At 66.5% G+C, this 54871-nt stretch carries 61 protein-coding genes, 2 other RNA genes and 1 pseudogene (1 of these 64 cut by a window edge); 37 read left to right on the top strand and 27 right to left on the bottom strand.

Annotation, left to right across the window (positions count from 1 at the left end):
• Positions 1-173, top strand: the 3' portion of a protein-coding gene (locus RI03_RS11460; RefSeq protein WP_010217469.1) for a Leu/Phe/Val dehydrogenase. 880 nt of this gene lie to the left of the window's left edge; the window shows 173 of its 1053 coding nt (coding positions 881-1053); the start codon falls outside the window, past its left edge; its stop codon occupies positions 171-173.
• 141 nt (positions 174-314) lie between these two features.
• Here RI03_RS11460 and RI03_RS11455 read toward each other — a convergent pair whose 3' ends face one another.
• Positions 315-1061 (bottom strand): HAD-IIB family hydrolase, encoded by a 747-nt coding sequence (locus RI03_RS11455; protein ID WP_010217468.1) that lies wholly within the window; start codon positions 1059-1061, stop codon positions 315-317.
• A 114-nt stretch (positions 1062-1175) separates the two neighbouring features.
• Here RI03_RS11455 and RI03_RS11450 point away from each other — a divergent pair, with 114 nt between their 5' ends.
• On the top strand, positions 1176-1808 hold the full coding sequence (locus RI03_RS11450) for a tetratricopeptide repeat protein (RefSeq protein WP_010217467.1): 633 nt from the start codon (positions 1176-1178) through the stop codon (positions 1806-1808).
• A gap of 120 nt (positions 1809-1928) precedes the next feature.
• Here the strand turns inward: RI03_RS11450 and RI03_RS11445 are convergent, their stop codons facing one another.
• Together RI03_RS11445 and RI03_RS11440 are read right to left on the bottom strand one after the other, a co-directional pair.
• A complete protein-coding gene (locus RI03_RS11445) occupies positions 1929-2195 on the bottom strand; it encodes a hypothetical protein (protein ID WP_010164268.1) in 267 nt (88 codons plus the stop codon).
• A gap of 151 nt (positions 2196-2346) precedes the next feature.
• Entirely contained in the window at positions 2347-3753 is a 1407-nt protein-coding gene (locus RI03_RS11440; RefSeq protein ID WP_010217464.1) for a M20/M25/M40 family metallo-hydrolase, read from the bottom strand.
• Between the two features lie 220 nt (positions 3754-3973).
• Between RI03_RS11440 and ettA the strand changes: the two genes are divergently transcribed.
• A complete protein-coding gene (gene ettA / locus RI03_RS11435; protein ID WP_010164266.1) occupies positions 3974-5653 on the top strand; it encodes an energy-dependent translational throttle protein EttA in 1680 nt (559 codons plus the stop codon).
• A 145-nt stretch (positions 5654-5798) separates the two neighbouring features.
• Here the strand turns inward: ettA and RI03_RS22705 are convergent, their stop codons facing one another.
• The 5 genes from RI03_RS22705 to RI03_RS11415 form a co-directional block, all read right to left on the bottom strand.
• Positions 5799-6386 (bottom strand): Uma2 family endonuclease, encoded by a 588-nt coding sequence (locus RI03_RS22705; RefSeq protein WP_010217460.1) that lies wholly within the window; start codon positions 6384-6386, stop codon positions 5799-5801.
• Between the two features lie 34 nt (positions 6387-6420).
• Positions 6421-6696: an acylphosphatase gene (locus RI03_RS11430; protein ID WP_010217459.1), complete on the bottom strand. Its 276-nt coding sequence runs from the start codon at positions 6694-6696 to the stop codon at positions 6421-6423.
• 124 nt (positions 6697-6820) lie between these two features.
• Complete coding sequence (locus RI03_RS11425) at positions 6821-7198, bottom strand: DoxX family protein (RefSeq protein WP_010164260.1); 378 nt, start codon at positions 7196-7198, stop codon at positions 6821-6823.
• A 54-nt stretch (positions 7199-7252) separates the two neighbouring features.
• Entirely contained in the window at positions 7253-7756 is a 504-nt protein-coding gene (gene greB, locus RI03_RS11420) for a transcription elongation factor GreB (protein WP_010217457.1), read from the bottom strand.
• A 7-nt stretch (positions 7757-7763) separates the two neighbouring features.
• Positions 7764-9755: a lytic transglycosylase domain-containing protein gene (locus RI03_RS11415; protein ID WP_010217455.1), complete on the bottom strand. Its 1992-nt coding sequence runs from the start codon at positions 9753-9755 to the stop codon at positions 7764-7766.
• An 87-nt stretch (positions 9756-9842) separates the two neighbouring features.
• Here RI03_RS11415 and dapA point away from each other — a divergent pair, with 87 nt between their 5' ends.
• Entirely contained in the window at positions 9843-10724 is an 882-nt protein-coding gene (gene dapA, locus RI03_RS11410; RefSeq protein WP_010217454.1) for a 4-hydroxy-tetrahydrodipicolinate synthase, read from the top strand.
• Between the two features lie 165 nt (positions 10725-10889).
• Here the strand turns inward: dapA and RI03_RS11405 are convergent, their stop codons facing one another.
• Complete coding sequence (locus RI03_RS11405) at positions 10890-11291, bottom strand: acyl-CoA thioesterase (RefSeq protein WP_010217453.1); 402 nt, start codon at positions 11289-11291, stop codon at positions 10890-10892.
• A 167-nt stretch (positions 11292-11458) separates the two neighbouring features.
• On the opposite strand from RI03_RS11405, the gene smpB reads away from it, so the two are divergent.
• The 9 genes from smpB (at position 11459) to RI03_RS11360 (ending at position 22986) form a co-directional block, all read left to right on the top strand.
• Positions 11459-11941: an SsrA-binding protein SmpB gene (gene smpB / locus RI03_RS11400; protein WP_010164253.1), complete on the top strand. Its 483-nt coding sequence runs from the start codon at positions 11459-11461 to the stop codon at positions 11939-11941.
• Positions 11934-12521, top strand: a complete 588-nt coding sequence (locus RI03_RS11395; protein ID WP_026046665.1) for a DUF2062 domain-containing protein — start codon at positions 11934-11936, stop codon at positions 12519-12521. The genes smpB and RI03_RS11395 overlap by 8 nt, the downstream gene beginning before the upstream one ends.
• Before the next feature lie 55 nt (positions 12522-12576).
• Complete coding sequence (locus RI03_RS11390) at positions 12577-14634, top strand: M13 family metallopeptidase (RefSeq protein ID WP_026046664.1); 2058 nt, start codon at positions 12577-12579, stop codon at positions 14632-14634.
• Positions 14635-14662: 28 nt separating this feature from the next.
• Complete coding sequence (locus RI03_RS11385) at positions 14663-16708, top strand: M13 family metallopeptidase (protein WP_010217448.1); 2046 nt, start codon at positions 14663-14665, stop codon at positions 16706-16708.
• Between the two features lie 209 nt (positions 16709-16917).
• On the top strand, positions 16918-19341 hold the full coding sequence (locus RI03_RS11380; RefSeq protein ID WP_010217446.1) for a response regulator: 2424 nt from the start codon (positions 16918-16920) through the stop codon (positions 19339-19341).
• Between the two features lie 38 nt (positions 19342-19379).
• A complete protein-coding gene (locus RI03_RS11375; RefSeq protein ID WP_010164243.1) occupies positions 19380-19733 on the top strand; it encodes a response regulator in 354 nt (117 codons plus the stop codon).
• 115 nt (positions 19734-19848) lie between these two features.
• Positions 19849-20862 carry an SDR family oxidoreductase gene (locus RI03_RS11370; protein WP_010217443.1) on the top strand — a complete coding sequence of 338 codons (1014 nt, stop codon included), beginning with the start codon at positions 19849-19851 and terminating at the stop codon, positions 20860-20862.
• A gap of 153 nt (positions 20863-21015) precedes the next feature.
• A complete protein-coding gene (gene recA / locus RI03_RS11365) occupies positions 21016-22128 on the top strand; it encodes a recombinase RecA (RefSeq protein ID WP_026046663.1) in 1113 nt (370 codons plus the stop codon).
• Between the two features lie 225 nt (positions 22129-22353).
• Positions 22354-22986, top strand: a complete 633-nt coding sequence (locus tag RI03_RS11360; RefSeq protein ID WP_010217441.1) for a glutathione S-transferase family protein — start codon at positions 22354-22356, stop codon at positions 22984-22986.
• A gap of 261 nt (positions 22987-23247) precedes the next feature.
• Here the strand turns inward: RI03_RS11360 and RI03_RS11355 are convergent, their stop codons facing one another.
• Positions 23248-23904, bottom strand: coding sequence for an alpha/beta hydrolase (locus tag RI03_RS11355; protein ID WP_010164234.1), 657 nt, complete (start codon positions 23902-23904; stop codon positions 23248-23250).
• Between the two features lie 126 nt (positions 23905-24030).
• On the opposite strand from RI03_RS11355, the gene RI03_RS11350 reads away from it, so the two are divergent.
• The 8 genes and pseudogenes from RI03_RS11350 (at position 24031) to RI03_RS11320 (ending at position 29301) form a co-directional block, all read left to right on the top strand.
• Positions 24031-25116 (top strand): cysteine desulfurase family protein, encoded by a 1086-nt coding sequence (locus RI03_RS11350; protein WP_010217439.1) that lies wholly within the window; start codon positions 24031-24033, stop codon positions 25114-25116.
• Positions 25113-26195, top strand: coding sequence for a cysteine desulfurase family protein (locus RI03_RS11345; RefSeq protein ID WP_010217438.1), 1083 nt, complete (start codon positions 25113-25115; stop codon positions 26193-26195). The genes RI03_RS11350 and RI03_RS11345 overlap by 4 nt, the downstream gene beginning before the upstream one ends.
• Positions 26192-26524 (top strand): 2Fe-2S iron-sulfur cluster-binding protein, encoded by a 333-nt coding sequence (locus tag RI03_RS11340; RefSeq protein WP_010217437.1) that lies wholly within the window; start codon positions 26192-26194, stop codon positions 26522-26524. The genes RI03_RS11345 and RI03_RS11340 overlap by 4 nt, the downstream gene beginning before the upstream one ends.
• Positions 26525-26567: 43 nt before the next feature.
• On the top strand, positions 26568-26786 hold the full coding sequence (locus tag RI03_RS11335; RefSeq protein ID WP_026046662.1) for a hypothetical protein: 219 nt from the start codon (positions 26568-26570) through the stop codon (positions 26784-26786).
• A 38-nt stretch (positions 26787-26824) separates the two neighbouring features.
• Positions 26825-26922, top strand: an RNA gene (ffs, locus tag RI03_RS22700) — signal recognition particle sRNA small type.
• Positions 26923-26996: 74 nt separating this feature from the next.
• Positions 26997-28669: pseudogene (locus RI03_RS11330) on the top strand (DNA polymerase III subunit gamma/tau).
• A complete protein-coding gene (locus RI03_RS11325; protein WP_010164225.1) occupies positions 28666-28989 on the top strand; it encodes a YbaB/EbfC family nucleoid-associated protein in 324 nt (107 codons plus the stop codon). The pseudogene RI03_RS11330 and the gene RI03_RS11325 overlap by 4 nt, the downstream one beginning before the upstream one ends.
• Positions 28990-29061: 72 nt before the next feature.
• Positions 29062-29301 (top strand): hypothetical protein, encoded by a 240-nt coding sequence (locus RI03_RS11320; protein ID WP_010217436.1) that lies wholly within the window; start codon positions 29062-29064, stop codon positions 29299-29301.
• 251 nt (positions 29302-29552) lie between these two features.
• Here the strand turns inward: RI03_RS11320 and mtgA are convergent, their stop codons facing one another.
• From mtgA to RI03_RS11305, 3 genes are all read right to left on the bottom strand, one after another.
• Entirely contained in the window at positions 29553-30230 is a 678-nt protein-coding gene (mtgA, locus tag RI03_RS11315) for a monofunctional biosynthetic peptidoglycan transglycosylase (protein WP_010217435.1), read from the bottom strand.
• A 151-nt stretch (positions 30231-30381) separates the two neighbouring features.
• Complete coding sequence (gene rpoH / locus RI03_RS11310) at positions 30382-31287, bottom strand: RNA polymerase sigma factor RpoH (protein ID WP_010164221.1); 906 nt, start codon at positions 31285-31287, stop codon at positions 30382-30384.
• Positions 31288-31341: 54 nt separating this feature from the next.
• Positions 31342-32289, bottom strand: coding sequence for an RluA family pseudouridine synthase (locus RI03_RS11305; protein WP_010217434.1), 948 nt, complete (start codon positions 32287-32289; stop codon positions 31342-31344).
• Between the two features lie 52 nt (positions 32290-32341).
• Between RI03_RS11305 and RI03_RS11300 the strand changes: the two genes are divergently transcribed.
• From RI03_RS11300 to RI03_RS11255, 11 genes are all read left to right on the top strand, one after another.
• Positions 32342-32830: a M67 family metallopeptidase gene (locus RI03_RS11300; RefSeq protein ID WP_010217431.1), complete on the top strand. Its 489-nt coding sequence runs from the start codon at positions 32342-32344 to the stop codon at positions 32828-32830.
• Positions 32827-33471, top strand: coding sequence for a histidine phosphotransferase family protein (locus RI03_RS11295; RefSeq protein WP_010164218.1), 645 nt, complete (start codon positions 32827-32829; stop codon positions 33469-33471). Before RI03_RS11300 ends, RI03_RS11295 begins: the two co-directional genes overlap by 4 nt.
• A 55-nt stretch (positions 33472-33526) precedes the next feature.
• Complete coding sequence (locus RI03_RS11290; RefSeq protein ID WP_010217428.1) at positions 33527-35818, top strand: chemotaxis protein CheA; 2292 nt, start codon at positions 33527-33529, stop codon at positions 35816-35818.
• Entirely contained in the window at positions 35818-36246 is a 429-nt protein-coding gene (locus RI03_RS11285; RefSeq protein ID WP_010217424.1) for a chemotaxis protein CheW, read from the top strand. The genes RI03_RS11290 and RI03_RS11285 overlap by 1 nt, the downstream gene beginning before the upstream one ends.
• A gap of 85 nt (positions 36247-36331) precedes the next feature.
• The gene (locus tag RI03_RS11280; RefSeq protein WP_010164213.1) at positions 36332-36697 is read left to right on the top strand and encodes a response regulator; all 366 of its coding nucleotides are present in this window, start codon (positions 36332-36334) and stop codon (positions 36695-36697) included.
• Between the two features lie 118 nt (positions 36698-36815).
• Entirely contained in the window at positions 36816-37868 is a 1053-nt protein-coding gene (cheB, locus tag RI03_RS11275) for a chemotaxis-specific protein-glutamate methyltransferase CheB (protein ID WP_010217423.1), read from the top strand.
• Between the two features lie 65 nt (positions 37869-37933).
• Positions 37934-38728: a CheR family methyltransferase gene (locus tag RI03_RS11270; protein ID WP_010217421.1), complete on the top strand. Its 795-nt coding sequence runs from the start codon at positions 37934-37936 to the stop codon at positions 38726-38728.
• 64 nt (positions 38729-38792) lie between these two features.
• Entirely contained in the window at positions 38793-39482 is a 690-nt protein-coding gene (locus RI03_RS11265) for an N-acetylmuramoyl-L-alanine amidase (RefSeq protein ID WP_010217420.1), read from the top strand.
• A gap of 42 nt (positions 39483-39524) precedes the next feature.
• An RNA gene (gene rnpB, locus RI03_RS22270) (RNase P RNA component class A) lies at positions 39525-39919 on the top strand.
• Between the two features lie 84 nt (positions 39920-40003).
• Positions 40004-40549, top strand: coding sequence for a J domain-containing protein (locus RI03_RS11260; RefSeq protein WP_010217419.1), 546 nt, complete (start codon positions 40004-40006; stop codon positions 40547-40549).
• Entirely contained in the window at positions 40546-40872 is a 327-nt protein-coding gene (locus tag RI03_RS11255) for a hypothetical protein (RefSeq protein WP_010164205.1), read from the top strand. Before RI03_RS11260 ends, RI03_RS11255 begins: the two co-directional genes overlap by 4 nt.
• Before the next feature lie 56 nt (positions 40873-40928).
• On the opposite strand, the gene RI03_RS11250 is transcribed toward RI03_RS11255, so the two are convergent.
• Positions 40929-41249, bottom strand: coding sequence for a DMT family transporter (locus RI03_RS11250; protein WP_010164203.1), 321 nt, complete (start codon positions 41247-41249; stop codon positions 40929-40931).
• Between the two features lie 138 nt (positions 41250-41387).
• On the opposite strand from RI03_RS11250, the gene RI03_RS11245 reads away from it, so the two are divergent.
• Positions 41388-42239 carry a hypothetical protein gene (locus tag RI03_RS11245; protein WP_010217418.1) on the top strand — a complete coding sequence of 284 codons (852 nt, stop codon included), beginning with the start codon at positions 41388-41390 and terminating at the stop codon, positions 42237-42239.
• Between the two features lie 18 nt (positions 42240-42257).
• Here the strand turns inward: RI03_RS11245 and RI03_RS11240 are convergent, their stop codons facing one another.
• The 9 genes from RI03_RS11240 to RI03_RS24075 all read right to left on the bottom strand — a co-directional run bounded on the left by RI03_RS11240 (position 42258) and on the right by RI03_RS24075 (position 45628).
• Positions 42258-42668 (bottom strand): SufE family protein, encoded by a 411-nt coding sequence (locus tag RI03_RS11240; RefSeq protein WP_010164200.1) that lies wholly within the window; start codon positions 42666-42668, stop codon positions 42258-42260.
• A gap of 85 nt (positions 42669-42753) precedes the next feature.
• Complete coding sequence (locus tag RI03_RS11235) at positions 42754-42996, bottom strand: hypothetical protein (protein WP_026046661.1); 243 nt, start codon at positions 42994-42996, stop codon at positions 42754-42756.
• Between the two features lie 23 nt (positions 42997-43019).
• Entirely contained in the window at positions 43020-43274 is a 255-nt protein-coding gene (locus tag RI03_RS11230; protein ID WP_026046660.1) for a hypothetical protein, read from the bottom strand.
• A gap of 182 nt (positions 43275-43456) precedes the next feature.
• Positions 43457-43729, bottom strand: coding sequence for a hypothetical protein (locus RI03_RS11225; RefSeq protein WP_010164196.1), 273 nt, complete (start codon positions 43727-43729; stop codon positions 43457-43459).
• A gap of 19 nt (positions 43730-43748) precedes the next feature.
• Positions 43749-44045 carry a hypothetical protein gene (locus tag RI03_RS11220; RefSeq protein ID WP_010217412.1) on the bottom strand — a complete coding sequence of 99 codons (297 nt, stop codon included), beginning with the start codon at positions 44043-44045 and terminating at the stop codon, positions 43749-43751.
• A 59-nt stretch (positions 44046-44104) separates the two neighbouring features.
• Positions 44105-44482 carry an envelope stress response membrane protein PspC gene (gene pspC, locus RI03_RS11215; RefSeq protein WP_010217410.1) on the bottom strand — a complete coding sequence of 126 codons (378 nt, stop codon included), beginning with the start codon at positions 44480-44482 and terminating at the stop codon, positions 44105-44107.
• A gap of 1 nt (position 44483) precedes the next feature.
• Positions 44484-44774 (bottom strand): envelope stress response membrane protein PspB, encoded by a 291-nt coding sequence (gene pspB / locus RI03_RS11210; protein ID WP_010164191.1) that lies wholly within the window; start codon positions 44772-44774, stop codon positions 44484-44486.
• Positions 44774-45442, bottom strand: a complete 669-nt coding sequence (pspA, locus tag RI03_RS11205) for a phage shock protein PspA (protein WP_026046659.1) — start codon at positions 45440-45442, stop codon at positions 44774-44776. The genes pspB and pspA overlap by 1 nt, the downstream gene beginning before the upstream one ends.
• Positions 45443-45478: 36 nt before the next feature.
• Positions 45479-45628, bottom strand: a complete 150-nt coding sequence (locus tag RI03_RS24075) for a hypothetical protein (protein ID WP_010217407.1) — start codon at positions 45626-45628, stop codon at positions 45479-45481.
• Between the two features lie 157 nt (positions 45629-45785).
• On the opposite strand from RI03_RS24075, the gene pspF reads away from it, so the two are divergent.
• Positions 45786-46832, top strand: coding sequence for a phage shock protein operon transcriptional activator (gene pspF, locus RI03_RS11200; protein ID WP_010217405.1), 1047 nt, complete (start codon positions 45786-45788; stop codon positions 46830-46832).
• A gap of 73 nt (positions 46833-46905) precedes the next feature.
• A complete protein-coding gene (locus RI03_RS11195; protein ID WP_010217404.1) occupies positions 46906-47517 on the top strand; it encodes a superoxide dismutase in 612 nt (203 codons plus the stop codon).
• A gap of 437 nt (positions 47518-47954) precedes the next feature.
• On the opposite strand, the gene ispZ is transcribed toward RI03_RS11195, so the two are convergent.
• The 4 genes from ispZ to RI03_RS11175 all read right to left on the bottom strand — a co-directional run bounded on the left by ispZ (position 47955) and on the right by RI03_RS11175 (position 52648).
• On the bottom strand, positions 47955-48593 hold the full coding sequence (ispZ, locus tag RI03_RS11190; protein WP_010217403.1) for a septation protein IspZ: 639 nt from the start codon (positions 48591-48593) through the stop codon (positions 47955-47957).
• On the bottom strand, positions 48590-49519 hold the full coding sequence (gene ftsY, locus RI03_RS11185) for a signal recognition particle-docking protein FtsY (protein WP_010217402.1): 930 nt from the start codon (positions 49517-49519) through the stop codon (positions 48590-48592). Before ftsY ends, ispZ begins: the two co-directional genes overlap by 4 nt.
• Positions 49516-50940 carry a tRNA (N(6)-L-threonylcarbamoyladenosine(37)-C(2))-methylthiotransferase MtaB gene (gene mtaB, locus RI03_RS11180; RefSeq protein WP_010217401.1) on the bottom strand — a complete coding sequence of 475 codons (1425 nt, stop codon included), beginning with the start codon at positions 50938-50940 and terminating at the stop codon, positions 49516-49518. Before mtaB ends, ftsY begins: the two co-directional genes overlap by 4 nt.
• 64 nt (positions 50941-51004) lie before the next feature.
• On the bottom strand, positions 51005-52648 hold the full coding sequence (locus tag RI03_RS11175; RefSeq protein WP_010217400.1) for a putative bifunctional diguanylate cyclase/phosphodiesterase: 1644 nt from the start codon (positions 52646-52648) through the stop codon (positions 51005-51007).
• Between the two features lie 260 nt (positions 52649-52908).
• Here RI03_RS11175 and ffh point away from each other — a divergent pair, with 260 nt between their 5' ends.
• Together ffh and rpsP are read left to right on the top strand one after the other, a co-directional pair.
• Complete coding sequence (gene ffh / locus RI03_RS11170) at positions 52909-54426, top strand: signal recognition particle protein (protein ID WP_010217398.1); 1518 nt, start codon at positions 52909-52911, stop codon at positions 54424-54426.
• Positions 54427-54488: 62 nt separating this feature from the next.
• Positions 54489-54871: 30S ribosomal protein S16 (gene rpsP, locus RI03_RS11165; protein ID WP_010217397.1), on the top strand; the 383-nt coding region annotated here is incomplete at its 3' end.

The raw sequence follows: 54871 nt of genomic DNA, 5'->3' as shown, positions 1-54871 counted from the left end.
TCATCAACGTCGCGCTCGAATATCTCGGACGCGGCGACCAGGCCGAAGTCGAGACGCGGATTGCGCGGATCCCCGAGCGGCTCGTCGCGATCTGGGACGAGAGCGATCGTTCGGGGGCACCGGCGTCGGACGTTGCCGACGCGATGGCGCGCAGGCTGATCGGGCGCGGGTAAGCGTTTTCTTTTTTTATTGCGTCCCCGGCGAACGCCGGGGCCCAGTAGCGAAACGCTAGTTTTCCAAGCGTTGCGCCCAGTTGCGTCGACCTTCGCTACCGGGCCCCGGCCTTCGCCGGGGAAGAATCTGGCAGTAGGCAGCTACTTCAGACACGCGATCATCGCGCGTACCGCGGTCATCGTATCCTCGACGTCGCGCACCGCAACCGTGTCCATCCCCGCCGCGCGAACCGCATCGTCATTGCCGCCGGGATAGATCGCGTCGCCGAGGAACAGCATGTCCTCGGTCGCGATCCCGGACGCGTCGGCGAGCTTCCGCATTGCGTACGCCTTGTCGATGTCCTTGTGCGTGATGTCCAGCGAGGTCGACCCGCCGATGTTGACCGACAGATCGGGCAGCGCCTTGCGCAGGATCACCTGCATTGCCTTGCGCTTCGCGAAGTCGGGGTCCCACGCCTTCTTGGCGTCGAGCGGCGCTTCCTGCCCCAGCCCCGAGAAGGTGATCTGGCTCCCGCGATCCTCGACCCGCTCGCCCCAGATCTTCTCGTCCGCGAACCCGGCCTCCTTGGTCGCCGCGTCGAGCGCCTGCAGGATATGGTCACGCTCGTCCGGGGCGAAGACATCCGCATAGATCGGCTTCCACGCATCCTGCTCGAACCGGTACAGCTTGGTGCCCGTGGTCGGCATGATGAACAGCTTCTCGCGCTGCGTGCCTGCGGGCAGGGCTGCGACGACCTGTGTCTCGAACTGCGGCCAGTCGCCGCCCGAAATCACTGCGACGTGTGCGACCTCGAGCAACTGCGCCAAAAGCGCGGCCATCGGATCGCCGATCCGCTGCTTGCTCTCCGCCAACGTGCCATCGAGATCGAACGCAATGAGTTTCTTCATGGAAAAGTCCTGCGGGAGGGGTTTGTCGAGAAACGCGCGAGCCGTGCTTGCGGTTGCCCGGCTTCCGGTTCGCGCGCATGGTCGGGCGATGGATAGAGCCTCGGGTAGACGCGCGTGAGCGGCTGGATGATGATGGTGCTGCTCGGCGGGGTCGCGGCGGCGAGCCTGTGGCTCGGCGGGGTCGCGCGCTCGCTGTGGACGATGGTGGGGGCTGCGTTGATGCTCGGCGCGGCGGGCTATGCGGCGCAGGAGCATGCCGGGCTTGGTGGGCATCCGATGCGTCCGGATCGGAACCCGGTCGCGGTCTACCCGCAGGTTACCGAGTTGCGCGACCAGATGCTGGGGCGGTTCAGTGGCGACGGCGCGTATCTCATCGCGTCCGACGCGCTGATGCGTAGCGGCAGCCGCGACAGCGGGACCCGCATCGTGATGATGGGCGCGAACGCCTACCCGCGCAGCCTGACGCTGTGGACCGGACTCGGCACCGCGCTCGCGCAGCACGACGGGGGCGTGGTGTCGCCCGCTGCCAAGCTCGCATTCGCCCAGGCGACCCGGCTTGCGCCCGAACATCCCGCGCCGCCGTTCTTCGAGGGGCTGGCCTACGTACAGTCGGGAGACTTCCGCAACGGCCGGCGGTATTGGGCGCGGGCGTTGGCGCTGAGCCCGCCGAACGCACCCTATCGCGCGGGGATTGCGCTGCGGCTGGCGACGCTCGATGCGATGATGGCGCGGTTGCCGGCGGGGTAGGCGCCACCTTCCCGTCGTTCGCGACGGTTCTTCCTCACTGCGCCGCAATAAAAAAGGGCGCCACCGCGATGCGGTAGCGCCCTTCGTTCAGCGTCCGAGCGATGGCCCGGCGCAACGTCCTTACTGGACGTTGTCAGCCTTGGCGTCGCCATCGGCGCGGATGTTGTCGGCCTGGTCGTGGAGCTGGTCAGCCTTGTTGTCCAACACTGCCGAAGCCGTAGCGTTCGAGGTGTTCGACGCCATGTCGTCGATCATCGCTGCATTGTTGTCGACCGCGTCAGCGACCATGTCAGCATTGTTCTCGATCGCAGCAGCTTCTGGGTTCTTGTTGCACGCGGCGAGCGAAACCAGGCCGGCGGCGACGAGAACAAGGGCGGTCTTCTTCATGCAATTGCTCCCAAGCAAATAAGGCATTTCACGGTGACAGGTGCCGCCGCGAAGACCGGTGGCATAACGGCTCGCTGCGGTGCGTCAATCGACAATCACCGATTCGGTTACCATTTCGCCACGTTTCAGCCATATTTGCGACGAGCCGATGTCACTTTGTGGCACCAACCGGCCCGATCGTTTCGGGCGCATTGGCGACGACCGCAAGCATCGTCGCCCACGCCGCGACGTTCTGGCGAAGCTGCGCCGGGACGATCAGGTCGAGCGTATCCTCGGGCGTGTGGTGGTAATCGAAGTAGCGCAAGCCCGACTGGTTGAGGTCGATCCCGCCGCCGCCAAGCGCGAGCGTCGGCTCGACGTCGGTCCCGCCGTGCGCCTTGTCCGCACCGCGCACCACGCCGATCGGCGCGAGCGCGACGGCAAGGCGGTCGACCACCGGCTTGGCGGAATCGGGCAGATTGGTTTCGAAGCGCCACACCCGGTCCGCGCCGAAATCGGATTCGGACGCGATCGTGTGCTGCTCGGTCGCATGCGCCTTGGCATAGGCCTCGCCACCGAAACCGCCGGTCTCCTCGTCGCCGAACCACACCACGCGGATCGTGCGGCGCGGCGTGCCCGCCGCCATGATGTGCTTGGCCGCGGCGGCGGTGATCGCGACGCCCGCGCCATCGTCGATCGCGCCGGTGCCGAGATCCCAACTGTCGAGGTGCCCGCCGATAAGCACGATGCCCGCCGACGGATCCGAGCCGGGGACTTCGGCAACGACGTTGCCCGAGTTCCGGCTGGGGACGACGGTCGGCGTCAGCGTGAGGTGGAGCGAGACCGGCTTGCCGGTCTTGAACATGCGTTCGAGGTTCTCCGCATCCGCGACCGACAGCGCGGCGGCGGGGATCGGCGTGACGCCCGGCGCGAAGTTGGTCGTCCCCGCGTGCGGCCCGCGGCCGTGATCGGTGCCGATCGAGCGGATCACGATCGCCGCGGCGCCCTTCGTTGCGGCGACGTTCGGGCCGAGGAAGCGTGCGCCGCCCTGGCTGCCATAGCTGGAGCCATCCTGCGTCGGTTGCATGCTGTTCGACACGAACGCGATCTTGCCCTTCAGGCTACCCGCGGGGACAAGCAGCAGATCGTTGAAGCTCGGGAAATAGACGACCGGGAGCGTCAGCCCCTTGGCCGGGGTCGCGCCGGAATTGCCGAGCGCGGTCAGCCGCAGCGGCTGCGGGAAGGGGGCGATGACTTCGGCGGTCTCGGTGCCGCGAACCCAGACGTTCTTGAGCTCATAGCGTTCGATCCGCACGTTCTGGAAGCCCAGCCCCTTGAGCTTGATGACCGCCCACTGCCGCGCGCGTTCCTCGGCGGGCGAGCCATCGGGGCGCGGGCCGATCTCGGTCGTCAGGCCCGAGACGATGTCATAGGCGACGTCGTCCTGCAGCGCCTTGTCGCGGATCGAAGCGACGCCTGCGTCGGGCGCGACTGCCGTGGGCATCGCACGCTGCGCCATCGCGGGGACGGAAAGGGTGGCCAGCAACGTCGACGCGAGAAACAGCGAACGGATGGTCATGCAGGGACACTCCATAGAAGGCGGGCGTTTGCCGGGCCGACGGGGTCGGCGGCGAAGGTGCGTGCAGGGGACAGGACGCGCGCGGATCTCAGGTCCGGTTCGTGACGCCCCCCGCGTCGAGCCGTCACCGTATCCACCGGCGGCCACGTTGCCAATCCACCGCATGCTCGCTACATGAAGTCTATATTTCCAGCCTCATGTGAACGGAGCATCATCGGCTATGGCCGTGCAGTACAGCTATGTGATGAAGGGCCTGTCAAAGACCTTCCCCGGTGCGCCCAAGCCGGTGCTCAACAACATCCACCTGCAGTTCCTGCCCGACGCGAAGATCGCGATCATCGGACCGAACGGCTCGGGCAAGTCGACGCTGATGAAGATCATGGGCGGGATCGACCCGGACTTCACCGGGGAAGCGTGGGCCGCGGACGGAATCAAGGTCGGCTATCTGCCGCAGGAGCCGCAGCTCGACCCGACCAAGACCGTGATCGAGAACGTCAAGATGGGCGCCGGGCCCGTCGCTTTGATGGTCGAGCGGTTCAATGCGATCTCCGCCGAAATGGGCGATCCGCAGGACGACACCGATTTCGACGCGCTGATGGAGGAGATGGGCGATCTCCAGACCAAGATCGACGCCGCCGACGGCTGGGCGCTCGACAGCCAGCTCGAGCAGGCGATGGAAGCGCTGCGCTGCCCGCCGGGCGACAGCTCGGTCACCAACCTGTCGGGTGGCGAGAAGCGTCGCGTCGCGCTCTGCAAGCTGTTGCTCGAAAAGCCGGGTATCCTGCTGCTCGACGAGCCGACCAACCATCTCGATGCCGAAAGCGTCGCGTGGCTCGAAAACTACCTCAAGGAATATACCGGCAACGTCATCCTCGTGACGCATGACCGCTACTTCCTGGATAACGTCGTCAACTGGGTGCTCGAGCTCGATCGCGGGCGCTACTACACCTATGAATCCAACTATTCCGGGTATCTGGAAAAGAAGGTCAAGCGGCTCGAGCAGGAAGATCGCGAGGAGCAGGGCAAGGCCAAGGCGATCGCCGACGAGCTGGCGTGGATGCGGCAGACCCCGAAGGCGCGCCAGACCAAGTCCAAGGCGCGTATCCGCGCGTTCGACGAGCTGATGGAAAAGCAGGAGAATCGCTCGATCGGTAAGGCGCAGATCCTCATCCAGCTGCCCGAGCGTCTCGGCGGCAAGGTGATCGAGGCGAAGGGCCTGACCAAGTCGTACGGCGACAAGCTGCTGTTCGAGAACCTCGACTTCGTGCTGCCCCCGGGCGGGATCGTCGGCGTCATCGGGCCGAACGGCGCGGGCAAGTCGACGCTGTTCAAGCTGATCACCGGACAGGAAACCCCGGACGTCGGCTCGATCGAAGTCGGGCAGACGGTCAAGCTCGGGTACGTCGACCAGTCGCGCGACGATCTCGACCCGAACAACAACGTCTGGGAGGAAATCTCGGACAAGCTCGAGATCTTCCGTTTCGGCAAGCAGGAGCTGGGCACGCGGGCCTATGTCGGCGCGTTCAACTTCAAGGGCCAGGACCAGCAGAAGAAGGTCGGCCAGCTGTCGGGCGGTGAGCGCAACCGCGTCCATCTCGCCAAGATGCTCAAGGAGGGTGGCAACGTCCTCCTGCTCGATGAGCCGACCAACGATCTCGACGTCGAGACGCTGCGCGCGCTGGAAGAGGCGCTGGAGTCGTTCGCGGGTTGCGCGGTGGTGATCAGCCATGACCGCTTCTTCCTCGATCGCCTTGCGACGCACATTCTCGCGTTCGAGGGTGACAGCCATGTCGAGTGGTTCGAGGGGAACTTCGAATCCTATGAGGAAGACAAGCGGCGTCGCCTGGGCGATGCGGCGGATCGTCCGACGCGGCTGGCGTACAAGAAGCTGACGCGCTGAGCTGGCGCTGAGCTGACTGATCTGCTGTGCTTCCCCGGCGAAGGCCGGGGCCAAGTTGCGAAACGCGAGTTTTCAAGCGCCGGCGCTTCGTTACCTCGGACATTCCGACTGGGCCCCGGCCTTCGCCGGGGAGACTTCCGGAACTTCAACCAGCGACGATTGGTTGTTCGGCGACCTTCGGCCTCAGAGCGCCGCGGTATCCACGCCGAGGCCGTTGATCGTCTCGGACTCGACCCGATCCCCGAAGGCGATCACCCGCCGCTCCGCGTAGGCCTCGCCGGAGGGGGCCCACATCTGGTGGATGACCTGCGCTTTCACGTCGACAACCCAATATTCCGCAATTTCCATCCGGGCGTAGGTCGGTCCTGAGTGTGGTGGAAGCGACCTCGACGATCAGTAGAACGGTATTCTTGTCCACCAGCCCGGATACCGGCGTCGTGTTCGTAACGAACATGTCGGGCTGTGGCACGTTATGCGGCGGCATACCGATCGAGCCCTCCATCCAGGCTTCCACGTCACGATCAAGCGCGGCGCAGGCCGCGACGAGTCGCAGGTACAGCCGGTTGGACACCGTGAAATGCTCGCTGAACTGCGCATTCACCGCGACCACCGCGCCATCGATCAGCTCCGTCTTTGCATAGGCATCGAACGCACCCGACCGGTCAAGCAACAGGTAATCGGCCACCGTCAGCTTCGCGGTGAAGGGAACGGCGAGGGCATCCTGCGCGGTCATGACCACACCATAGCAGGCGCGCGTCGACGCGCAATCAGACGGTGAAGCGCTTGGTGAACCCCTTGGGCGCGCGCTCATTGTCGGGCTGCGCCTCGACATGGTCGACGCGGGCTGTGTCCGGCCCCTGGCGGCACAGCTCGATCAGCCGGGCGACCGCACCCTCATCCCCCGCTGCGAGCAGTTCGACGCGACCATCGGTGCGGTTGCGGACCCAGCCGATCGCGCCCAGTTCCTGCGCGCGCCGGACGACCCAATCCCGATAGCCGGTCCGCTGGACCTTTCCGCTTACGAACGCGCGCTGCATCGGCATCACTCACTGGTTACGTTGGACCCGCACACAAACCGCGCAGTCCGTCGTGGTGTAGCGCGACGCCGGTTGCAGCGCATCAACATGAAAGGCCTGCGAACCTGCGTTCGTCGCAGGCCAGCGCCCATCAGGCGCTGCGGCGCGCATCCAGACTGATCGGACCCGGACCGGCGGCGGCTAGGTAAAGGAAGACGAAGCAGTAGAGCATCGCCGCTTCGCCGCCATTCGCCGCGGGGAAGAAACTCTGCGGGAAGTGGACCATGAAGTACGCGACCGCGGACATGCCCGACAGCACGAATGCGACCGGTCGCGTGAACAGGCCGAGCAGGATCAGCGCACCGCCGCCAAGCTCGAGCACGCCCGCGACCATGAACAGCGGGGTCAGCGGCATCGGGAAGGGGGGAATGCCGAAGAACTTCGAGCAGCCATGCTGGACGAAGCCCAGTCCGACGATGATACGCAACAAACTCAACAGGCGCGGGGACCAGAGCGTCGGGATCGGCATTGGCAAGGTCCTGTCATGGTGGAACCCGCGAGGTGCGCCGCGCCGCGGCAACCGTCAATTGTCGGATACGAAACGATCCGTTGCCGGGTAGGCGATCGCCATCACCTCATACTCGCGTTCGCCCGCGGGCAGGGTCACGCGGCGGATGTCGCCCACCGCCGCACCGCGCAGCGCGCGCGCGATCGGGGCGTTCCACCCGATCTTGCCCGCGGCGGCATCGGTCTCGTCGTCACCGACCAGCGTCAGCACGCGGCGTTCGTCGTCCTCGTCGGCGATCGTCACGGTCGCGCCGAACCAGACCCGGCCGTGATCCGGCTGCGCGGCAGGGTCGACCACCTTGGCGGCCTTCATACGCCGCGCGAGGAAACCGAGCCGCCGGTCGATCTCGCGCAGCCGCTTGCGGCCGTAGATATAGTCGCCGTTTTCCGATCGGTCTCCGTTGCCCGCCGCCCAGGAAATGACGTCGACCAGCTTGGGGCGCTCCTCGCCAAGCAATTGCTGATATTCCGCGCTCAGGACAGCATAGCCTGCGGGCGTGATGTAGTTCGGGCGGTCCATCGTCGCGTCAGCCGGCGGTGCGCTTGCCCAGATACCAGCTGATCCGGTTCGGCCCGGATGAGCGCGACCGGGTTGGGTTCATCAGGTCGTACACCACCGCATTCTCGAGCACGCGCTGGACGTAGTTCTTGGTCTCGTAGATCGGGATCGCCTCGATCCAGTCGATCATGTCCGGGCCGCCCGCCATGCGGGGGTCGCCGTTCGCGCGGAGCCATTTATTCACGTTGCCCGGGCCCGCATTATACGCCGCGACCGCGAGCGGGTAGCTGCCGAAGGTGCCGAAGATCTTCCGGAAATAGCTCGACCCGACCATGATGTTGTAATCGGTGTCGGTCATCAGTGCCGAGGCGTCATACGCAAGCCCGAGCTTGGTCGCGGTCTCGCGCGCGGTGCCCGGCATCAGCTGCATCAGCCCGCGCGCACCCGCGTGGCTGATCGCGGCGCGGTCGAACTGGCTTTCCTGCCGGGCGATCGCGTGGATCATCGTCCAGTCGTCCTGGCTCGCGACCGGAACACGCACGTTGGGGAAGCCGACCGTGGTGTAATCGCTGAGGCCGTTCTGGAGCGCGCTACGCCCGACCATTACGCCGAGATCGGGGCGGCCGAGCGTGCGCGAGACTTCGGCGGCGAGGACGTGGTCGCTGTCGGTCTTGGCATCTATCGCGATCTGGCGGACGAAGGCGGTCTGGTCGAGCCACGCGCCGGTCGTCCCGAGATATTGCGCCGCGCGCACCGTTTCGCGCGCGTAGAAAGCGGTGCGCGTGGCGGCGTCGACCGGGCGAGCGGCCGGGGCGGCGGGGGCGGTCAGCGTCTGGCCGAGCCGCTCGATCGCGAGCTGGCCGTAGAACATGTCGCGGAAGCCCGCACCGCGCGCGTAATAGCCGTTTGCCGCGGCGCGGTTGCCCGCCGCTTCGGCGGCGCGGCCTGCCCAGTAGAAGCCTTTCGACTGCGTCGTCGGGGTCTTGGAGGCATTGGCGTAGCGCAGGAACAGGCCGGTGGCATCGGCGGGCCGGTTCATCTGCTTCATCGCTGCCTGGCCGGCGAGCCAGACCAGGCTCGTATAATCGTCGCGCTCGCCATACGGGCGCGCGCTGACGTCGGTGCCTGCTGGATAGGCGTCGTCGACGCGGCGCGCGATGTCATAGGCGACGGCAGTCTGGCCATCGTTCGCGGCGGCGCGTGCGTTGGTCAGCAGGACTTCGAACCATTGTTCGGCGCTGCCCGGGACGACCGCGAGTGGCGCGCGTTGCGCGAGCGTTCCGCGTGCGCTGTTGGAGGCGCCGTTGAGGCGATACCAGCTCGCGCGGTCGGCGAGCCAGCCCGGATCGGTCGCGCCCAGCGCCTGCGTCGCGGCGGCGCGGTCGGAGGCGTCGGGAGCGTTGGTGCGGAAGGCGAGCCGCGCCTCGAACAGCGGACGCCGCGCCGGACTGGTCAGCATGACCTGGCGCTGTGCGGCGAGGGTCGAGCCCTGCCACAGCAGCATGTCCATCCGCGCGTCCTGGTCCGCCTGGCTCAGCGCGCCGGGGTAGAACGCCTGGATCTTCGCCTCGTCGACCGGCGAGATCGTGCCCGATACCCAGGCGGCGCGCGCGGCGGCGTTGGCATCGGCGCGCGCGCCGGTCGCGGCGAGTGCCTCGGCGTAGCGGGTTCGACTGGTGCCGCTCAGCGGCGGGAAGCGCCGGAAATAGGAGACGGCGGTGGCGGGCGACCAGCCCGGCGTCTCGAGCGCGCGCTCGGCCGAGCGGCGGAGCGCCATCTCGTTTGGCCAGCCGGGATGCGCGATCAGGAATGCGGCATAGCGATCGAAGCCATAGCCGGTCGTCTGCAGCATCTTCCATTCGGAAATCGCCGAGGCAATGCCGACGTTCGCGGGATTGGCCCCGGTCAGGATCTGCGTCGCGCGGCCCCAGCCGAGCTGCTCCTGCACGGCATCCGCCGGCACCGCCAGACTGGAGACACCGGCCAGCAGGAAACCCGATTTGAACAGCGTTGCAATCATGTGGACAGACTATGCTTCCTGTCCGTATTTGTCCCGTCGAAAAACAGGAAATGCGACGGGCAGACCGTTGCGCAGGAGCATAACAGCATGTTTTCGGGATCGATCCCGGCGCTCGTCACGCCGTTCGCCGCCGATGGCGCCTTCGACGAGCCGGCGTACCGCGATTTCGTCGAATGGCAGATCGCGGAAGGCTCCGCCGGGCTGGTGCCATGCGGGACGACCGGCGAGGCGGCGACGCTGACCGCTGACGAGCATTTTCACATCGTCGGCGTCTGCGTCGACCAGGCGCGCGGGCGCGTGCCGGTGCTCGCCGGGGCAGGGTCGAACGACACGCGGGTCGCGATCCACAATATCGCAGCGGCCAAGGCGGCGGGCGCGGATGCCGCGCTGATGGTCCCGCCTTATTACAACCGGCCCAACCAGGAGGGCATCTTCCGCCACTTCGAGGCGGTCGCGAACAGCTGCGACCTGCCGATCGTGCTGTACAACGTCCCCGGGCGGACGGTGACCGACATTGCGGCCGAGACGGTCGGGCGGATCGCGCAGGCGTTCCCCAGCGTGATCGGGATCAAGGATGCCACGGGTGTGATCCAGCGCGTTTCGGCGCAGCGGGCGGTGTGTCCGGAGGGGTTCGTCCAATTGTCGGGGAATGACGACATGGCGCTCGCGTTCAACGCGACCGGGGGCGTCGGGTGTATCTCGGTGACGGCGAACGTCGCGCCCCGGTTGTGCGCGGAGTTTCAGGCGGCGTGCGCGGACGGAGATTATACGGCTGCACTGGCGCTGCACGATCGTCTGTTCGCACTCCACGTCTCGTTGTTTACCGATGCATCGCCGGGGCCGGTGAAATATGCGGTCAACCGGGTGCGGCCGTCGTTCCCCAAGGCGTTGCGGTTGCCGATGACGTGGCCGAGCGAGGCGAGCCAGCGCGCGGTGGATGCGGGGCTGGCGGGGGCAGGGCTGGTTTGAGGCTGCGCCTTTTGTCTTTTAGCGCCACCCCGGAGAAGGCCGGGGTCCATTAGTGAGGTCCTGCGTCATGGAGCGCAGCATTCCCTGGCGACTGTTCCGCAGTTAGGCCCCCGGCCTTCGCCGGGGTGGTACTGCGGGGGTGCTGAGCGCCCCGCCACGGCAAACTCAGTCTTTCGCGAAGAACCGGTCGATCACGCCCTGCGCCAGACGCGCGGGCCGCTTGGTCTCGATATCGAGGCAGCACCAGCTCGACTTCACCTCGGCGAGAACCTCTTCACCGCGCTTGATGATCGTCTCGTAGAAGGCGCGGGCGCCTTGCACGTTTTCGAGCAGGACCGTCGCGATGACCTCGTCGTCGAGGAAGGTCGGCTTGCGATAGGTAATCTCGTGCTTGAGCGCGACCCAGGCGTGCGTCGCCAGCGCATCGGCGGGGGCGAAGCGCTGCCAGTGGCTGATGACCGCTGCCTGTACCCACTTCAGATAGGACGCGTTGTTGACGTGCCCCATGAAGTCGATGTCGGCCGCGTCGATGTCGATCGGGAAGTTGTGCGTCGCGAACTGGGCCATGGCGTATCCTATCCGAGATCGATCCCCGGCGCGATAGCGTAGGGGCACGGACCTTAACATTTATGTCAGTAACGATGGGTCGGCCGGTTCGATCCTTCGCAATCGAATCACGGCTCGACGCGACGGGGCTTTCTCATCCGCGCGGCACGTCCTACATCGCCCCTCCTATGGCGCGTCCCAAACCTGTAACGTTCGAAAAAACCAAGATCGTCGCCGAGAACCGGCGCGCGCGGTACGATTATTCCATCGAGTCGGTGTTCGAGGCGGGGATCGCCTTGACCGGGACCGAGGTCAAATCGCTCCGCACCGGGCAGGGGTCGATCGTCGAAAGCTACGCCGAGGCCAAGGATGGCGCGGTGTGGCTGGTCAATTCGAACATCCCGGAATTCAGCCACGGCAACCGGTTCAACCATGAGCCGAAACGGCCGCGCAAGTTGCTGCTCCACGCGCGCGAGATCAACAAGATGCACGGTGCGGTCAATCGCGACGGGATGACGCTGATTCCGTTGATGATTTATTTCAACTCGACCGGGCGTGCCAAGATCGAGCTCGCGCTCGCCAAGGGCAAGAAGGCGCACGACAAGCGCGATTCGATCAAGGAGCGCGACTGGAAGCGCGAACAGGGCCGGCTGATGCGCGACCGTGGCTGACGCCGCCGCCTCGAAGACTTTAGTGGCGCGCGCCTGGGGCTTTGCGCTGAGCCATATCCCGACTCGCGAGGGGATCGAGCGCAACCGTTTCCTGCGACCGGTCGCGCATCGCATCCTGCACCCGGTACTGTGGCGCTTCACGCGGCGCTCGGTCCCGCGCGGTGTCGCGCTGGGGGTGGTGAGCGGGATCCTGTTTCCGTTCGTCCATGCGCCGGTGGCGGCGCTCTCGGCGCTGCCGGTGCGGGCCAACGTGCCGGTCGCGGTGGCGACGACCCTGTTGCACAACCCGCTGACCAGCGTGCCGCTCTATTTCAGCGCCTATCACATCGGATGCTGGATCCTGCACTGGGACCGGACGATCCCGGGCCGTCCGATCGCCAGCAACGTCGCCGCGCATGCAAGCTGGTTCCACACGCTGGTCGCGCAGGTCGGCCCGGCGACGATCGTCGGGCTGGTCGTGATGTCCGCCGTGCTCGCGGCGATCGGCTATGTCGCGGCAGGGCTGGTGTGGCGAATCCGGATCGGGCGGAAATGGCGGCAGCGAACGCTGCGCAGGAATTTTGTTAACCCATTTGACTAGGCGTATCGGTTGGATACAACACGCAGGCTTCGTCGCGATTTTTGAAGGGCCTGTCATGCGTAGTTCGTATCTCGTCGTATCTTTGCTTGCCTCCGTATCGATCGCCGGGGTGACCTACGCGCAGACCGCCGCGACCAGGGCCAAGCCGGTTCCCACCGCCGCCGTCGCCGGCAAGCCGACCTACGGCGACTTCGGCCTCGATACCGCGGGCATGGACAAGTCCATCAAGCCGGGCGACAATTTCGCCGAATATGCAGGGGGCAACTGGGCGAAGACCACGCCGATCCCCGAGGATCGCGCGTCGTTCGGCATGTTCAACGTGCTGCAGGACCTTTCGACCGAGCGGACCCGCGGGATCCTCGAGACCGCGATGAAGACGCCCGGCAACAAGAGCGGCGACATGTACGCCAGCTACATGGATGAAGCCGCGATCGAGGCGAAGGGCGCCAAGCCGATCCAGCCATGGATCGCGGCGATCAAGGCGGCCAAGGACAAGACCGCGCTCGCGGTCGAGATGGCGAAGCTCCAGCGGCTTGGCGTCGGCGGGATGTTCGGGGTCGGGGTCAGCCTCGATGCCAAGGCACCGACCAATTATATCGTCAGCACCGGCCAGTCGGGCCTCGGCCTGCCCGACCGCGATTATTATCTCAAGACCGACCCCAAGCTGGTCGAGACCAAGGCCGCCTATCAGGCCTATCTCGCCAAGATGCTCGGGATGATCGGCGAACCCAACGCCGAGACGCGCGCCGCCGCGATCGTCGCGTTCGAGACGCAGATCGCGACCGGCCACTGGACCCGGATCATGTCGCGCGACGCGGACAAGCGCTACAACAAGTGGACCGCCGCGGACTTCGCGGCAAAGGCGCCGGGCTTCCCCTGGAGCGAATATCAGACCGCGCTCGGCGTCGCGCAGCAGCGCGCCTATATCGTCGGCCAGCCGAGCGCGGTCGCGGCCGAAGCACAGTTGTTCCAGGCGACTCCGCTGCCGGTGCTCAAGGACTATCTGACGCTAAAGCTGCTGCGCAGCTTTGCCCCGTTCCTGTCGAAGCAGTTCGACCAGGCGAATTTCGCCTTCTACGGCACCGTCCTGTCGGGCGCGCCGCAGCAGCAGCCGCGCTGGAAGCGGGGCGTCGCGGTCGTCGGCGGGGCGCTCGGCGAAGATGTCGGCCAGCAATATGTCGCGCAATATTTCCCGCCCGAATCGAAGAACGCGGCGGACGAGCTGGTCAAGAACATCATCGCGGCGATGGGCCAGCGGCTCGACAAGCTCGAGTGGATGGCGCCCGAAACCAAGGTCAAGGCGCATCAGAAGCTCGCGTCGTTCACGCCCAAGATCGGCTATCCGTCGAAGTGGCGCGACTACAGCGCGCTCAAGGTGAACCGCGATGACCTCGTCACCAATGTCGCGGCTTCGTATGCGTTCGAATATCAGCGCGATCTCAACAAGCTCGGCGGGCCGATCGACCGCACCGAATGGGGCATGACCCCGATGACGATCAACGCCTATGCCAATCCGACGATGAACGAGATCGTCTTCCCGGCGGCGATCCTGCAGCCGCCGTTCTTCGACGCCAAGGCGGACCCGGCGGTCAATTACGGCGGGATCGGCGTCGTGATCGGGCATGAGCTGAGCCACCATTTCGACGACCAGGGGCGCAAGTTCGATTCGACCGGCAAGCTGACCGAATGGTGGACGCCCGAGGACGTCAAGCGCTTCACCGCGCTGACCGACAAGCTCGTCAAGCAATATGACGCGTACGAGCCGATCCCCGGCCAGCATATCCAGGGTGGCCTGACGCTCGGCGAGAACATGGCCGATCTCGCGGGCCTCGCGGTCGCGTATGACGCCTATCACCGCTCGCTGAACGGCAAGCCCGCGCCGGTGATCGGCGGGATGACCGGCGACCAGCGTTTCTACCTGGGGTACGCGCAGGTGTGGCGGATCAAGTTCCGCGAGCCCGCGCTGCGCTCGCAGCTGCTGAGCGACCCGCATTCGCCGGGTCCGTTCCGCACCGCCGAGGTGCGCAACGTCGACAACTGGTATAAGGCATTCGGCGCAAGGCCTGGCGACACGATGTACCTCGCGCCGGCTGACCGCGTTCGCGTCTGGTAAGCCAAGCATCCTGATTTCGGAGACGACGATGAAACGGATTTATGGTCTCGCCCTGGCTTCGGCCGGGGCGTTGGCGGTCGCGGTCGCGACCGGCGGTGTCGCGCAGACGGCCCCCGCCGAGGCACCTGCCGCGGCCAAGGGCAAGCCGCAGTTCGGCAGCTTCGGGTTTGACGAGGCGGGCATGGACCGCTCGGTCGCGCCGGGGGACAATTTCTACACCTTCGCCAACGGGACCTGGGCGCGCACGACGCAGATCCCGGCGGACAAGTCGAACTACGGGTCGTTCAACCTGCTCGCCGACCTGTCGGAAGCGCGGACGCGGACGATCCTCGATGGCGTGGCGCGCGATCCGGGGTCGAAGATCGGCAGGGCCTATGCGACCTTCCTCGATCGACCCGCGATCGACGCGAAGGGGCTTGCCCCGGTCCAGCCGTGGCTCGGCAAGATCAAGGCGCTCAAAGCGCGCGCAGCCTATCCCGCGCTGCTCGCCGAGGCGACGCGTGCCGGCGTGGGTGGCCCGTTCGGTGCCTATGTCGGGCAGGACGACAAGCAGCCCGAAATCTATGCGCTGTCGGTCGGCCAGGCGGGGCTCGGCATGCCCGACCGCGACTATTATCTCGAGGCGAGCTTTGCGCCCAAGAAGGCGGCGTATCAGGCGCATATCGCCAAGATGCTGACGCTTGCGGGCGAGCCGAACGCCGCCGCGCGCGCCGCCGCGCTGGTCGCGTTCGAGACCGAGATCGCCAAGGTCAGCTGGACCCGCATCGACAGCCGCGATGCGACCAAGACCTACAACAAGATGTCGGTCGCAGATCTCGCCAAGTCGGCACCGGGCTTTGCGTTCACGACCTATTTCGACGGCATCGGCGCAAAGGTCTCGACCGTCATCGTCTCGCAGCCGACCGCGATTGCCGGGATCGCCAAGCTCGTTTCGGCCGCGCCGCTCGGCGTGTTGCAGGACCAGCTGATTCTGCGCTCGCTCGATAGCTATGCCGACGTGCTCCCCAAGGCGCTCGACGACGAGCAGTTCGCCTTCTTCGGCACGCAATTGTCGGGCACGCCCGAACAGGAAGCCCGCTGGAAGCGCGCGGTCCAGTTCACCACCGGCGCGCTCGATGACGATGTCAGCAAGCTGTACGTCGCCAAATACTTCCCGCCCGAGACCAAGGCCGCGGCGGACAAGCTCGTCAAGAACGTGATCGCGGCGATGGATCGCCGGATCGACAAGCTCGACTGGATGGCGCCCGAGACCAAGATCAAGGCGCACGCCAAGCTCGCCGCCTTTACCCCCAAGATCGGCTATCCCTCGCAGTGGAAGGATTACGCCGGGCTCGAGATCGTCGCGGGCGACGCGTACGGAAACACCTGGCGTGCGAACCATTGGCAGCAGGCGTATAACGTTTCGCACCTCGGCAAGCCGCTCCAGCGCTGGGAATGGGGCATGACCCCGATGGAAGTGAACGCCTATGCCAATTTCGGCATGGTCGAGATCGTCTTCCCAGCCGCGATCCTGCAACCGCCGTTCTTTGATCCGAACGCCGACGATGCGGTCAATTACGGCGGGATCGGCGCGGTCATCGGGCACGAACTTAGCCATCATTTCGACGATCAGGGCGCGAAATATAACGCCAAGGGCGAACTGACCGACTGGTGGACGCCCGCCGATGTCGCGGCGTTCAAGGGGCGGACCGATGCGCTGGTCAAGGAATATGACGCCTACGAACCGCTTCCCGGCACCCATGTAAAGGGCGCGCTGACGCTGGGCGAGAATGTCGCGGATCTGGCCGGCCTGACGGTAGCGTACGACGCGTATCACCACGCGCTCGGCGATCGTCCCGCGCCGACGCTCGGCGGCTTTACTGCGGACCAGCGCTTCTATCTCGGCTGGGCGCAGGTGTGGCGGCGCAACTACCGCGAGGCCAACCTCCGGCAGCGGCTCGTCATCGACGCGCACAGCCCGTCCGAACAGCGCGCCTGGGTCGTGCGCAATCTCGATCCGTGGTACGCGGCGTATCAGGCCAAGCCCGGGCAGAAACTGTTCCTGACCCCGCAGCAGCGGGTCCGCATCTGGTAAGCCCTGTCGCGGTCGGACATGGAGCAAGACGCTCGAACCCCGTCACCCCGGGAGAAGCCCGGGGTGACGGGGCCGGTCGAAGCGGTCTAGAGGGGTTTCCTGTCTTCGGGGCGATCCTCTGACGCAAGGCGGCGGTTGCGGCGAAACATCGGACGGGCGGGTCCGCAACACCCTTGACGCTTCATCTCGAGGCTTCGACACGAGGTCCTATGGCAAGCGTCCCGATTTCGAGTTCTGACACTCCCGCCCGCTCGGCGCTGCTGATCGCGGTCGGATCGGGGATTCTGGCGTCGCTCATCATCCTCGGCGCGCTTGGCAGCGTGCCGATCGCGGCGGCGTTCCTTGCGTCTGCGATCGTGCTTGGCGGCGGGTTGCTGGTTTTCCGCCGGCTGTTCCCGATTGCCGCCGATACCGCGAGCGAACCCGACTGGAGCGTCGCGCGCGCGCTTGCCGAGAGCAGCGCGGACGCGATCGCGGTCACGGACCGTGCAGGGCGGCTCGTCTGCGCGAACGATCGCTACGAAGCGGTGTTCTCGGGCTTCCCCACGCCCCCGGGCCTGCCGTTCGACGCGAGCGGCGTCGAGCGGCTGAGCGCCGCCGGGCGCGCCGCGTGGCGCGACGGCGCGGCGACCGCGGGGCGGCTGATCGCGCAGGGCACGTCGCTCACTGCCGACGTCGCGCGCGCGGGCGAGGACGGCAACCTGCTGGTGTGGCGGTTCCGCGGGAGCGAGGGGCTCGATCTCGCGCGGACGATGGAGACGCTGATCTCGGGCCCGACCGGCGACCGGCTCGGCAGCGCCGGGATCATGACCGCGCTGATCAATCCCGACGGGCGGATCCGCGCCGCCAACCGCGTGCTGCGCGCGCGCGCGATGGGGGAGGGCGACAGCCCGATCCTCGGGCGTGACTTTGCGCGGTTCCTCATCACCGACGCTTACGGCATGGCCCGCTTCGAACGCGAGGGGATGACCCGCAACCCGTTGCGCGTTCTCCAGATCCCGTTCCTCGACGGCGAAGACGCGCCGATGCTCGTCGCGCTGATCGACGAGGAGGACGGCGCCCACCCCGCGATCGGCGAAAGCGCGGGCGCGCACATCAAGAGCCTCGTCGCGCTGATGCCGTTCGGCGTCGCGCTGATCGGCGCGGATGGGCGCTTCCTCCAGATGAACGACGCGTTCGCGCGCGCCGCCGCGGTCGATCCGAACAGCCCGCCGCTCTATCCCGGCGATTTGCTGGTGCGCGAGGACAAGGGCGTCGTCGCGGACGCGATCCGCCGGTTTGCGGGCGGCGCGACGCATTCGACCGATCTCGCGGTGCGGCTACGCGACCATCCCGACGAGCCGGTCGCGCTGTCGATCGCGGGTGCGCGTGGGCTCGGCGAGGCGGCGGTGCTGCTCAGCCTCAAGGACAATAGCGAGGAAACCCGCCTCAAGCGCGAGGTCGCGCAGGCGACCAAGATGCAGGCGGTGGGGCAGCTCGCGGGCGGCGTCGCGCACGATTTCAACAACATCCTGACCGCGATCATCGGGCATTGCGACCTGATGCTGATGCGCCATTCCCCCGGCGACAGCGATTATGACGACATCCAGCAGATCCGCGCCAATTCCAACCGCGCGGCCAGCCTGACGCGCCAGCTGCTCGCCTTTTCGCGCCAGCAGACGCTCCGCCCGCAGGTGCTCCAGCTGCCCGACGTCATTTCCGAAGTCTCCAACCTGCTCAAGCGCCTGCTCGGCGAGACGGTGACGCTGACGGTCAAGCACGGGCGCAATCTCAGCCCGGTCCGCGCGGACCCGGGACAGCTCGAACAGGTCGTCGTCAACCTCGCGGTCAACGCGCGCGACGCGATGATCACGCACGATCCGCGTGGCGCGGGCACGCTGTCGATCCAGACCTATGCGGTGACCGCCGCTGACGTGCGTAAGCTCGCGTCCGACATCCTGCCACCAGCGGATTATTCGGTGCTCGAGATCGCGGACACCGGCGGCGGGATTCCGGTCGAGATCCTCCCGAAGATCTTCGAGCCGTTCTTTACCACCAAGGAAGTCGGGAAGGGCACCGGGCTCGGCCTCTCGACCGTCTACGGCATCGTCAAACAGTCGGGCGGCTACATCTTCGCGGACAATCGCAAGGACGGCGGTGCGGACGGTGGCCCGCGTGGCGCGCAGGGGGCGGTGTTCACCATGTACCTGCCGGTCTATACCGAAGGCGCGCTGAGCGAGCCGGTGACACAACGTGCCCTGCCGCGCGAAAAACCGGTCGACCTGTGGGGGACGGGCACGATCCTGCTCGTCGAGGATGAGGACATGGTCCGCGCGGTCGCCGAACGGGCGCTGAGCCGGCAGGGCTATACCGTGCTCACCGCCGAGAACGGCGAGGCGGCGCTCGAATTGCTCGCGGTCAATCCGCGACCCGACCTGCTGATCTCGGACGTGATGATGCCGCTGATGGATGGCCCGACGATGGTCCGGCACGCCCGCGCGCGCTATCCCGATCTGCCGATCCTGTTCATGTCGGGCTATGCCGAGGAGACGCTGCGCAAGTCGATCAATCTGGACAATGTCGCCTTCCTCGCGAAACCCTTTTCCGTCCAACAGCTTGCCGAAGCGACGCGCGAAGTGTTAGGAACAAAATGAGATAGCGCGACACGGCGTGGTACGATAAAGGCGGCGGGATGAGCGCACCACAGTCCATTCTCGTCGTCGAGGACGAGCCCCTGATCGCGATGATGATCGAGGATTTCCTCGACGTCCTCGGCAAGTCGCTCGCTGGGAGTGCCGATACCGTCGGCACCGCTTTGGCGCTGGTCGACGCGGGCGGCATCGACGCCGCGATCCTTGATGTCAACCTGCGCGGCGGTGAGAAGAGTTTCCCGATCGCCGAAGCGCTTGCGGCGCGCAATATCCCGTTCGTGTTTGCAACCGGCGGGTCGCACGACAGCGTCGGCGATGCCTGGTCGGACCGGCCGACACTGCCCAAGCCGTTCACGATGGACGGCGTTTCGAAGGCGCTCGACGCGCTTCGGTGATCGGCTTCTGTCGCGTTACCTGATATAGATTACTGTAACAAAGCGGCGCACTGGCTGAACCGCTTTCGGGGCCGCGAGTTTCCCCAGCACACGACATGCTGGACGGAGACGAACGATGGCCAATCAGGAAGACGGAATTTCACGCCGCGCGATGGTAAGTGGTGCAGCGGTCGGTCTCGCCGCCGCCGCAGCATCGGCCGGTCCGGCGCTCGCCAAGCCGCAAGCGCCCGCACAGGGTACGCCGGCAACCGGACTCAAGGATCCGCGGAGCGCGGGGCCCAAGCCGCCGTTCCAGCGTCAGAGCCAGCCGTGGCCCGGCCTCGCCGGCAAGATGAACCCGCGCCCCGATCATGGTGAGACCAGCTATCGCGGTTCGGGCCGTCTGGCCGGGCGCAAGGCGCTGATCACCGGCGGCGACTCCGGCATGGGCCGCGCCGCGGCGATCGCCTATGCGCGCGAGGGCGCCGATGTCGCGATCAACTACCTCCCCGACGAAGAAGCCGACGCGCGCGAAGTGATCGACCTGATCCGTGCGGCAGGCCGCAAGGGAATCGCGATCCCGGGCGATCTGCGCAGCGAGGCGTTCTGCAAGAAGCTCGTCGATAGCGCGGTCAAGCAACTGGGCGGGCTGGATATCGTCGTCAGCAACGCAGGCCGGCAGCAGGCGCACGCGTCGATCCTGGATATTTCGACCGAGCAGTTCGACTGGACGATGAAGACCAACATCTACGCGCCGTTCTGGATCATCAAGGCGGCGCTGCCGTATCTCCAGCCGGGTTCGGCGATCATCGGCACCACCTCCGAGCAGGCGACCGATCCTTCCAAGGACCTGTACGATTATGCGATGACCAAGGCGGCGACGACCAATTACGTCCGCAGCCTGGCGAAGCAGCTCGCGCCGAAGGGGATCCGCGTCAACGGTGTGGCACCGGGGCCAGTTTGGACGCCGCTTCAGGTGTCCGGCGGCGCGACGATGGAAAAGCTCGAGAATTTCGGCGGTGATGCGCCCGCCGGGCGGCCGGGTCAGCCGGGCGAGCTTGCCGGGATCTACGTCATCCTCGCGGAGAATGGCTCAAGCTTCACGACCGGGCATGTCTATGGCGCGGCGGGCGGAAACGGCCTCCCGTAACGGATCCCGTCACCCCGGCCGTCGTCGGGGTGACGGTTCGATCCCGCGAAGCTGTCGAAAGTTATCGTTCCCTACTTGTTCTAATCGAACAAACGCAGTACATAGCCACCATGCATTGAACGCGCTGGGCGTTCGGTCTAGCGGGAGGCTCCAATGGCGGTTTCGTTGAAAGTGATCGACAGCAAAATGGCGGCATCCACCGACAAATCCACCGAGAAGGCGAGCGCGGAGCGCGCCAAGGCACTCGAAGCGGCGCTCGCGCAGATCGATCGCGCGTTTGGCAAGGGCTCGGCGATGAAGCTGGGCTCGAAGCAGACGATGCAGGTCGAGGTGATCTCGACCGGCTCGCTCGGGCTCGACATTGCGCTCGGCGTCGGCGGCTTGCCGCGCGGGCGCGTGATCGAGATTTACGGGCCGGAAAGCTCGGGTAAGACGACGCTCGCGCTGCACGTCATCGCCGAAGCACAGAAGGGCGGCGGCACCGCGGCGTTCGTCGACGCCGAGCATGCGCTCGACCCGGTCTATGCCAAGAAGCTCGGCGTCAACATTGACGAGCTGATCGTCTCGCAGCCCGACACCGGCGAGCAGGCGCTCGAGATCGTCGACACGCTGGTCCGCTCGAATGCGATCGACGTGCTGGTGGTCGATTCGGTTGCGGCGCTCGTTCCGCGCGCCGAAATCGAGGGCGAGATGGGCGACAGCCATGTCGGTCTGCAGGCGCGCCTCATGTCGCAGTCGCTGCGCAAGCTGACGGGGTCGATCAGCCGGTCGCGCTGCATGGTGATCTTCATCAACCAGCTGCGCATGAAGATCGGCGTGATGTACGGCAACCCCGAGACGACGACCGGCGGCAACGCGCTCAAGTTCTACGCCTCGGTCCGCCTCGACATTCGGCGTACCGGGCAGATCAAGGACCGCGAGGAGATCATCGGCAACACGACGCGCGTCAAGGTCGTCAAGAACAAGGTCGCGCCGCCGTTCAAGCAGGTCGAGTTCGACATCATGTACGGGCAGGGCGTGTCCAAGATCGGCGAGATTCTCGATCTCGGCGTCAAGGCCGGGCTGGTCGAGAAGTCGGGCGCGTGGTTCTCCTATGACAGCGTCCGCATCGGGCAGGGCCGCGAGAACGCCAAGACCTTCCTCAAGAACAATGTCGAGATGAGCGACCGCCTCGAAAAGGCGATTCGCACGCGGACCGACAAGGTTGCGGAGGAGATGATGGCGGGCCCCGAACCCGACGATGTCGACGGCGACGACGAGATGTGAGGTTCGCTCCGGCCGCAAGGTGGCGGGCGGAGTGGTAGGCGCGGCGTGCACACCGCGGTTTTCATTGTACGGGACGGCTGGTTTTGCCGTCGAACACCTGGGAGGGCCCGCCTGCAATGGCGGGCCCTTCATGGTTTGGGATGGTAGCGATCGGCGAAGCTGGGTAGGTTGAGGCGACGTTTCGTATCGGCGGATCAACCCCCGTCACCCGTTCCGGAGAAGCCCATGACGCTGATCGTCCATCATCTCGAAAATTCGCGTTCGCAGCGAATCCTGTGGCTGCTCGAGGAACTCGCGCTCCCGTATGAGATCGTGCGGTACGAGCGCGACAAGGTGACGATGCTCGCACCGCCCGAGCTCAAGCAGATCCACCCGCTCGGAAAGTCGCCGGTGCTGCAGGATGCCGACGCAGGGCGTGTGATCATCGAGACGGGCGCGATCGTCGACTATATCGTCGAGCTTGCCGATGGCCGGATGGGCCCGCCCGCGCACCGCGACGACACGCTGCGCTACCGCCAGTATCTCCATTACGCTGAGGGATCGATGATGCCGCCGCTGTTGCTGTTGCTGGTGCTCAACCGCATTCCGGTGATCGGCAAGACCGCGGCAAAGCGGATCCAGCCGATGATCGACGTCCATCTCGACTATGTCGAAAGCGAACTCGCCAGCCGCCCGTGGTTCGCGGGCGATCAGATCAGCGGCGCCGACATCATGATGAGCTTCCCGCTCGAGGCCGCGCGTAGCCGCGCCGGGCTCGACGAAACGCGTCCGGCGACGATCGCGTGGCTCGACAAGATCCATGCGCGCCCGGCGTATCAGGCGGCGCTCGAAAAGGGCGGGGCCTACGCCTACGCATGATGGTGTGAGCAAGGATTGACCACGCCGCCATTCCGGGTCCGTCCAAGGAAGGGGGCCGGAATGACGGGTTCATAGGGGGCGCGGATACCCCCAACCAACGCCCCCCCCCAGCGAAGGCCGGGGCCCAATCGCGAGGGCCGGGGTAACGAAGCGTCGACGTACCCTCGCGTTGGAACCGCTTTTGGGCCACGGCCCGCGCCGGGGGATACAGTGCGTGATACCCTCCCGCACTTATCACGAACCTGCCCCGGCCCGGCTCGATCAGCGGATCGGCGAGTTCGGATCCAGCCGCATGTCGAGATACTTGTCTACCGACCCCATCAGCTGCGGCATTTCATGCTCGAAGAAATGGTTCGCCTTGGGGATCGTGTCGTGATTGATCGTGATGTGCTTCTGCGTCCGCAGCTTGTCGACCAGCTTCTGCGTGGCGGCAGGGGTGGCGACCTCGTCGGCCTCGCCCTGGATGATGATCCCGCTCGCCGGGCACGGCGCCAGGAACGTGAAGTCGTACATGTTCGCGGGCGGCGCGACCGAGATGAAGCCGCGGATCTCGGGGCGGCGCATCAGCAACTGCATCCCGATCCACGCGCCGAAGCTGACGCCCGCGATCCAGGTGGTCTGCGCCTCGGGGTGGAAGCTCTGGACCCAGTCGAGCGCGCTCGCCGCGTCGGAAAGTTCGCCGACGCCGTTGTCGAACGTCCCCTGGCTCTTGCCGACGCCGCGGAAGTTGAAGCGCAACGTCGCGAACCCGCGGCGCTGGAAGGTCTTGTAGAGCTCCATCACGATATGATTGTTCATCGTGCCCCCCGCCTGCGGATGCGGATGGAGGATCATCGCGACGGGCGCGCGCGGACGCGATGCGGGAGCGAAACGGCCTTCGAGACGACCGTCTGGGCCGGGGAAAATGACTTCTGGCATCGGACCTGCTGACAAGGAAATTCGGGGGAACACGCCCGGAGGGGGCGCGCGAAGAGTTGTGCGCTATACAATGATGGCGCACGTCTGCGCAATGATTGCCGCGAGTCCCTCCCTTCGATGCCGATAATGCCGCCCCGCCTGTATCTCGACCATGCCGCGACGACGCCGATCCTGCCCGTCGCGGCGGAGGCCGTTGCGCGGGGGATGTCGGCATGGGCCAATCCGTCGTCGCCGCACAGCGAGGGGCGCGCGGCCCGCGCCGCGCTTGAGGAGGCGCGGCGGACGATCGGCAGTGCCTATGGCTGGCGCGGGGAAACGCTCCTCACCAGCGGGGCGAGCGAAGCGCTCGGGATCGCGCTGACACGCGCAACACCGCCTCGGCGGCTGATCTCCTCGGTGGAGCATGACGCGGTCATTCGCGCCGCGCCCGCCGCCGACGTGGTTCCGGTCGACTCGCTCGGCGTGCTCGATCTGAACGCGCTCAAGATGCTGCTGGCGGGCGATGGCGCGCTGGTCGCGGTGCAATGGGCGAACAGCGAGACCGGGGTGCGCCAGCCGATCGCCGCGATCGCTGACATCGTCCACGCGGCAGGCGGGCTGCTGCTGGTCGACGCCGCACAAATGCCCCCGGGGGTCGATGGCACGGTCGCGGAGCAGGCCGATTTCGTCACGCTGTCGGCGCACAAGCGTGGCGGGCCGCCGGGGATCGGCGCGCTGCTCGTGCGGGATCTGGCGACGCTCACCCCGACCGGCGGGCAGGAACGCGGCTATCGCGGCGGGACCGAGAACCTGCCCGGCGCGCTCGGCTATGCCGCCGCGCTGCGCGAGCCCGAGGACGTCGCCGGGATGGCACTGCTGCGCGCCAGGCTCGACGATGCGATCGTCCGGTCGGGGGGCGTCGTGGTCGCGCCGCAGGCCGAGCGTCACCCCGCGATCGGATCGTATCGCCTGCCCGGGCTCGCCGCCGCGACGCAGTTGATCCGCTTCGACATGGCGGGGATCGCGGTCTCGGCGGGGAGCGCCTGTTCCTCGGGGAGCATGAAGCCGAGCCATGTCCTCGGCGCGATGGGCTGGGACGTCGCCGCGTCGCGCGAAGTGATCCGGGTGAGTTTCGGGCGTGGCACGTCGGCGGCGGATGTCGACCGGTTCGTGGCCGAGTGGCGCAGCGTCGCCCGTTCCGCGCGCGGGCTCGACTTGCTGGGGGCGGCATGACGTACCTCGATTATCAGGCGACCACCCCGCTTGCGCCGGAATCGCTCGACGCGATGCTGCCGTGGCTGCGCGACCAGCATGCCAACCCGCATTCGCCGCATGCCGCGGGGCGCAAGGCCAAGGCGGTGGTCGAGCATGCCCGGGCACAGCTCGCGACGCTGCTGCCGCCGCATGGGCGTGTCGCGTTCACCAGCGGCGCGACCGAAGCGCTCAACTGGGCGATCAAGGGGACGACCGGGCCGATCGTCACGATTGCGACCGAACATGCCGCGGTGCTCGACACCGCGCGCGCGAGCGGACGATCGGTGACGATTTTGCCCGTCGGGTCGGACGGACTGGTCGACCGCGATGTCGCCGAGGCGGCGATCGTCCCCGGAGTCGGGCTGGTCGCGGCGATGCTCGTCAATAACGAGATCGGCGTGGTCCAGCCGACGTTGGCATTGGGGAACATGGCGCAGGCCGCCGGGGCGCGGTTCCTGTGCGACGCGGTGCAGGGCGTCGGGCGGATCGATCTGCCAGCGGGGGCCGATTTCGTGGCGATCTCGGCGCACAAGATCCACGGGCCGAAAGGGATCGGCGCGCTGTATGTCCGCGACGGGGTCGCGCTCGACCCGTTCATGCATGGCGGGGGGCAGGAGGCGCTCGGTCGTTCGGGAACGCTGTCGCCGGCGCTTTGTGCCGGGTTCGGTGTTGCGGCAGATCTGATGGCGCGCGAATATGCCGCCGCTTCCGCGCATATCGCAGGGCTGTGGCGACTCGCGGTCGAGCGTCTCGGTGACGGCTGGCAGATCAACGGATCGGTCGAGCACCGCTATCCCGGCAACCTCAACATCCGCCGCGATGGCCTCGATGGCGCGCGGCTGATGTCCGACCTGCGCGACATCGCCTTTTCGGCGGGCTCGGCGTGCGCGAGCGGATCGGGGCGGTCGAGCCACGTGCTCCGCGCGATCGGACTCAGCGAGGCACAGGCGCGCTCGAGCATCCGGCTCGGGTTCGGGCGCTATACCGATCCGACCGCGCTGACCGAGGCGATCGACCGGATCGTCGTTGCCGCAGATTTACAAAGGATGGCAGCATGATTCGTGTCCGGTTCGTCGAGCGCGATGGCGGCGTGCGCGAGGTCGTGGCGGAAGCGGGTGACAGCCTGCTGCGAGTCGCGCAGCTTGCGGACCAGCCGCTCGAGGGAACGTGCGAGGGGCAGATGGCGTGCTCGACCTGCCATGTGATCCTCGCTTCGGCCGATTTCGATGCGGTGCCGCCCGCAAGCGCGGTGGAAGAGGATATGCTCGATCTCGCATCGGGGGCAACGCGGACCAGCCGGCTTGCCTGCCAGATCGTCCTGACGGCGGCCATGGATCGGATAACGGTCGCGATTCCGCCGGAATCTCGGAACATGCAACGCGGCTGATCATTACGCTTGCGTGCCATCCGGGTACCTACGGAGACTTGCCATGAAATTGTTCGCCCTCCTGTCCGCCGGTCTGATTGCCGCCAGTGCACTCGCCCCGGCCGCCGCCAGCGCGCAGGATCGCCACGATCGCCGTGACCGCGTCGTGACGCGCACCGTCCATGTCGATCGCCATCGCCCGAACTATCGGTCGCGCAAGGTGTGCCGGATGGAACGTCGCGGTCACCGCCAGGTCCGCATCTGCCGGACGGTCCGCCGCTAAGCCCTCTTGATCCTTCCGCCCGACCCCGCCATAGGCAGCGCGGGAGTCGGGCGGACGTGGTCGTCGCCAACTTGGTCAGGGCCGGAAGGCAGCAGCCACAACGATTTCGCCGCGGGTCGTTCCGGCTCCCACCGCTGCTTTGGCGTAGAGTGCTAGCTCCGCCAAAGCTTTCCCTTACATCGTGCGCGCTGCCGCTCTAGATAGACGGCAATGTCCGACTCCATCGATCCTCCCGGCTTCGACCTGGGCGCACCGCCGCAGCCCGTTTCCAAGGACGCGTATCGCGTCCTCGCGCGCAAATATCGCCCGCAGACCTTCGCCGAGCTGATCGGGCAGGATGCGATGGTGACGACGCTGGGCAATGCGATCCGCCGCCAGCGGCTTGCGCATGCGTTTCTGCTGACGGGCGTCCGCGGGGTCGGCAAGACGTCGACCGCGCGGTTGCTGGCGAAGGCGCTCAACTGCATCGGTCCGGACGGCAACGGCGGCCCAACGATCGATCCGTGCGGCGTTTGCGAGCCGTGCGTCGGGATCGCCGAGGGGCGGCACATTGACGTGATCGAGATGGACGCCGCAAGCCACACCGGCGTCGACGACATGCCGCGGTGATCGACGCGTCGCGGATGACCGCGTTCGTCGCGCGCTACAAGATCTACATCATCGACGAAGTCCACATGCTGTCGAAGAACGCGTTCAATGCGCTGCTGAAGACGCTGGAGGAGCCGGCCGAGGGCGTGAAGTTCGTGCTCGCGACGACCGAGGTCAACAAGGTGCCGGTGACGGTGCTGTCGCGGTGCCAGCGGTTCGACCTGCGCCGTATCCCGGCGGAGAAGCTCGCGGACCATTTCGCGCGGGTGGTCGAGGCGGAGGGCGTTTCGGCGGAACCCGAGGCGCTGGGGCTGATCGCGCGCGCGGCCGAAGGCTCGGCGCGCGACGGTCTGTCGATCCTCGACCAGGCGATTGCGCATGCCGACATGGAGGGCGGCCAGGTCAACGCCGCCGCGGTGCGCGACATGCTCGGCTTGTCCGATCGCGGCGCGATCCGCGACATGATGGCGCTGCTGCTCGCAGGCGATGCGCTCGGCGCGCTGGCGGCGTTGCGGCGGCAATATGACCTTGGGGTCGATCCACTCGGCGTGCTGCGCGGGTTGCTCGAGACGGTTCACGCGACGACGTTGGTCAAGCTGGGGGCCGCCGCCGAGGCGGGGCAGGCGACCGAGGAGCGCGCCGCGCTCGAGGCGTGGAGCGGGACCCTGTCGTTCGCGGCGCTGCACCGGTTGTGGCAGTTGCTGCTCAAGGGGCATGAGGAAGTGGGCCGTGCCGCGCTGCCGATCGAAGCGTGCGAAATGGCGTTGCTGCGGCTGGTCCATGCATCGACGCTGCCCGATCCCGGCGAACTTGCGCGGATGATCCAGAACGGCGCGCCGCCGGTCGTCGCCACGCCTGTCGCACCTGCGCCTGCGCCTGCGCTCAGCGAACCCGCCGCCGCGGCGATGCCGCAGTCGATCGAGGCGATCGTCACGCTGCTCGAGTCGGTCGGCCAACTGGCGCTCGCGTCGCGGCTGGTGCACCACGCCAGCATGATCAGCATCGTCGACGTCGAGCTGGTGCTGAGTTCGTCGCGCCCCTTGCCGAGCGACCTGATCGGCGAGCTTGGCGCGTCGCTCAAGCAGATTACCGGGCGGATGTGGCGGATCACCACCGCGCCGACCGTCGGCGCGCCGACGATCCGCGAGGCGGAAGCCGCGCGGCGCGAGGCGTTCAAGGCGGAAATTCTTGCGACCCCGGTGATCGCCGCGGCGCTTGAAGCGTTCCCCGACGCGAGCTTACCCGAAACCGAAATCGACCGCCTGTTGGCGGCGCAACGGAGCATGAGTGCATGAACAGTATCGAAGACATCATGGCGATGGCGCAGAACGTCCAGAACGAGCTGGCGAAGGCGCAGGACGGGCTCGACAAGATCGAGGTCGAGGGCGCTGCCGGTGGCGGCCTGGTCAAGGTCCAGGCCTCGGCCAAGGGCCGGATCATCGGGATCACGATCGATGAATCACTGCTCCAGCCAAGCGAGAAGCAGATGGTCGAGGACCTCGTCGTCGCGGCGTTCAACGACGCCAAGGCCAAGGCAGACGCTGCATCGGGTGCAGAAATGGCCAAGATGACGAGCGGCATCCCGCTTCCGCCGGGTTTCAAGCTGCCGTTCTGAAGTCGGTTCGCCTCCGGAACTATCTGACGTTGCTCGTGTTTCGTCCTCCAGGTTCATAACAGGAGGACAAGCATGAGCGACAAGATCACCGAGACGCCGCACACGACCGTCATCGAACGCCGCGGGAGCGGTGGTGGGATCCTGATCGGCATCGTGCTGCTGATCGCGGTCGTGGTTGGGGCGTTCTATCTGTTCAATCGCAGCCAGAACGACAACATCCGCACCGACGCGATTTCCGGCGCGGCGAAGGATGTCGGCGACAGCGCGAAGAAGATCGGCGACAGCGCTGAGAAGACGACCGACGGGAAGTGATGGCGTCGCCCCGGCGGATGCCGGGGCCGGGTCGTTATCCGGGCGGTGCTACGGAGTGCCGTACTGCCGGTGCTGCCGCCCCGACGAGGTGACCTCGGCCGACGCTAGGCTAGCATCCGCCAGTCCCAATTCCCGTCATGCTGAACTTGTTTCAGCATCCACCGTGAAACCGGCACGGACCGGACTTGGGGCGCGGTGGACCCTGAAACAAGTTCAGGGTGACGGTAGAGGAGGGTGCTCGGTCGATGGCTTCACCCCCGCAAACACGAATCCAGCCCGTCGTTGCGGACGACGCCCACCCGGCGAGTGATCGCGTTGCCGTGACGGCGGGTGAAGCCGCTCGGCGCGATCGCCGCGCGTTTCTTGGGCTGCGGGAAGACCGCCGCCATCCGGCCCGCTTCGCTCGGCGTCATGTGCGAGGCATCGTGGCCGAAGTAGCGCTGGGCTCCCGCGTTGACGCCGTACGTGCCGATCCCCGTCTCCGCGACGTTGAGATAGACTTCCATAATCCGGCGCTTGCCCCAGATCGTCTCGATCAGTAGCGTAAAATACGCTTCCAGCGCCTTGCGCGGATACCCACCGCCCTGGATCAGGAAGACGTTCTTTGCGGTCTGCTGGCTGATCGTCGAGCCGCCGCGGATCCGTCCGCCCCGCGCGTTGCGCGCGAACGCGGTCTCGATCGCGTGCACGTCGAAGCCGTTATGCGTGCAGAACCGCGAATCCTCGCCCGCGATCGCAGCGCGCGCCATGTTGGGGTCGATCCGCGAGAGCGGCATCCAGGACTTGTCGATACCGTGCCCGGCGACCGCGTCGCCAAGCATCGTCAGCGTGATCGGTGGTGGGACGAACCGGTAAACGCCGACCATGACGAGCGAAAGTACAACGAAGGCAAGCACGCCCTTGATGATCCAGCCGAACACGCGGCGCAAAGCACCTCCACTCGAACCGCTTGTGCGGCGAGCGGGGGCGCGGCGATTGCCGCCCCGCGCGTTGGAATATGAAGCGGTCTTTCGGCGTGCCATCCCGCCGCTGTACGGGGATCGGATCGGCGCTGTCCAGCGCGCCGATCCGATCGCGCGATTACGCTGCGACGAGCATCCGCTTGTCGCCCGCGATCCGCATCATCGCCTTCTGCAGCTTTTCGAAAGCGCGCACCTCGATCTGGCGAACCCGCTCACGCGACACGCCATAGACCTGGCTCAGCTCCTCGAGCGTCTTGGGCTCGTCGGTCAGGCGACGCTCGGTGAGGATGAACTTCTCGCGCTCGTTCAAATCGTCCATCGCGGCGGTCAGCATATCGTGGCGGACATCGGCTTCCTGCGCCTCGGCAACGACGGTATCCTGCAGCGGTGCATCGTCCTGCAGCCAGTCCTGCCACTGGCCATCGCCATCCTCGCGCATCGGCACGTTGAGCGAGGTATCCCCGCCCATCGCCATGCGACGGTTCATGCTGGTTACCTCGGCCTCGGTCACGCCGAGGTCCTTGGCGATCTTGGCGAGATGCTCGGGGCTGAGATCGCCGTCCTCGAACGCGTCGAGCTTGGACTTCATGCGGCGCAGGTTGAAGAACAGCTTCTTCTGCGCGGCGGTGGTGCCCATCTTGACGAGGCTCCACGACCGCAGGATGAATTCCTGGATCGAGGCGCGGATCCACCACATCGCGTAGGTCGCGAGCCGGAAGCCGCGATCAGCCTCGAACTTCTTCACGCCCTGCATCAGCCCGATGTTGCCTTCGGAAATCAGCTCGCTGACCGGCAGGCCGTAGCCACGATAGCCCATCGCGATCTTCGCCACGAGGCGGAGGTGCGACGTTACCAGCTGCGCGGCGGCGTCGGTGTCGCCATGTTCCTCGAACCGTTTGGCGAGCATATATTCCTGCTCGGGCGCGAGGATCGGGAATTTCTTGATCTCGGACAGATAGCGGTTGAGGCTCGCTTCGCCGCCAAGGGCGGGGATCGTCGCTGGGACGTTGCTGCGGGCTGCCATGGTCGTATCTCCCTTTTCGCAGGCCAGTCGCGCGCAGGGCGCGGCGGCCGTACCCTATACTAGCAATGTATCGAACAGTTCCTGCATGTCGGCAGGCATTTCGCTATCAAACGCCAGAACGTTACATTTGATCGGATGAATGAACCCCAACCGCGCGGCGTGCAACGCCTGTCGATGGAAACCCAAGGTTTCCAGATCGCGTTTGTGAGCCTGCTTTGTTCTACCGTAAACCGGATCGCCTAGCAAGGGATGCCCGAGCGACGCCATGTGAACGCGGACCTGATGCGTCCGCCCGGTTTCCAGGCGGCATTCGACCAGCGCGGCTTCGCGCAGCCGTTCGATCGTCGAGAAATGCGTGACCGCGCGCTTGCCGCCCTGGACGATTGCGATCTTCTTGCGGTTCTGCGGGCTCCGCGCGAGCGGCGCGTCGACCGATCCGGCGGGCGGGGCAGGGCGCCCCGAGACGATCGCCTTGTAGCGCCGATCGATCGAATGCGCGGCGAACTGCTTGGCGAGCCCGACATGCGCGCGATCGGTCTTGGCAGCGACCATCAGGCCCGACGTGTCCTTGTCGATCCGGTGGACGATCCCGGGGCGCGCGACGCCGCCGATCCCCGACAGGCTGCCACCACAATGATGGAGCAGCGCGTTGACCAAAGTGCCGTCGAGGTTCCCGGCGGCGGGATGGACGACCAGCCCGGCCTGCTTGTCGATCACGATGAGATGCTCGTCTTCGAACACGACGGTCAGCGCGATGTCCTGCGCCTCGTTGTGCGCGGGCGTGGGATCCGGGACGATGATGCGGTACAGCCCGCCCGGGACCGCCTTGCTCGACGGATCGCGCCGGAGCGTCCCGCCTTCGTCGGTCACCTGGCCGGTCGAGATCAGCGCCTTCAGTCGTTCGCGCGAGATCGTCGGAAGCGCATCCGCAAGCGCGCGATCGAGCCTCAGTCCGGCTTCGTCGGCGATCCGCGTCTCGATGGTGGAAACCCCCCGGTTCATGGTCTAGAATCTGGGCATGGTGTTGGAGATTACAAGCACTCTGCGCACGAGATTGCTAAAAGCCGCGCAGGCGACCCCGGAGGTCGAGGCGTGCGGGTTGCTGTTCGGCACGGCGGAGCGGATCGAGGACGTGACGGTGTGCGCCAACGTCGCGGACGATCCGCGCCGGACGTTCGAGCTCGACCCGGCTGCGGTGTTCGCCGCGTTGCGTGCCGAACGCGGGGGCGGGCCGCGGCTGATCGGCTACTGGCATTCGCACCCGAGCGGGACCGTCACGCCGTCCGCGACCGATGCCGCAAACGCTGCGCCCGATGGCAAGGTGTGGGTGATCGTCGGCGGCGAAAAGATCGGTGCCTGGCATGCGCAGCCCGCTACCAGCGGCGACCCGGCGACGATATTCGTGCCGCTGGTGCTGGAAACGGTGCCCGACGCGCACGCCGCCGCTGCCGCCGGTGGTTTTGGTCAAGCCAAGCCCGATGTCCCGCTTGCGGCGCATGCCGTGCTGCGCCAAAGAGGCGCAAAGCTGGAGCCCAAGCGTTGACCATTAGCCCGACCGATTTCGCCAGTCTGCTCTGTTCGCGTCTGTGCCATGACCTGCTGAGCCCCGTGGGTGCGCTCAACAACGGACTGGAATTGCTTGCGGACGAGCATGACCCGGACATGCGCGCGCGCTGCCTCGAACTGCTGGCGGACAGCGCCAAGGCATCCGCCAACAAGCTGAAGTTCTTCCGCCTCGCGTTCGGCGCGGCGGGTGGCTTCGGCGAGTCGGTCGATTCGCGCGAGGCACGCGCGGCGATCGAGGGGCTGTTCGGCGACGGCCACAAGGTCAAGCTCGGCTGGCTGGTCGAGGACGCGACGCTGCCCAAGCCCGCGATCAAGGTGCTGCTCAACCTCGCGCTGATCGCGGGCGACGCGCTGGTGCGCGGCGGGCAGCTCGATGTCGGGGCCGAAAGCCATGACGGGCAGGTCGAGATCGTCGTCCGTGCGGAGGGCCTGCGGATCGTGCTCGACGCCGAGATGCGCGCCGCGCTGACCGGCACGGGCGGCGACGCGGTCGTCACCCCGCGCGCGGCGGCGGCGTATCTGGTCAATGCGCTGGTCGCCGAAGGCGGCGGCGTCGTGCAGGTCTCCGCTCCCGATGACGCGGTGCTGCTGTTCGGCGCGGCGTTCAAGGCGGCTTAAACGCTCCCTTAACCAATGGGGCGCCATGCAGCCGCTGCCGCAAAGGCGGGGGCCCATGGACGATCTTCTACAGGAATTCATTGCCGAAACCCGCGAGACGCTCGAGGCGTTGTCGGGGGAAATCGTCGCGTGGGAATCCGCGCCGGACGACCGCGAACGGCTGGATGCGATTTTCCGCTTCGTCCACACCGTCAAGGGGAGCTGCGGCTTCCTCGACCTGCCGCGCCTCGCGCGGCTGAGCCATGCCGCGGAGGATGTCCTCGCGGCGGTGCGGTCGGGCGAGCGTAGTCCCGACACCCGGCTGGTCAACGCCGTCCTCGCGATCGTCGACCGGATCGGCGAGATCGTCGAGGCGATCGATGCGGGGCACGCGCTCGACGATACCGGCGAGGACCTGCTGGTCGCGGCGCTCGATACCGGCTCCGAGGCGATCGCGAGCAGCGCCGCCCCGGTGATGCGCTCGCCGACGCGCAGCGTGCGGCTCAACGTCGACCTGCTCGACCGGATGATGAGCGGTATGTCCGACATGGTGCTCGCGCGCAACGAACTCGCGCGGCGGCTGCGCGACGAAGGGGTCGATCCCACCGTTGAGGCCGCGCTGGAACGCCTGTCGCTGACCGTCGATGAAATGCGCGATACCGTCACCCGCACCCGCATGCAGAAGATCGAGGCGTTGTTCTCCGCCTTGCCGCGGATGGTGCGCGATACCGCGGCGGAACTCGACAAGACGGTCACCCTCCATATCGAGGGGAGCGACGTCGAACTCGATCGCGAGATGATCGAGATGATGCGCGACCCGCTCGTCCATATCATCCGCAACGCGATCGATCACGGGATCGAACCCGCCGCCGACCGTCGTGCCGCGGGCAAGCGCGAGACGGGCTGGCTGAACGTCGTCGCGCGCCAGTCGGGCAACCAGATCGTCATCGAGATCGCCGACGATGGGCGCGGGATCGATACCGCGCGGCTGGCGGCAAAGGTCGTCTCCGCGGGATTGCGCAGCGACGCCGAAGTGCGCGCGTTGAGCGAACAGGCGCGGCTCGAACTCGTGTTCGAACCCGGCCTCTCGACCAAGGACGTCGTCACCGGGATTTCGGGGCGCGGCGTGGGGATGGATGTCGTTCGCGCCAATGTCGAGCAGATCGGCGGGCGGATCGAGCTGGCGAACACGCCGGGCAAGGGCCTGCGCATCTCGATCCACGTGCCGCTGACGCTGTCGATCATGTCGACGATCGGCGTGGGCGTGCGCGACCAGCGGTTTGCGATCTCGCGCCAGACGATCGAGGAAATCGTCCGCGTCGGTGCCGAATCGATCCGGATCGACCGGCTTGGCGACACCCTCATGGCAACCGTGCGCGATCGTCGGATGCCGCTGGTCGATCTCGGCAATCTGCTCGGGTTCGGGACGAGCGAACCGGTCATGCTGGTGATCGTCAGCGTTTCCGGCGGATCCTATGCGCTCGCGGTCGATACCGTGCTCGATCACGAGGAACTGGTGATCAAGCCTGCCGCGCCGGCGGTGATGGCGACCGGCGTCTACGCCGGGCAGACCCTGCCCGACAGTGGGCTGCCGATGCTGATGCTCGATTGCGCCGGGATCGCGCAGCTTGCCGGTCTCGTCTTCACGCGCGAGATCTTGGTCGAAGAGGATGACGTCGTCGTCGTCCCGGGTGTCCAGGCCCTGATGTTCGACGATCTCGACGGCGTCCGGCGGATCGTTCCGCTGTCGGTCATCGACCGCGTCGAACCCGTTCCTGCCAGCGCGATCCGGCATGCGGCGGGGCGGCTGCGGCTCTCGGTCGACGGCGCGATCATCCCGCTCGTCGCGCTTGGATCGTGGGAAGGCCGAACGAACGTTTCGGTCCTGCGGCTGCGCGATGGCACGGTCGAGCTCGGCTATGCGATCGGCGAGGCGCTCGACATCGTCGAACTGCCCGACACACTCGTCGCGGCGCATGACAGCGGCCCGATCGCGGGCGTCGTCGCGATCGATGGCGACCAGATCGAGGTGATCGACCTGCACTGGCTGTTCTCCAGCCATGCGGATCCCTGCGCCGCGTCCGACGCGCCCTTGTGTCTGCTCGAAGGCGCCGATTCGGCCTGGCTCACGACATTCCTCAAGCCGGTCCTCGAAGCAGCGGGATATCGCGTCACGACCGGTCTCCGCCCCGGCGAACAGGCGGGCGTCGTGGTGACGATGGATTGCGATTGCCCGGTCGCCTGTGCCGGCGCGCCCGTCGTGCGGCTGCGGCGCAACGCCGAGGGCGACGGCAACGACGGCAGCATTTTCCGCTACGACCGCCCGGGCCTGCTCGCCGCGCTCGCCAAATCCGCCGGAGGCCGTTGATGCCGTTGTTCCTGATCGCCCGGATCGCCGGGCGGACCGTCGCGATCGAATCGTCGCAGGTCGAATCGGTGGTCGATATCGGCGCGGTGATCCCCGTGCCGCGGGCCGAACAGCATGTCCGTGGACTCGCCGCGCTGCGCAGCCGCGTTGTCACGGTGATCGAGACCCGCGCTGCGCTTGGCCTTCCGGCCGGCGATGGCAGCGCGATGCGCGCCGTCATCACCGTCGTCGAAGGGCATCATTACGCCGTGCTGGTCGACGCGCTCGAGGATGTCGCGGCGTTCGACCTCATGCCGCTGTCGGCCGGCGTCGCGCTCGACAAGGGGTGGCAGCGCGTCGGTCGCGGCATCGTCGACCGCGATGGCGAACCGATCTTGGTGATCGCGCTCGACGTGCTGATCCCCGGCCCGGTCGCGCTGGCGGCATAGGCGTTTCGGCGAAAAGCCAATCTTAACGCGACGCTTACGCATTTCGGGCAAGACCGGCTCAAGCGCATACCAACAGGGTGACTTCATGAAGACCTGCCTCGTCGTCGATGATTCGAAAGTGATCCGCAAGGTCGCGCGCCATATCCTCGAAACACTCGATTTCCAGGTGAGCGAGGCCGGCGACGGCCGCGAAGCGCTGACCGCGTGCCTGGCGTCCGCACCCGACGTGATCCTGCTCGACTGGAACATGCCGGTGATGAGCGGGATGGATTTCCTCCGCGCGCTCCGCGACAGTTCGATCCCGACGCGCCCCAAGGTCGTATTCTGCACGACCGAGAACGGCATGGCGCACATCCGCGCCGCGATCGAGGCGGGGGCGGACGAATATGTGATGAAGCCGTTCGACCGCGAAACGCTCGAAAGCAAGTTGCAGATCGTCGGCATGGCCTGACGGTCTCCGCCCGGTGGCTCGTCCAGCGTATCCCGGACCGCCACCGCGTGTCTCTGCCACGGCTCGCCGCGTCGATCGCGGCGCTGCCGCCTTTCCCGTCGCCCGCGCGAGTTCCAGCATGTCCGAAGGCGATAGTCCCCCGTCAATCCTGATCGTCGACGATTCGGTCGTCGCGCGCGCCATGATCGCGCGCGCGCTCGAAGCGAACGGTCGGTTCCGTATCGCGGGCGCGGTGCCGCATGCCGCCGCAGCGCTTGCCTTTCTCGCGGAGCAGCGGGTCGACGGGATCGTCCTCGATATCGAAATGCCCGGCGTGACCGGACTGGTGGCGCTGCCCGACCTGATCGTCGCGGGGCGTGGCGCAAAGGTACTGATCGTCTCGTCCCTCGCGAGCGACGGTGCCGCGGCGACGATCGAGGCGCTTGCGCAAGGCGCGGCGGATACGCTCGTCAAGCCCGATATCGGCGATTTTGCGGGGCGTTTCTCGGTTGCGCTGGTTGAAAAGCTGGCGCGTCTGGTCGAGATCGAACCGCAGTCGAGCGAGCCCGCGGTGCCGCAGCCCGCGGCCGCGCCACGTACGCCGACCACCGCGAAGGGCTTTGACATCATTGCGATCGGCGCTTCGACGGGCGGAATCCATGCGCTGACCCAATTGCTGGGCGAACTGCCCGCGGCCTTCCCGGTGCCGATCCTGGTGACCCAGCATCTGCCGGCGTCGTTCATGCCCTATTTCGCCGCGCAACTCGAAACGATCGCCGGCCGGCCGTGCGAAGTCGCGACCGATCACCTGCGGATCCGCCCCGGCCGGATCATCGTCGCGCCGGGCGATGCGCATATGCGCGTCGTGCGGACCGGCGAGGGCGGGGCGATCCGCCTGACCACAGAGGCGGTCGGCAGCGGGTGCATGCCTTCGGTCGACCCGATGTTCGACAGCATCGCCGAGGTCTACGGCGCACGCGCCCTCGGGATCGTGCTCAGCGGGATGGGGCGCGACGGGTCCGAGGGGGCGCGGACGCTGGCTGCGCGGGGCGGCTGCATCGTCGTGCAGGATCGCGCGAGTTCGGTCGTGTGGGGCATGCCGGGTGCCGTCGTCGCCGCGGGGTGCGCCTGCGCGGTGCTGCCGCCGGTCGAGATCGGCCGGTTGGTCGCCAAGCGGAGGCGTCCCGCATGATTCATCGTTTCCTGGATAGCGCTGCCGCCGGAATGCCTGCCCTGCCAACCCATAGCAAAGGCGTGATGGCCGCGCTCAACACGTTGCTCGAGGTGCGCACCGGCCAACAGCTCGCCGCAAACCGCGAATGGCGGATCGAGACCGCGCTCAAGCCGCTGCTGCGCGATCTCAACCTGGCGTCGCTCGATGACCTTGTCGAAGCGGTCCAGCGCTTGCCCGAGGTCGCGGACCAGACGGTCGATGCGTTGCTCAACCAGGAGAGCTCGTTCTTCCGCGATGCGGCGGTGATCGAGATGGTCGCAGACGCGGTTGCCACGATCCGCGCCGAACAGGACGGGCGACGCATCCGGATCTGGTCGGCGGGGTGCTCGGTCGGGCAGGAGCCGCTGTCGCTCGCGATGCTGTTCGCGGAGCAGGAATCGCAGCATGAGACGCTGCCGCCCGATATCGTCGCGTCCGACGTGTCCGAGGCCGCGCTCGTCCGCGCGCGCGCCGGTCGCTACAGCCATTTCGAGATCCAGCGCGGGCTCCCCGTCCGACGCATGATGCGCTGGTTCGACCAGCAGGGGGAGGATTGGGTGGCCAAGCCCGAACTCGTCCGCCGGATCGCGTTCCGCCGCCTCAACCTGATCGCAGACCCGCTCCCGGTCGGGCGGTTCGACGTGATCCTGTGCCGGAACGTCCTGCTGTATCTGCCGCTCGACTTGCGGCGGCGGGTGCTCGACCGGTTCGCGACAGTGATCCGGCCCGGCGGGCTGCTCGTGCTGGGGGCGGGCGAGACCGTGATCGGCCAGACCGAGGCCTTCCGGCCAAGTCCCCGATATCGCGGACTCTATGAAGCGGTGCCCGCGCGCGTCTGACGGGGTTTCGCTCCGCCGCCGACCGTGCTTAAGCTGTTCGCCTGCTCGCGGAGGGGACAGGCTTATGGATATCATCGAAACGCCGTCACCCAATTTCGACGGACGGTCGTTGCCGGTGTCGATGATCGTGCTGCATTATACCGGCATGCAGACCGCGCAGGCGGCGATCGACCGGTTGCGCGATCCCGAAGCGAAGGTCTCGGCGCATTACCTCGTCGCCGAGGATGGTCAGGTGCTGCGGATGGTCGCGGAAAGCCAGCGCGCCTGGCACGCGGGCAAGTCGTGCTGGCGCGGGATCGAGGACATCAACAGCGCGAGCGTCGGGATCGAGATCGTCAATCCCGGGCATGAGCTGGGGTATCGTCCGTTCATGGAGCAGCAGATCGACTCGGTCGTGCGACTGGTCGGCGACATTACCAAACGGCACGGCATCACGCGCGGCAACGTCGTCGGGCATTCGGATATCGCGCCGACGCGCAAGCAGGATCCGGGCGAGCTGTTCCCGTGGAACCGGCTCGCGAAGCTGCGGCTTGCGCTGCCGCGCCCAACCAAGGGATTGATGGACCCGATGTGGGCGGACGCCGGTTTCCTCGTCGCGCTCGAACGCTTCGGCTATGACGTGACCGACAAGCTGGCTGCGGTCGTCGCGTTCCAGCGGCGGTTTCGTCCCGAGCTGATCGACGGGGTGATCGACGGCGAGTGCCGCAGCATCCTGCTCGCATTGCTTTTGCCCAAGCCGACCGGGGACGACTGATAGGGTTTGCCCCCACGCCAATTCGCGCTAGGGGCAGCGCAGCCAGAGGGTCGGGCGGCCGCGGGTACTTTCGGGTACGCGAGGAAAGTCCGGGCTCCGCGAAACGACGGTGCCGGGTAACGCCCGGCGGGGGTGACCCCAGGGACAGTGCCACAGAGAGCAGACCGCCGATGTCCTCCCCGATGCAAATCGGACGGGGGAACAGGCAAGGGTGAAAGGGTGCGGCAAGAGCGCACCGCGCGCCTGGTAACAGGGGCGGCATGGCAAACCCCACCGGGAGCAAGATCGAATAGGGGTGGCATATGGGCTTCGTTTCAGCTCGTCGCCCGGGTTGATTGCTTGAGGCGGCGCGCAAGCGTCGTCCTAGAGGAATGGTCGCCTAACCCCGTCTTACGGGACGGGGTGGACAGAACCCGGCTTACAGACCCTCTGGCGCATTTCTGACACTGATCGCTTTAATTCACAGCGGTTTCACAAAAGCGTCATGGCGCTAGCACGCGCGCATGCCTAAATGGCGGGCTATGGCGCGTTCCACATCCAGATCAACCGACTGGGGTTTTCCCCGCTGGCGCGCATATGGCGAGGCCAGCACCGAAGCCGCGACGATTCGTCTGTGCGACCGGCACGGCTGCACCAACAAGGGCGATTGCCCCGCACCGAAATCCCCCAACAGCCCGGAACGCTGGTATTTTTGCCAGGAGCATGCGGGCGAGTACAATCGTGGCTGGAACTATTTCGAGGGCCTGAGCGCCGAGGAAGCCGCCGAACGCGAACGCGCCGAGACGCAGACGGCGGAGGGCTATACCGAATCGCGCCACCACCAATGGGCCGGTCCGGGCGACGGCAGCCGCTCGCGCGACGAGATCCGCGCGCTCGAAGTGCTCGAGCTTGAGGTCGACGCCGATTTCGAGACGGTGCGAGTCGCCTGGCGGCGGCTGGCGAAATCGAACCATCCCGACGTTCGTCCCGGCGACAAGGACGCCGCGGCGCGCTTCCTCGCGATCCAGGCCGCCTATGACGTGCTCAGGGCCGCCGAAGACCAGCGAACGTGGAAGCCCGAGGCTTGAAGACGGTCCGCTCGGACTGGGCGAACACCGTACTGGTCTGCAAGAAATGTTCGAAGAAGTTGGATGGCGGGTTCGGGCCGAAGGGCAAGACCCCGCTCGCCAAGGCGCTGCGCGACGAACTCGGCGTCCGCAAGGGGCGCAAGGGCACGCTCGGCATTCTCGAGGTGAAGTGCCTCGGGATCTGCCCGCGCGGCGCGGTGACGGTGGTGACCGGGGATGCGCCGGGCGACTGGGCGCTGGTCAAGGACGGGGCACCGATGGCGGAGGTGGTCCGCGACCTCGGGCTTCGCGACGGGGAGCGGTCGCAAGGGCCGGACGCGTAAGGCGATCGGCAACACCCGCGTCCCCCCCGGCCTTCGCCGGAGGGACCACGGTACGGTCAGTTCGTCGCGAAGAACTTCGTGCCCACCACGCCGACGATGATCAGCGCGATGAACCCCATCTGGATCCCGTTGAGCTTCTCGCCGAACAGGATCACGCCAAAGATGGTCACGCCGACCGCGCCGAGCCCGGTCCACACCGCATAGGCGGTTCCGGCCGGAAGCCCGCGCATCGCGAGCGCAAGCAGCCCCATGTTGACGAAGCTGAGCGTGATCGGGACGGCGGCGGCATACGCGCTGCCGGCGGTTGCTGCCCATTTCAGGCTGAGCGCCCAGATGATTTCGGTAACCACGGCTACGCCGAGGATGAGCCACGCCATGCGCGATCTCCTTCTTGGTACGGGCTCTGACAGGAAAGCGGCTGCCGGAAACCCGAAAGAGGCGCGCGCGAAGCGGTGCCCCTTAGGTGGTTGCGGTGGATCTGTCCACCGGTCGTACGATTATGCGATTGGCGCACTGTGCCCAACCGTGTAGCGCGCACCGCGACGCGCGAACGCCGGTTGCGCGCGGCTCAGCAGGACAAGGACGGAATGACGACTCGCATCGATTGGCGGCCGCTCGCGCCCGGATTGCGCGCGATCCTTCGCGGCGATCGACCGATCACGCGGATGCAGATTTACGGCCAGCGGTGCAGTGGGACCAACATCGTCGCACAGACGCTCGCGGCCAATATTCCCGAGCTGCAGTTGACCGACGCCTTCGGCCACAAACACTGGTTCGTCGCCGCGCAGACGTTGTTTCCTGCGGATACGTTGAGTGTCGTGGTCGCGCGCGACGCGTTCGACTGGGTCCGCAGCCTGCATCGCCAACCCTGGCACGCGCATCCCGATCTGAAGGCGAAGCCGTTCGCGGCGTTCGTGCGCAGTGAATGGAACAGTTGCTGGGACGAACATTTCGACCATATCGAACCGGGGCACCCGTTGCTCGGGCAGGAGATGCTCCACGAACGCGATCCCGCGACGGGCGAACGCTTCGCCAACTGCATCGCCAAGCGGACTGCGAAGCTGCGGCACTGGGCCGACTTGCCGATGCGGGCGCATAACGTCGCGCTGGTCAGCTACGATGGCTTCATGCGCGCGCCCGAGGCCGTGGTCGCAGCGCTCGCGACCGCGACCGGGCTGGAACGGACGCCGATCTTCCAGACCGTCACCAGCTACAAGGGGCAGGGCTTTTTCGCCTATGTCCCCCAGCGCTACGATGATCTCGCGCCCGCCGATGTCGCGCATATCGAAGCGTGGCTCGACCCTGCGGTCGAGGCGCAATACGGCCTGCGCGCGACCTATGCGATGGAGTCCCCGCCGGCAGAGTGACGGGAGCGGGCGGCGGCGTTACGGCTTGGCGTAGCGGGTCGCGGTCTCGCGGATCAGCGCAATCATGTTGGGGATGCCCTGCGTGCGGTTCGAGCTGAGCTGTTTGCTCAGGTCGAACGGTGCGAGTTCCTGCGGGATGTCGGTTGCCAGGATCGCATCAGCGGGCTGGTCCTGCACCGCGAGCAGCACCAGCGCGATAATCCCCTTGGTGATCGCCGCATTCGAATCCGCCAGGAAATGCAACGTCCCGTCCTCGCGCGCCATCGGATAGACCCAGACCGAGGCGGAGCAGCCGCGCACCAGCGTCGCATCGGTCTTGAGCGGGTCGGGCATCGGTTCGAGCTCGCGGCCCAAGTCGATGAGGAGGCGGTAGCGGTCGTCCGCCTCGAGGAAGCTGTATTCGGATTCGATATCGGTGAGGGTCTGCATCCCGGAGATATAGGCGGGAGCGACGGGGTTCGTCACCCTTGCTGTTCCCCGGCGCGGGCCGGGGGCCAGCAGGCGAGGCGACCCCTTACAGATCCACCCCCGCCGCGATCGCCTCCAGCTTGCGGATGCGCTCCTTGAGATCCGCGATCTCGATCCGTGCGCTCGCGTTGGGGAGGGCGGGGCCGTCATTGTTGCCGCCTGCCGCATGGAGCTGCTCGAGCTTGAACGAGAGCCAGCCGCGCCAGCCGTTGAGCATCGCGTAGGTCAGCATCGCGAGCCCCACCAGGGCGGTTGCGGCCATCGTCATGTAGAAATTGGGGTCGGTCATGATCCCTGCTCCTGTCAGGCTGGTCATGGGCGGTCGCGCAGCTTCTCGATCTCGCGATCGAGCCGGGCACTGCTGTCTTCCTTGTCGGTCGCGAGCCGCTCGAGCACGGCGATCCGTTCCTTGAGCGCGCGGATCTCGTTGCGCTGGCGCTGCGCGTCGGCGCTGTCCGGCGCCGGCTGGCGCTCGCTGCGTTCGGCCGCCTTGTAGCGCGCCTGGATGATCTTGCCGGCGACCGCGACCAGCACGATCAGCACGACCATCATTTCTCCACCGTTCATCGTACGCTCCCCTGTTCAATATTCGGGCGGGTCAGCCCTGTGCGGATTGGCGTGCCGCGCGGGCGGCGCGGCGGCGGGGGCGGTCGATGCTTTCGGTCGCCCAGCAACATCCCGCCGTCACGACGGCGAGCACTCCAAGAAAGACAAACATGATAACCTCTGGGGAAGAAAGGGTTGAAGGGTTAGTTGAGCGGCGTATCGCGCAATCGCTCGATCTCTAGCGAGAGGTCGACGCCGCGGTCGGTGATGATCCGTTCAAGGACCTGGACCCGCTGTTCGAGCCGTTCGGTCTGCGCGGCATATTGCGCGGCCTTCTCAGCGACCATCGTCGCCTCGATCGTCATGCGCCGCTCCTTATAGGCGAGCCACGGGCGGATGATCGTGCCGCCGATCACCGCGACCATGCCGACGCTGATGGCGAGGATCGGGACGAGAAAAACCAGGTCGGGGGTCATGATCAGGATCCTTTCCGGCTCAGCGCAGCGCGTCGATTTCGCGCGAGACCCGCTCGGCGGGGTCGGTCGCGATCCGTTCGAGCACCGCGAGGCGCTCCTCGAGGCGGCTGACCTGGCCGTGCAGCTTTTCGTTTTCGGCCTTCAGCAGCTCGGTCTGGCGGTTGACCGAAAGGTCGCCGTCGCGGCTGACGAGCTGGCCCTTCTTGGTCTCGATCGGGTAGCCGTGGCGGGCACGGACCCAGTTGTTGAAGGCCCAGGCCGTGGGCCCGACGGTGATCGCCGCGAGCGGGATCAGCAGTCCGATGGAAGAGCTCATTTCAGTATCCCCTGTTTGCCCCAAGTGATGTCGGTATCGGTCCGGTCGTGCCGTGCGGATCAGCGCAGGCTGTCGATCTCGTCCGCGAGGCGGCTGTTGCGGCTGGTGTACATGACCTCGATGTCAGCGAGCCGGCGATCGATGTCGCGGAACTTCGAGCGGACCTCGGCGGTCGAGCGAGTCGGGTTGGTGCGCACACCCTGCCAGAAGCGCTCGTCGTCCGCGCTGTCATAGAGGCCGAGCGGCTTCTTCTCGGCGACACAGGCCATGACGATATAGGCAATCAATACCCATCCGCTGGTGACCAGGGTGAGAAGCGCGACCCCGACCCGGACGAGCGTCGAGTCCATGCCGGTGTAATCGGCGATCCCCGAGCAGACGCCGAGCCATTTGGCGTTCTGCTTGTCGAGGTAGAATTTGGTGCGGCTGGCGGACATTTCAGTTCCTCCGGGTTGGGTCGTAAGACGGGGTGGGGTAGGATTGCGCGGTCGGCTCGGCGAGCGGCATGCTGACGCGCCATTCGGGGTGATCCGCGGCGATGATCCGCTCCACCGTGCCCAGCCGGTCTTCCAACCGGCGGGCGAGCGAATAGAGCTCATCGAGCAGCTTCTCGTCTTCGTTGGTAATCTTGGGCGCCTGCTTCCACTTGGTGATGTAGTGCAGGATGACCCAGGGCATGCCGACGAACAGCGTGCCGCAGACGAAGATCGGGACGAGGATGTCTTCCATCAGCCGTCCTTTCCGAAGCGGGCCTTCATCGCGGCGAGCTCGGCCTCGACCTTTTCGCTCGACTTGAGCTCGGCGATTTCTTCCTCGAGCGTCTTGGGCGGTGCGCCCATGCCCGCAACATCGGCGCGCCCTTCGGCCATGTCGACGCGGCGTTCCATCACCTCGAACCGGCTGAACGCGTCCTGCATCCGCGGACCGTTGTACATCTCGCGCAGCTTGAAGCGGTTTTGCGCGCTTTCGAAGCGAGTCGCGATCGAATTCTGGCGGGTGCGCGCCTCGCGGAGCTTGCCGGTCAGCTTGGCGATGTCTTCCTCCGAAGCGTGGAGCGATTCATCGAGCACCGCGATCTCGCCGTCGAGCTGGTTCGCCATGTCGGCGGCCTTCTGCTTCTCGACCAGCGCGGCCTTGGCGAGATCCTCGCGGCCCTTCGACAGCGCGAGTTCGGCCTTTTCGGTCCAGCTCTCCTGCAGGCTGCCCAGCTTGTTGATGTGCCGGCGCATTTCCTTCTGGTCTGCGATCGTGCGCGCGGCGGAGGCGCGCACCTCGACCAGCGTTTCCTCCATTTCGAGGATGATCATGCGGATCATCTTCGAGGGGTCTTCGGCCTTGTCGAGCAAGTCGGTGAAATTGGCGGCGATGATATCGCGGGTTCGGCTGAAGATGCCCATCATGATACTCCTTGGGAAATTTCGGATTTTTCGCGATCAGGCCTGATACGGGGCGCTGACCGGGGAAACGTTTGCCATCGCCGGGCCGACCGTGCCGGCCAGCGCGACCGACCCGACGAGGATCGTGGCGACCACCGCGACGAGAAGCTGGGGGATCGAGGTGCGGTTCTTGTACTGGCTGTCCATGGCGTGTCTCCCTGTTGGCGTTCGGTGCCCCGTGGGGCGATGCCAGAAGCTTTGCAGGGAGCGTGCCAACTGCCGGAATGGCGGATTTGCGTGGCTTTCGCGCAGATGAACGAGAACGGGCTTGCCAAGGCTTGGGACTTTACGCCAAGCCTTGGGAATGGAGCGAACCAGCCAGGTCATCGGACAATCCGGCCCGTTTCTCGACGCGCTCGAACTCGCGAGCCGCGCCGCCGCGCTCGACCGTCCGGTGCTGGTGATCGGCGAGCGCGGGACCGGCAAGGAACTGGTCGCGGAACGCCTCCACCGCCTGTCGCCGCGGTGGGACCAGCCGCTCGTCATCATGAACTGCGCGGCCTTACCCGAGACGCTGATCGAGGCGGAACTGTTCGGGCATGAAGCGGGCGCCTTCACCGGTGCGACCAAGGCACGGGCAGGGCGGTTCGAGGAGGCGCATCGCGGCACGTTGTTCCTAGACGAACTCGGTACGCTGTCGATGGCGGCGCAGGATCGGCTGTTGCGTGCGGTCGAATATGGCGAGGTCACGCGGATCGGATCGTCACGCCCGATGCGGGTCGACGTGCGGATCGTCGCCGCGACCAACGAGCATCTCCCCGACAAGGTCGCATGCCACCAGTTTCGCGCGGATCTGCTCGACCGGCTGAGCTTCGAGGTGGTCACGCTCCCGCCGCTGCGTGCGCGCAAGGACGACGTGATGGTGCTCGCCGAGCATTTCGGGCGGCGGATGGCAGCCGAGCTGCACCGCGACGACTGGCTCGGCTTCACCAAGGCGGCGGAGGCGCAACTGGTCGCCTACGCGTGGCCGGGGAACGTCCGCGAGTTGCGCAACGTGGTCGAGCGCGCGGTCTATCGCTGGGATCGCGACGCGCCGATCGACGCGATCGTATTCGATCCGTTCCAGTCTCCGCACCGCCCAGCGACGGCCACGGCATTGCCGCCAGCGAGTTCGGTCGCGCCCGAGGCTCCGGCGAGCGCATCGCCGGTGCCGTGCGACGACGGCCAGCCGATGGACTACAAGGCGCGGCTCGCGCGGTTCGAATGCGAGATGCTGCAGACCGCGCTCGCCGAAAACCGCTTCAATCAGCGCGCGACCGCCGAAGCACTCGGGTTGAGTTACGATCAGTTGCGCCATGCCCTCAAGCGCCATGGACTGATTTCGCAGGGTGTTTCCGAATCGGTTGCGTAACGAGCGCGCCGGACCCATTTCGACCGCGCGACGTTTGGGTGAGCGACCCCGTCATTTTCAAAGGAGACGAGCCTTGGCTTTCGAACTTCCCCCGCTGCCTTATGCCTATGACGCGCTGGAGCCGACGATCTCGAAGGAGACGATGACGTTCCACCACGACAAGCACCACGCTGCCTATACCAACAAGCTCAACGAAGGCGTCGCTGCCGACCCCAAGCTCGAGGGCAAGTCGATCGAGGATATCCTCGGGATGATCTCGACGCTCCCGCCGCTGGTGCGTAACAATGGCGGCGGTTTCTGGAACCATGATTTCTTCTGGAAGATCATGGCACCGGCCGGCACGACCAAGCCATCGGGCGCGCTCGCTGAGGCGATCGAGACCTATGGCGGCCTCGACAAGCTCAAGGAAGATTTCAATACCAAGGGTGCGGGCCAGTTCGGTTCGGGCTGGGCGTGGGTGATCAAGGATTCGTCCGGCGCGCTCAAGGTCGTCTCGACGCCCAATCAGGACAACCCGCTGATGGACGATGCCAAGGACAAGGGCACACCGATCCTCGGCAACGACGTGTGGGAGCACGCGTATTACCTGACCTACATGAACGACCGTCCGGGCTATCTGAAGGCCTGGTGGGACGTCGTGAACTGGGACGAGGCGGGCAAGCGCTTCGACGGCGCAACCGCATAACGGTGCAGTTGCAGAAATTGCATGCGTTAGCGCTAACATTGCAATTGATCTGAAACCTGCTGCACTGCACAAAGAGTGTGCCTTTCAGGCATCCTCTCCTAAAACTTTCAAGGCCGGTCGAAAGACCGGCCCTTTTTTTTGTCGAAACGCCTGCTATGGTTCGTGTGCTGTCGTAGCGCCGGACATAAAACAGAAACGCGGGACGAGGAACGCCGCCGGAAAGACCGGCAACGGCGACACGATTGCCGGGGGATCGAGCAGGTGCTGCTCTCCCCCGCGATTTCCTGGATTTTCTTACAGACTCACTTCCCCGGCGAAGGCCGGGGCCCAGTAGCGAGACAAGAGATTGCGGGCGACTGCGCTAAGTTTCAGCCACCCTCGCTACAGGGCCCCGGCCTTCGCCGGGGAAGTGCCTGTGGCGTTATGACCGCAGTGAATCACTCGACCGGCGGGATCGGCGGTTCCTCGCCCATCTTGAAGCCATGCTTCATCAGCATCGGCACGTTCGCGAACGCGAAGATCAACGTGAGCGGAATCACCCCCCACAGCTTGAACCCGAGCCAGAAGCTGTAGCTGAATTCGTGCCGCACGACTTCGTTCAGCACCGCGAGAAACGCGAAGAACGCCGCCCAGTTGATCGTCAGCTTGCGCCAGCCGGTGTCGTTCAGCCCGGGATAGGCCGAATCGAGGAACAGGCTGAGAAACGGCCGCCCCGTCACCAGCCCGAACACCAGGATCGCCGACAGCATCGCGTAGATGACGGTTGGCTTGATCTGGATGAAATCCTTGTTGTGGAAATACAGCGTCAGCCCGCCGAACACGAGCACCAGCGTGCCGGTGAGCCACAGCATCGGCGAGATCCGCCCGGACTTGACCAGCGAATAGATCATCGCCGCAATGCTCGCGACCATGAACGCCGAGGTCCCGGCGATCAGCTTGAGCATGTCGTAGCCGGGGGTCAGGAAATTGACGAGGAAGAAGATCGCGATCGGGCCAATGTCGACCGCGAGGCGCTGGCCCGCGTTGAGCGGGGGCTTGGCGGGAAGCGATGACGGCAAGGGGGCGGAGGTGGTCATTTGCGGACCCCTTCCACGCCAGCGATGATCCGCGCAACCTCGTTCGCATTGAACGGGCGCAGATCGCCCATGCCTTCGCCGACCCCGATCGCGTGGATCGGCAAACCATATTTCTCCGCCGCCGCGACCAGCACACCGCCGCGCGCGGTGCCGTCGAGCTTGGTCATCACGAGGCCGGTGACGCCCGCCGATTCCTTGAACACCTCGATCTGGTTGAGCGCGTTCTGCCCGGTCGTCGCATCGAGCACGAGCAGCACGTCATGCGGCGACTCGACGTTGAGGCGCCCCAGCACGCGGCGGATCTTGGACAGTTCGTCCATCAGCTCGCGCTTGTTCTGGAGGCGGCCGGCGGTGTCGACGATCAGCACGTCGATGCCGGTCGCGGTCGCCTGCTTGACCGCTTCGTAGACGATGCCCGCCGCGTCGCCGCCTTCCTTTCCGCTGATGATGGGCACGCCCGCGCGCTCGGCCCAGGTCGCGAGCTGCCCGATCGCCGCCGCGCGGAACGTGTCACCCGCCGCGAGCATCACGCCGTAATCCTGTTCCTTGAGCAGATGCGCGAGCTTGGCGATCGTCGTCGTCTTGCCCGAGCCATTGACGCCTATGACGAGGATGACGTGCGGGCGCGGGAAGCCGGTGATCTCGAGCGGGACCGCGACGGTGTCGAGCACCTTTTCGATTTCCTCGGCGACGACGAGGCGGATGCCGAGCTCCTCCATGTCGCGCTCGAACACACCGGTCGACAGGCGGCGGCGGATCCGCGCGGCGGTCTCGGGGCCGAGGTCGGAGGCGATGAGCGCTTCCTCGATCTCGTCGAGCGTCTTCGTGTCGAGCGGTCCAGTGCCGAGCCCGGCGAGATTGCCGATCAGCCGGTCGGAGGTGCGCTTGAACCCGCCGAGGAGTTTGTCGTGCCAGCTTGGGGTCATGCGAGGATCTCTTGTGAAGTAGCTTGCTGGTGCTGCTGCTGCTGTTTTTGCTTCCCCGGCGAAGGCCGGGGCCCAGGAGCGATGTCAGAAATTGGTGAGGACGGCGCTTCGTTACCACTGTTTCTCGACTGGGCCCCGGCCTCCGCCGGGGAAGTGAGAAGGGAAGAAGCGAGAAGGGGGGAGGCGATAGGGGAACGAAGCACGGAAGCAGTCAACATATTCCCGTCGCTCCCGGTGATCCGGACGCGTTCCGCAGATCCGACCGGCAGCGTCTCGAACCGCGCCTCGGCAAAGCTCCCGATATGACCGCGATCCCCGGGACGCTCGACCAGCACGTCCTGCGTCGTGCCGATCAGCCCGCGCAGCCACGCCGCTTTGCGCACCGCCGCAGCCTCGCGCAGTAGCGCGGCGCGCCGCTTGCGCACAGGCACCGGGACGGCAGGCATCCGTGCGGCGGGCGTGCCGTCGCGCTCGGAATAAGGGAAGATATGCGCATGGACGATGTCGCAATCGTCGATCAGCGCAAGCGTGTCGGCGAACATCGCGTCGTCTTCGGTCGGGAAGCCCGCGATCAGGTCCGCACCGATCGCGATCTCGGGGCGCGCGGTCTTCAACCGATCGACCAGCGCGACACTGTCGGCGCGCGCATGGCGGCGCTTCATCCGTTTGAGGATCATGTCGTTGCCCGCCTGGAGCGACAGATGGACATGCGGCATCACCCGCGCTTCCTGCGTCAGCAACGCGAACAGCCGGTCATCGATCTCGACCCCGTCGAGCGACGACAGCCGCAGCCGCTCGAGCGCAGGGACGTGGCGGAGAATTCGTTCGACCAGCAACCCTAGGCTCGGGGCGCCGGGCAGGTCGGGGCCGTAGCTCGTCAGGTCGACCCCGGTCAGCACGACTTCGCGGTGGCCGCCGTCGATCAGCGCCGCGATCTGTTCGATCACTGCGCCTGCCGGGACCGAGCGGCTGTTGCCGCGGCCATAGGGGATGACACAGAAGGTGCAGCGATGGTCGCAGCCATTCTGCACCTCGACGAAGGCGCGCGCATGCGTCGCGAACACCGCGGACAGTTGCGGCGCGGTTTCGCGGGCGCTCAGGATATCGCCGACCAGCACGGTTTCCTCCGAGGCCCAGGCGGCAGGCGCGCGCTTCTCGACGTTGCCGAGCACGCGGTCGACTTCGGGCATTGCCGCGAAGCTCGCCGGGTCGATCTGCGCGGCGCACCCCGTCACGACGATCTGCGCGTCGGGGCGCTCGGCGCGGGCGCGGCGGATCGCCTTGCGGGTCTCGGCGACTGCACCGTTGGTGACCGCGCAACTGTTGATGACGATCGTGCCCGGACCCGCAAGCGTACGGATCGCCTCGCTTTCGGCGATGTTGAGACGGCAGCCGAGGCTGATGATCCGCGGGTCGGGCATGGCGGCGATCTAGGGGGCGAGGGGGGCGAAGTCCATGCGCCTCCGCGCACGCAGGCGCCGTCGCTCAGGCGCTCCGACGGTGCACGGTGCCCGAAACCCCGACGATTCCCGGCTGCGGCATCTGCAGCAACCGTCGTTCCGCGAGCAGGCGGCGGGTGTTGGCGACGCTCATCGGCTGGCCGTACAGGAACCCCTGGCCCTTCGCGCAACCGAGCGCCCGCAGCCGCTCCTCGATCCGTGCGTCGGCCACGCCCTCGGCGGTGATCGGCAGGTTGAGGCTGTCCCCCAGCCGCGTGATCGCGGTGACGAGCGCGGTGCTTTCGGCACTCTGGTTGATCGAGAGGATGAAGCTGCGATCGATCTTGATCTGGTCGAACGGCAACGCGCGTAGATGGGCGAGCGATGAAAACCCCGTCCCGAAATCGTCGAGCGCGAGCCGGACGCCCTGGTTCTTGAGGCTCCCGACGATCGACTGCGTCAGCGCGAGATTGTCGAGCAACGCGGTCTCGGTAATCTCGATCTCGAGCCGGTTGGCGGGGAAACCGGTCTCGGTCAGCACCTTGATGATCTTCTGCGCAAGCCACGCGTCGCGCATCTGCCACGGCGAGATGTTGACCGACAGCGACAGCCCCGCGTCCCAGTCGCGCGCGGCGGTGAATGCCTGGTGCAGCAGCGACAGCGACAGGTCGCTGATCATCCCGGTTTCCTCGGCAAGCGGGATGAAGGCCTCGGGCGCGATCATTCCGCGGGTCGGATGTTCCCACCGCGCGAGCACTTCGAACCCGGTCAGACGCCCCGTGTTGAGATCGATCTGCTGTTCGAAATAGGGGACGATCTCGCCATTGGGGATGGCGCTGCGCAGGCTCGCCTCGAGATCGGTGCGCGTTTTCAGGTCGCGCTCCATCGACTGGTCGAACCACGCGAAGCGGTTCCGCCCCGCGTTCTTTGCGGAATACATCGCGATGTCGGCGGAGCGCATCAGCGAATCGATCCCGACGCAGCCGATGTCCGACCGCGCGATCCCGACCGACGCGGAGATATGGAGGTGGAGCCCGTCGATCTGGAACGGCTGCGCAAGGCGGCTGACCAGCGTCTCCGCGACGCGCTCGACCAGCGTGGCATGCGCCGGGTCGAACGGGAAGCCGCAGGCGAACTCGTCGCCGCCCAGCCGGGCCGTCAGCGCGTGCGGCGGCATCGCCTGCGCGATTTCGTGCGCGACCGCCTTCAGCAGCGAGTCGCCCGCGGCGTGCCCGTGCAGATCGTTGACCGTCTTGAAATAATCGAGGTCGAGCAGCAGCAGCGCCATCGCCTTGTGGCGATCCACCGCGTGGACGAACATCGCGGCGCCCGCTTCGGCAAGGCTGCGGCGATTGTGGAACCCGGTCAGCGGATCGCGCGCAGCGAGCAGGCGCGCGCTTTGCTCGGCAGCGGCGCGGATGTCGACTTCATTGGCAAGGTCACGGTGCCGCCGCCAGCCGATCAGGATCAGCGCGACGTTGAGCAGCAAGGCGATCACCAGCGCGGGATCGGTCTCGCCGGTGCCGTGCAGGACGTGTTTCAGCGCGCTCGACAGCACGCTGCTGGCGATTCCGACGAACAACAGCGTCGCCGCGATCGTGACCGCGCCGGTCAGGATATCGCGTCGCTTGACGACCCCGGCAGGGTAACCCCTGTCGGGCCTGTCGCCACCATGTCTTTCGACTGTCATTCCTTCGGCTCCGCCCCCGTCCGTTTCGTCATCCCATGCAAGCAATGTACAGGAGGTTAAAACCGGGGCAGTTGCCCGTCGGGTCGGGGCAAGCGCCGGTCGGGTTGCGGTAAAGCGCAAGCTACGCTAATGGCGCTAGCGATCGCTCCACCGTGAAGCGTGAAGGCTGTCCTGCGGGACGACGCCGGCCGACGAGGTTTCGTCCGCCGGCGTTCTTTGCGTTACTCGGCAAAAGCGACAGTTTGGAAGGGTTTTTTCGGATGTTCGAGAGCCTGAGCGACCGTCTTGGCGGTGTGTTCGATCGGTTGCGGGGGCGCGGTGCGCTGACCGAGGCCGACGTGCGTGCGGCGATGCGCGAAGTCCGAGTCGCGTTGCTCGAGGCGGACGTCGCCTTGCCGGTGGCGCGCGATTTCGTCGATCGCGCGACCGAGCAAGCGGTTGGCCAGAACGTGTTGCGCTCGGTCACGCCGGGGCAGCAGGTCGTCAAGATCGTCAACGACGCGCTGGTCGAGATGCTGGGCGCGGAAGCGTCCGAGCTCGAACTCGACGTCGCGCCGCCCGCGATCATCATGATGGTCGGCCTGCAGGGTTCGGGCAAGACGACGACGACCGCCAAGATCGCGCTGCGCCTCGCCAAGCGGCAGGGCAAGAAGGTGCTGATGGCGTCGTTGGACGTCAACCGCCCGAATGCGCAGGAGCAGCTCGCGGTCCTCGGGACGCAGGCGGAGGTTTCGACCCTGCCGATCGTTGCGGGGCAGCAGCCGGTCGATATCGCGCGGCGCGCGGTGCAGGCGGCGAAGCTGCAGGGCTTCGATGTCCTGATGCTCGATACCGCGGGTCGTCTCCACGTCGACCAGGCGTTGATGGACGAAATGCGCGCGGTCGCCGAGGTGACCAAGCCGACCGAGATCCTGCTTGTCGTCGACTCGCTGACCGGTCAGGATGCGGTCAACGTCGCGCAGAACTTCTCGGATCAGGTGCCGCTGACCGGTATCGTGCTGACTCGCATGGACGGCGATGCGCGCGGCGGTGCGGCGCTGTCGATGCGCGCGGTCACCGGCAAGCCGATCAAATTCGCGGGCATGGGTGAAAAGCTCGAGGCACTCGAGGCGTTCGACCCCAAGCGTGTTGCCGGCCGGATCCTCGGCATGGGCGACGTCGTTGGCCTCGTTGAGCGCGCGGCCGAGGCGATCCAGGTCGAGGACGCCGAGAAGATGGCGGCCAAGCTCGCCAAGGGCGAGTTCGACCTCGACGATCTGCGCGCGCAGCTCGGGCAGATGCGCCGCATGGGTGGTCTCGGCGCGCTCGCGGGGATGATCCCCGGCATGGCCAAGGCCAAGCAGGCGATGGCCTCGGGCGCGATGGACGAGAAGATCCTCGTCCGGTTCGACGCGATGATCACGTCGATGACCCCCAAGGAGCGGCGCAAGCCCGAACTGCTCAACGCCAAGCGCAAGATCCGCGTCGCCAAGGGCTCCGGCACGACCGTGCAGGAGGTCAACAAGCTCCTGAAGATGCATCAGGAAATGGCGAACGCCATGAAGAAGATCAAAAAGATGGGCGGCCTGAAGGGCATGGCCAAGCTCTTTGGTGGTGGCGGCGGCGGCATGGGCGGTCTGGGCGGCGGTGGCGGTCCGGACGGCGCTGGTGGCCTCGGCGGTCTGGGCGGGATCGACCCGTCCAAGATGTTCAGCGGCGGTGGCGGGGGCCTTCCCGGCCTCGGCGGCGGCCAGACGAAGCTCCCCCCGGGCTTCGAGAATTTGCTCAAGAAGAAGTGATCGCCATCCGGCACCCAGCCGGTGGCAAAACCCAAGAACGACCAAGAAGGAAGTAGTTTACTATGGCAATCAGCATTCGTCTGTCGCGTGGCGGCTCCAAGAAGCGTCCGTACTACCGCATCGTCGTTGCCGATGCGCGCAGCCCGCGTGACGGCAAGTTCATCGAGAAGCTGGGCACGTACAACCCGCTCCTCGCCAAGGACGACGAGAAGCGCATCGTGCTCGACGCCGACCGCGCGAAGCATTGGCTGAGCGTCGGCGCGCAGCCGACCGATCGTGTCGCACGCTTCCTCGACGTCGCGGGCATCCGTGAGCGCGCCGCGCGCACCAACCCGAACAAGGGCAAGCCCGGCGAGAAGGCCGTCGAGCGCGCGGAAGAGCGTGAGAAGAAGATCGCCGACGCCGAAGAGGCAAAGGTCGCAGCAGCAGCAGCAGCAGCGGCAGC

Origin of the sequence: Sphingomonas sp. PAMC 26621, from assembly GCF_000251145.1 — a bacterium.
GTDB lineage: Bacteria > Pseudomonadota > Alphaproteobacteria > Sphingomonadales > Sphingomonadaceae > Sphingomonas.
The sequence above is the reverse complement of the archived record's forward strand: the minus strand, read 5'-3'. Positions and strand labels throughout refer to the sequence as shown.

Coding starts and splice junctions, on each gene's coding strand:
- RI03_RS11455 (WP_010217468.1), bottom strand. CDS start 1,061: ATGAAGAAACTCATTGCGTTCGATCTCGATGGCACGTTGGCGGAGAGC.
- RI03_RS11445 (WP_010164268.1), bottom strand. CDS start 2,195: ATGAAGAAGACCGCCCTTGTTCTCGTCGCCGCCGGCCTGGTTTCGCTC.
- RI03_RS11440 (WP_010217464.1), bottom strand. CDS start 3,753: ATGACCATCCGTTCGCTGTTTCTCGCGTCGACGTTGCTGGCCACCCTT.
- ettA (WP_010164266.1), top strand. CDS start 3,974: ATGGCCGTGCAGTACAGCTATGTGATGAAGGGCCTGTCAAAGACCTTC.
- RI03_RS22705 (WP_010217460.1), bottom strand. CDS start 6,386: ATGACCGCGCAGGATGCCCTCGCCGTTCCCTTCACCGCGAAGCTGACG.
- RI03_RS11430 (WP_010217459.1), bottom strand. CDS start 6,696: ATGCCGATGCAGCGCGCGTTCGTAAGCGGAAAGGTCCAGCGGACCGGC.
- RI03_RS11425 (WP_010164260.1), bottom strand. CDS start 7,198: ATGCCGATCCCGACGCTCTGGTCCCCGCGCCTGTTGAGTTTGTTGCGT.
- greB (WP_010217457.1), bottom strand. CDS start 7,756: ATGGACCGCCCGAACTACATCACGCCCGCAGGCTATGCTGTCCTGAGC.
- RI03_RS11415 (WP_010217455.1), bottom strand. CDS start 9,755: ATGATTGCAACGCTGTTCAAATCGGGTTTCCTGCTGGCCGGTGTCTCC.
- dapA (WP_010217454.1), top strand. CDS start 9,843: ATGTTTTCGGGATCGATCCCGGCGCTCGTCACGCCGTTCGCCGCCGAT.
- RI03_RS11405 (WP_010217453.1), bottom strand. CDS start 11,291: ATGGCCCAGTTCGCGACGCACAACTTCCCGATCGACATCGACGCGGCC.
- smpB (WP_010164253.1), top strand. CDS start 11,459: ATGGCGCGTCCCAAACCTGTAACGTTCGAAAAAACCAAGATCGTCGCC.
- RI03_RS11390 (WP_026046664.1), top strand. CDS start 12,577: ATGCGTAGTTCGTATCTCGTCGTATCTTTGCTTGCCTCCGTATCGATC.
- RI03_RS11385 (WP_010217448.1), top strand. CDS start 14,663: ATGAAACGGATTTATGGTCTCGCCCTGGCTTCGGCCGGGGCGTTGGCG.
- RI03_RS11380 (WP_010217446.1), top strand. CDS start 16,918: ATGGCAAGCGTCCCGATTTCGAGTTCTGACACTCCCGCCCGCTCGGCG.
- RI03_RS11375 (WP_010164243.1), top strand. CDS start 19,380: ATGAGCGCACCACAGTCCATTCTCGTCGTCGAGGACGAGCCCCTGATC.
- RI03_RS11370 (WP_010217443.1), top strand. CDS start 19,849: ATGGCCAATCAGGAAGACGGAATTTCACGCCGCGCGATGGTAAGTGGT.
- recA (WP_026046663.1), top strand. CDS start 21,016: ATGGCGGTTTCGTTGAAAGTGATCGACAGCAAAATGGCGGCATCCACC.
- RI03_RS11360 (WP_010217441.1), top strand. CDS start 22,354: ATGACGCTGATCGTCCATCATCTCGAAAATTCGCGTTCGCAGCGAATC.
- RI03_RS11355 (WP_010164234.1), bottom strand. CDS start 23,904: ATGCCAGAAGTCATTTTCCCCGGCCCAGACGGTCGTCTCGAAGGCCGT.
- RI03_RS11350 (WP_010217439.1), top strand. CDS start 24,031: ATGCCGCCCCGCCTGTATCTCGACCATGCCGCGACGACGCCGATCCTG.
- RI03_RS11345 (WP_010217438.1), top strand. CDS start 25,113: ATGACGTACCTCGATTATCAGGCGACCACCCCGCTTGCGCCGGAATCG.
- RI03_RS11340 (WP_010217437.1), top strand. CDS start 26,192: ATGATTCGTGTCCGGTTCGTCGAGCGCGATGGCGGCGTGCGCGAGGTC.
- RI03_RS11335 (WP_026046662.1), top strand. CDS start 26,568: ATGAAATTGTTCGCCCTCCTGTCCGCCGGTCTGATTGCCGCCAGTGCA.
- RI03_RS11325 (WP_010164225.1), top strand. CDS start 28,666: ATGAACAGTATCGAAGACATCATGGCGATGGCGCAGAACGTCCAGAAC.
- RI03_RS11320 (WP_010217436.1), top strand. CDS start 29,062: ATGAGCGACAAGATCACCGAGACGCCGCACACGACCGTCATCGAACGC.
- rpoH (WP_010164221.1), bottom strand. CDS start 31,287: ATGGCAGCCCGCAGCAACGTCCCAGCGACGATCCCCGCCCTTGGCGGC.
- RI03_RS11305 (WP_010217434.1), bottom strand. CDS start 32,289: ATGAACCGGGGGGTTTCCACCATCGAGACGCGGATCGCCGACGAAGCC.
- RI03_RS11290 (WP_010217428.1), top strand. CDS start 33,527: ATGGACGATCTTCTACAGGAATTCATTGCCGAAACCCGCGAGACGCTC.
- RI03_RS11285 (WP_010217424.1), top strand. CDS start 35,818: ATGCCGTTGTTCCTGATCGCCCGGATCGCCGGGCGGACCGTCGCGATC.
- RI03_RS11280 (WP_010164213.1), top strand. CDS start 36,332: ATGAAGACCTGCCTCGTCGTCGATGATTCGAAAGTGATCCGCAAGGTC.
- cheB (WP_010217423.1), top strand. CDS start 36,816: ATGTCCGAAGGCGATAGTCCCCCGTCAATCCTGATCGTCGACGATTCG.
- RI03_RS11270 (WP_010217421.1), top strand. CDS start 37,934: ATGGCCGCGCTCAACACGTTGCTCGAGGTGCGCACCGGCCAACAGCTC.
- RI03_RS11265 (WP_010217420.1), top strand. CDS start 38,793: ATGGATATCATCGAAACGCCGTCACCCAATTTCGACGGACGGTCGTTG.
- RI03_RS11260 (WP_010217419.1), top strand. CDS start 40,004: ATGGCGCGTTCCACATCCAGATCAACCGACTGGGGTTTTCCCCGCTGG.
- RI03_RS11250 (WP_010164203.1), bottom strand. CDS start 41,249: ATGGCGTGGCTCATCCTCGGCGTAGCCGTGGTTACCGAAATCATCTGG.
- RI03_RS11240 (WP_010164200.1), bottom strand. CDS start 42,668: ATGCAGACCCTCACCGATATCGAATCCGAATACAGCTTCCTCGAGGCG.
- RI03_RS11235 (WP_026046661.1), bottom strand. CDS start 42,996: ATGACCGACCCCAATTTCTACATGACGATGGCCGCAACCGCCCTGGTG.
- RI03_RS11230 (WP_026046660.1), bottom strand. CDS start 43,274: ATGAACGGTGGAGAAATGATGGTCGTGCTGATCGTGCTGGTCGCGGTC.
- RI03_RS11225 (WP_010164196.1), bottom strand. CDS start 43,729: ATGACCCCCGACCTGGTTTTTCTCGTCCCGATCCTCGCCATCAGCGTC.
- RI03_RS11220 (WP_010217412.1), bottom strand. CDS start 44,045: ATGAGCTCTTCCATCGGACTGCTGATCCCGCTCGCGGCGATCACCGTC.
- pspC (WP_010217410.1), bottom strand. CDS start 44,482: ATGTCCGCCAGCCGCACCAAATTCTACCTCGACAAGCAGAACGCCAAA.
- pspB (WP_010164191.1), bottom strand. CDS start 44,774: ATGGAAGACATCCTCGTCCCGATCTTCGTCTGCGGCACGCTGTTCGTC.
- pspA (WP_026046659.1), bottom strand. CDS start 45,442: ATGGGCATCTTCAGCCGAACCCGCGATATCATCGCCGCCAATTTCACC.
- RI03_RS24075 (WP_010217407.1), bottom strand. CDS start 45,628: ATGGACAGCCAGTACAAGAACCGCACCTCGATCCCCCAGCTTCTCGTC.
- pspF (WP_010217405.1), top strand. CDS start 45,786: ATGGAGCGAACCAGCCAGGTCATCGGACAATCCGGCCCGTTTCTCGAC.
- ispZ (WP_010217403.1), bottom strand. CDS start 48,593: ATGACCACCTCCGCCCCCTTGCCGTCATCGCTTCCCGCCAAGCCCCCG.
- ftsY (WP_010217402.1), bottom strand. CDS start 49,519: ATGACCCCAAGCTGGCACGACAAACTCCTCGGCGGGTTCAAGCGCACC.
- mtaB (WP_010217401.1), bottom strand. CDS start 50,940: ATGCCCGACCCGCGGATCATCAGCCTCGGCTGCCGTCTCAACATCGCC.
- RI03_RS11175 (WP_010217400.1), bottom strand. CDS start 52,648: ATGACAGTCGAAAGACATGGTGGCGACAGGCCCGACAGGGGTTACCCT.
- ffh (WP_010217398.1), top strand. CDS start 52,909: ATGTTCGAGAGCCTGAGCGACCGTCTTGGCGGTGTGTTCGATCGGTTG.